Origin of the sequence: Crenobacter oryzisoli, from assembly GCF_030385785.1 — a bacterium.
Lineage (GTDB): Bacteria > Pseudomonadota > Gammaproteobacteria > Burkholderiales > Chromobacteriaceae > Crenobacter_A > Crenobacter_A oryzisoli.
Genome location: NZ_JAUEDK010000004.1, coordinates 114,275 through 168,739, shown reverse-complemented (window position 1 = coordinate 168,739; position 54,465 = coordinate 114,275). Strand labels below are relative to the sequence as shown.

The following is a 54,465-nucleotide window of genomic DNA, read 5'->3' as shown; positions in this document are numbered from 1 at the left end:
TTCTTGGCATCCAGTAGCTCGCCAGTCTCCGGATCGGTCGGGCGGGCCTTGTGGCCGTCCGGGGTCAGGTAGATACGGTGCAGGCCGACGACTTCGCCGCTCGGGCTGGTGACTTGTGCCAGCAGCGCCGAGAAGGTGCCGAGCCGTTGCCCCTCGCGCCAGTAGCCGAGCGCCGGATGGCAGCGCAACACGGCCGGGATGGCATCGAGCACTAGCCCACGGCTGGCCAGGTAGCGCGTCACCGGGTCGCCGGCCTTGAGCGGATGCGCCTCGGCCCACAGCTTGGCGATGGTGGCGCTGTTGTCACGCTTGGCCGGTGCTGGCGGTGCAGCAGGGACAGGCGTCCGCAAGTGTGTCACACCGGCCCCCATGCCTAGCATCCCCGCCACGGCCCGCAGCGCGGTCTTGAAGTCGCAGCCGAGCCAATGCATGGCCAGCGCGAAGCCATCGCCGCCTAGCCCGTCCAGCGAGCGGCAGACAAAGCGGCCGGTACCTTGGTCGATGAACGAAAAGCGATCGGTGCCCCCGCAGCACGGACAGGGTTTGTTCTTCTTAGTCAGGACGGCGGCGGGAATGCCCAGCGCCGTGAGGATATCCGGCCAGCGCCCATAGGCAGCGCGGCGGACAGTGTGCAAGTTGATTCGGGACATAAACGGCCCTTTCAGACGTGACGAGGCCCGCGCCCGGAAACGTGTCCGTTCGTTGGCAAGAGGCCCGCGCCAAAGAGTCAGATTGTCAGGGTGTGGTCAGCGGTCGAGTGAATGGATCAGGTCGCCCACATACCCGGCGATCAGTGCGAATAGGATGCTGGCGGCGTCGCCTCCGCGTTCCTTCGCGCCTTCCATCGCCTCGGCCAACAGCGGGGCGAACACGTTGGCGAAGCCCTCGCAGAAGGCGATAGCGGCCTGTTGTGCGTCCTCGCTGGTGTCGTGGGCGTCCAGGTGCCAGCGCAAGCCGTACAGCACGCGCAGCGCCGCCAGTTGGCCGTCATGCTCAGCCAGGTGCAGGGCGTTGGGAGTCAGCATGGTGCGGCCTCCTTGATCGGCTGGGTGGGCGGCCGGCTGGTGGCGGGCAAAGGGCGGCAACAGGATGCCGCGTTCTTGGTAAAGGTTGGCCGAAGCGTTGGTCAAAACAATGAATTTCGCTGGAGTGCGGGTAGACAACAGACTCATGCCGACAGCCTCCTCGCATCGTTGGCCGGCAGGTCGAGGCGCTGGCGCTGGGCAGCGGCGAACACCAGCAGGGCCTGCTTGCGCTCGTCGTAGGGCACGCCCCGGCCGATCAGCACCATGTCCTGAGCCTCCAGCAGTTCGAGTAAGCGCAGCTCCTTGGCTGATAGGGCGTCACGGTCGAGCGGCGCAAAGTGGCCGGTCAGCGCCCAGTTGATCAGCTTGGCCTCGTTGGCGTAGTGGTGCGCTGCCGTACCCTTGCCTTCGGCCATGCGGGACAGGTTCACCATGTCACACACGCCCCGGAACCGTGCGCCGGCATCGTGGCGCGCCTTGCGCCAGTCGTCGGGCGGAGCGGTGCTCTGGATCAGGGCGTCTATCTGTTCGTCGCACCAGACGGCGAAGTCGACATCGAGCCACTGGGCAAAGCGCACCACCAACTTCGGGTGCAGCCAAGTGCCCTGAGCGTTACTAGATTTTCTGGTATCGCCACCACGCCGGGTTTTCATGAAGTGAGATTTTCCCACTTCATATTTGCGGCACAGGGCGTCCAGGTAACGTGCGGTTTCTGGTAAAGCCAGCCAATCGTTCGGGCGCTTGCCATAGCTGGCCGCAGCCTCGGTGGCGTTGAACCAGCCGTCTGCGGTGAAATGCACCGGCTGGTGTTCATACTCGAACGGGATGATTTTTTCGCTCATCGCTCGCACCTTAGGCCATGCGGGTGTGTTGCTGCTGTTCGACCCAGTTGAAGAACTTGGCTTCGTCGATCAGGATGCGGCGGCCCAGGCGGACGATAGCGCCGGCCTCGATCAGGCCATTACCTTGTACTTCGCCTTCGTGGGTGATGCGCGGGTTGGCTTTGAAGATCAGGCCACGCAGGGCGGCGGGGGTGAAAGCGGGATGCGCTTCAGAGAACTGATTGACGGTTTTGAGCTGGTTCATGTTGCCCTCACTGTGTTTGTGCTTGAGTGCACTGGTTAGTCAGTGAGGGCAGGATAAAAGCCCATTGGTAGGGCTTATAGATCGGGTGCCAGCAGGTAGAGTTGTGATGCTTGTAGGCGACGAATGTTTGCCTGCAGACGGGTCACTTTTTCTGTCTTAAATCCTCTGTCCAGCCGCTTGCAGTCTTGATGAACTGGTCGTAGCTCAGTTTCTTGCCGCTGGCCTTTGCAAATTCGGTCACTTGGTCCCGAATAGCCTTCAGCTTGGTCTGGTGTTTCATTCCGGCGGGCTGCCCCTCGTAGAGGTCGCGGCAGTAGTTGCGGATTGCTTGAAGCCCGTCTGACTTTGCTTTGCCGCCCTTCCTTGGCGTCGCGGCCTTTGTGTGCTCAGCCACGAGCAGGGCTAATTTTGACGCAGGGTCGCCTTCTTCCGCATAAGGCCGTAATAGGTCTAGTCTTTCATCGGCAGTCAGATTTTCGTAGTTTCCTACTAACTCATATGCAACCACGGAACGGTTTATACGCAGTAATTCCGATTCAGCCTCATCCAGCGCCGCCTTGGTGTTTTGATGAACAACCATGGTCTCAGCCGCCACATATAGCAGTTGGTCATAGGTGTATTCGGCTTGCATTAAAAGCTCGGCGTATCGATCAATTGCCTTGCGGCGCTCTGCCTTGGCAGAGGCCAATCTCTGCATCAATTTGCTCATCGTGGGCTGTTATCCATCTTGTCAGGCGGTCTTGTCGTCGTCCGCCTTGGTCGGTTTGGTCAGCATCAGCGCGGCAGCCTTCGCGGCGGCATCGCTCTTGTGTTCGTCCAGCAGGTGGCTGTACCTCTGCACCATGGACAGTGTCTTGTGGCCGAGTACGTCGGCCGTGGTGCGCAAGCCGGCACCGGACATGATGAGGAATGAGGCGGCGGTGTGGCGCATATCATGGAAGCGCACACCCACCAGTTCACACGCCTCTTTCAGCTTGCCCCATTGGTAGCGGTAGTTCGCAGGCTTCTTTGGATCGCTCGGGGCCGGAAAGACCAAGCTGGATCGCAAGAGGCGCACCTTGCTGTGCTCCGCCAACAACGACAACGCCGGCTCTACTAGCGGTAGCGTCCGACGCTCTCCGTTCTTGGTGTCGGACAAGTCGATGACGTGGCGCTCGAGGTCAACTTGGCTCCAAGTGGCACGAAGAATTTCGCCAGTGCGCGCCCCAGTGGTCAGCAGGATGGCTACGAACACCTTGAAGTCTGGCCGGCCATTCTGGTCGGCTTTCTCCAGCACCAGTGCGGCCTCCTCCTGACTGAGAAACCGTTCATTGCCCCTGCTCTCCCTCATCTTGGAAACGCGGTGGACCGGGTTGCTTTCCAGCCATTGCAGCTCTTTGACGCCATAAGCACAGACAGCCGACAACGCAGCCAAGTAGCGGTTAACGGTAGCGCCTGAGCGCGGCTGGTCCTTGAGCACGCGCTTACGCTCACCGTCCTCATCTCTCACCCAGACCATGCGGCCCTCGCTAGCGATCTCGTCGCGCACCTCGGCTATGCATGCCGGCGTCAGATCGGCCAAGGTGGCATGGCCTAAGCGCTCTTTCCACCAATCAAGCATGGAAGCGCGGTGCTGGCCGTCTTTGAGCCTGAGTAGTCCCACTGCACGGTAACGCTCAATCAACTCGGCCAAGGTGTGCCGCTTGGCGGCGCTCATGTGGAAGTGACGCCCCTCCTTGATGGCGGCCTCGATCTTGGCGGCCCATGCCTTGGCGTCGGTCAGGCGGTTGAAGGTCGCGGTTTCGACCGGGTAGCCCTTCTTTCGGACTTTTACCCGGTAACTGGTCACGCCGTCTGTGCTTACCCGCTTCTCGATGCTCGCCATGGTGTGCGCTCCTACCTGTCATGTAGCACATGGTAGCAAACACCAGCAAAAACCAGAACAACGGATTGCCAATCCCCGGTGTTTCTGGCGTTACATCCTTTGTTTTCAATGGTTACAGCTGTTGCCTGCTTGACCATGGGACACTAGCGGGGCACTGAGGGCGAAATCAGGGGGAGTAGAAGGCGTTTTTGGTGGCTGGTTGAAGTGTCCCGGCGGGGCAGTTGCTAGGGGCCGGAGCGGCGCTTAAGGGGCGCGGAATTGTGCCGGCTCATGCTGGTGTGTTTTGGCTCAGTGTCCCACCAGTGTCCCATGAGGGGTTTTTGGCAACAAAAAAGCGCCTTGCGGCGCTATCTTGATTCTTGCTGAAACCCTTTATTTATAAGGATTGGTGCCCCGGGCCGGGGTCGAACCGGCACGACCGAAGTCGAGGGATTTTAAGTCCCTTGTGTCTACCAATTTCACCACCGGGGCAATGACGCGGGCCCTGGCCCGGTCGAGCCGCGTACTGTACCACAGCCGCTAGCCGCTTGTCCCGGTCGTTCGAACGGTTTTAGCCGAATCGGGTTGCTGCCAGCACTTGCAGGTCGGCCGGGGTGTCGATGTCCTCCAGCACGCCGGCGTCGTCGACCGGCAGGAGTGTCACGCGTGCAGCATGGCGCTTCAGCAGCGGTTTGGCGCCGATGTCGCCGGAGAGCGCGATCAGCTCCTCGTAGTAGTCGCGGCCGAAACCGACCGGATGGCCGCGCACGCCGTTGAGACTGGGCGCGATGATGACATCGTGGCGCAAGCTTTCGGCCAATCTGGTCAGGGTGGATTCGGCGAGGTGGGGCATATCGGCCAGCGCAATCAACCAGCCGTCGACGTCGGGTCGCTGGCGCACGCCGTGGGCGAGGCTGTGGCCCATGCCGAGTGCGGCTTGGGGGCAGCGGGTGCTGGCGATGCCCTCGGCGGCCAGCAGCTCAGCTAGCACATCGTCGCCCTCTCTCAGCACCACCAGGGTGTCCGGCAGCACGGCACGCAGGCGGCGCGCGGCGATCAGCAGTAAAGGTTCGCCGTCGATCCGGGCGAAGCGCTTGTCGGCGCCGAAGCGGCGCGCCTGGCCTGCGGCGAGCAGCAGGCCGCACGGTCCGGTCAGCGCGGACATGCGGTGCTACGCTCGGTGACACCGACCGCACAGCTCGACGGCGCGCTGGTGCTGACCAGGCGGTTGCGCAGCTGCACCAGCTCGGCCAGGATGGCTACGGCGATCTCGGCCGGCGAGCGGCTGTGGATAGGCAGGCCGATCGGGGCATGCAGCCGGTCGAGCTGCTCCTCGCTCACATCCAGCGTCAACAGCCGGGCGCGGCGCGTCTCGGTGCTGGCCATCGAACCAATCGCGCCGATGTAGAACGCCTCGGTCTTCAGCGCCTCCATCAGCGCCATGTCGTCGACCTTGGGGTCGTGGCTGAGCGTGACGATGACGGTGCGCTTGTCGGGCCGGAACGCCAGCACCGCATCGTCGGGCATGCCATCGAGCCATTCGACCTCGCCGGCCTGCCAGTTGCGGCGCTGCTCCTCGCGCGGATCGTTCAGATACACGGCAAAGTCGAGCGCCGGGGCCATCTGTGCCAGGTATTCAGACACCTGGCCGGCACCGACGATCAACAGCCGCCAGCGCGGGCCGAACACCTGCACCAGCTCGTCGTCGCGAAAGCGGATCGAGACGTCAATCTCGGCAGGTTCGATGCGCGACTCGCCGGTGTGCAGATTGAGCCGGCGCTGTACCAGTCGGCGGCCGGTGACCGCATCGAGCAACAGGCGCAGCGCTGCCGCGTCACGTACGGGTTCAACCACCAGCTCCAGCGTGCCGCCACACGGCAGACCGAAGCGGCGCATTTCCTCGGCGCTGATACCGTAGCGCACCAGTTCGAGCTTGTCCGGGAAGGCGTCGGCAAAGCGACGCATCAGATCGTCCTCGATGCAGCCGCCGGACACCGAGCCGGTGAAGTCGCCGTCGGCGGTGATCGCAAACAGTGAGCCGAGCGGGCGCGGCGCCGAGCCCCAGTTGCGCACCACCGTTACGAGAGCCAGCCGCTTGCCCTGCTCTAGCCAGCTGACGGCGCTCTTCAATACCTGATAGTCGACTGTGTTCATCGTGACCTGCCTTGTATCCTGAATGCCTGTCGTCAGGCGGCTTGCCAAGCAAACCGGCTCAGGACAGGCACCGATGCAAACATCGGTCCTGTGGGAGAGCGCCCGGCGGGCAATACCCGCCGGGCGATCCAGTGCAAGGTTGGTCGAATGGTTTCCCTGCCACATCGGCCAACCCGGTGCTCTGCTGCTTAGCGCAAGGCCTTCACCGCGTCGGCGGTGACGTCGGCCGGCTGGCCGCCCCAGCTGGCGCGCAGGAAGTTGGCCAGCTGCGCCATTTCCTTGTCGGACAGCTTGCTGGCGAAGCCCGGCATTTCCTGCATCGCGCCGTTGTTCGGGAAGCGCTGCTCCTTGATGCCGTCGAGCGTCGCGACGATCAGGTTGCGTGGATCGGCGTTGCGCACCGTCGAGTTACCGTGCATCGCGACCGTCACGTTCGGCTTGCCCTCTCCCTCGCGGCCATGGCAGCCGGCGCACACCGCGGTGTAGAGCTGGCGCCCGGCGGTCAGCTCGGCGGCGTCGGCGCTCACGCTCTTCAGCGGTGCCGGTGCCGGCAGCTTGTCACCCATCAGGTAGGAGGCCATCGCGGTCAGGTCGGTCTTGCTCAGGTGCTGGCTGGACAGGTGGATCACCGGATACATCTCGCCATACGCCGAGCCCTGCGGCGCGATGCCGGTGGCAAAGAAGGTTTCCAGACCCTGGGCTGTCCAGCCGCGCGCGGCCAGGCCCATCGGCGTGATGTCCGGTGCGCCGATGCGGCCGAGCACACCACCGGTCAGCGGTTTGTCGAGATTAAGTTGGCCGAGTTGACCGCGCGGAGTATGGCACTCCGCACAGTGGCCGAGTGCACCGGCCAGATAGCGGCCGCGCTGCCAATTGACCGACTGGCCGGTCGACGCATCAGGCAGGCTGTCCTTCAGGAACAACATGTTCCAGAACATCACGCCGAAACGCAGGTTGAACGGGAAGTGTAGCTCGTCTTCCTTGTTCGGCACCTTGGCCGGTTTCAGGCTCATCAGGTAGGCGTACAGCGCGTCGGTATCCTCGCGCGACAGGCTGCGGTACGAGGTATACGGCATCGCCGGGTACAGGCGTTTGTTCGGCGTCACGCCCTCGTGTAGCGCCTTATAGAAGTCGTCGGCGCTCCAGTCGCCTATGCCGTGATCCTTGTCGGGCGTGATATTGGTGCCGTACAGCTTGCCGAACGGCGTCTCCAGCGCCACGCCGCCTGCGAACGGTGCGCCCCCCTCCTCCGCGGTATGGCAGGCGGCACAGTCGGCGGCACGGGCCAGATACTTGCCGCGCGCGACCTGTTCGGCCGATGCCGGCGTCGCCGCCTTGCTGCCGGTAGAGTCGGCCTGCACGCCGCAACCTGCCAGGGTCGCGGCCGCCAGGCCGATCAGCACGAAACGGAAGGGCTTGGCGATCATGCCTTGCCCCCTTTCACCAGACCCGGGGTGTTCATCACCACCTCCTTCACCGCCTCGTAGTAGCGCACGTAGCCGGTGCAGCGGCAGATGTGGTCGTTCAACGCGTCGGTGATGGTCTCCTCGACCTTGTCCTTGTCGACCGGCTGGCGCTTGAGCTTCTCGACCAGCACGGTGGCGGCGTTGACGAAACCCGGTGTGCAGTAGCCGCACTGGAAGCTGTAGTGCTCGAGGAAGGCCTGCTGGATCGGCGAGAGTTCGACCACCTCGCCCTTGTCGTTGCGCTTGGCGTGAGCTTCGACGGTACGAATCTTCTTGCCCTGGAAGAAATGCGCGCCAGTGATACAGGTGCGGATCTCCTCGCTGGTGCCGTCCGGGTTGTCGAGGATGGCCACGCAGGCGCGGCAGACGCCCTGCCCACAGCCCAGGCGCGAGCCGGTCAGCGCGACGTACTCGTGCAGAAAGTCGATCATCATCAGGCCTTCGGGCACCAGCAGCGGGCCGACGGCCTTGCCGTTGATGGTCAGCGAAAGCGGTTTGTTGGCAATGCTCATGCCAGAACCTCCTGGATTTTTTCGGGTGTTACCGGCAAGTCGGTGAAGCGATGGCCGATGGCGTGGGCGATGCCGTTCACGATGGCGCCGACCACCGGGATCATCACCACTTCGGCGATGCCCTTGGGCGGATCGGTCTCGGTGACCGGTGGCAGCACCTCGCCGGTCTGCTTCCACACCACCACGTCCTTGGCGCGCGGCACGTGATAGCGGTTGAAGTTCCAGGTGCCGTTGCCCGGTCCGTCCTCGTACAGCGGCAGAAACTCGTGCAAGGCGTGGCCGATGCCCATCGCCACGCCGCCTTGCAACTGGCCGGACACCAGCTGTGGCGACAACTGGCTGCCGCACTCCATGATCGAATGATGGTTGAGCACCTCGACCTTGCCGGACGCCTCGTGCACCGCCAGCTCGACCAGCGTCCCGACCGCGCTGTAATAGGTCACGGCAGCGTTATTCATCTGCACGTCAGGGATGTAGACCTTCTTGCGGTCGAGCACGTGATAGCCGCCGCGGGTAGCCGCCTTCGCCTTGTCGGCCGGCTTGGCGCCGCTACCGTACTTCAGCGACAGGCCATCGATCGGCAAGCGCACCGGCTTGCCGGCGATGTCGAAGTCGGCCTCGCTCCAGCGCCAGCGGTTGAACACGTGCACGGTCGCGCCGGTGACCAGGCCCAGCTCGTGCGCCTTCTTGACCAGTTGCTCGAACGGCAGTGCCTGCAGACCGCCGGCCGACAGCTTGCCGTCGACCCAGCGCGCGTCCTCGACGCGCACCACCAGCGGACCGGCCTGGCCGCCGCCGATGCCCTGCCCCCAGATCGCCATCGCCGCCGGCCACAGGCCGTGCATGAACACCACGCGCGCCGCCTCACGGGTGCTGTGGGTGTAGTAGAACGCCGAGTTAGTGGCGCTGGCCGGCGACGCGTACGCCGGCGACCAACGCGGGTTGGCCGACACCTTGTTCTGCTCGGCCTGGCTCATCAGGTAAGGGTTGCCACTGGTCACGACCGGTAGGTCGGCCCAGTCGGTGACGCCGAAGTGCGCATCGCCAGCCGGGAAGCCCAGCCACTTCGCCACAGCCAGCGCCTGCGAGGTGCTCATGCCGGTGCCGATCTCGTTGCCGGTGTGAAACAGGCTGATGGTCCCGTCCTCGCCGATCTCGACCTTGGCGAACGATGATTCGGCGCCGGTACCGAAGTCCTTCTGCACGCAGGCGAAGCCGACGCCGTAGCGCTGGCCCGGGTTCTTGGTGTCGAAATCGGCCTTCTTCTTCGCGCGGTTCGCCCAGATCGGGTGCACCTTGGCCTTTTCCATCACCTCGTCGGCGCGGATCGCGCCGGCTGGGATCGCTCCCTGGGTGTTCTTCATGCCGGACTTCAGCACGTTCTTCAGGCGGAAGTCGATCGGGTCCATGCCGAGTTTCTCGGCGATCTCGTCGACCGCCATCTCGGTGGCGGCCATCGACTGCAGCGTGCCATAGCCGCGCGCCGAACCGGCGTCGATCGCGCGCGAGGCAATCGCCACCGCGGCGAAGTCGTTCTTCGGGAAGTAGTACACCGACTGCGCGGCCGTCGCGCCGACCATCGCCACCGACGGCGAGAAGTTGGCACGACCGCCGCCGTTGGCCTCGAAGTCGCCCTTAAACGCCTGCATAAGGCCGGTCTTCTTATCGACCGCGATGCGGTAGTGCATCTTGAAGGCATGCCGCTTGATCGAGGTCTGGAAATGCTCGTAGCGGTCGAACGCGAGGCGCACCGGTTTGCCGTCGCCGTACAGCGCGCAGACGAGACCATAGAACGGCACGTTGTAATGGTCCTTGGAGCCGTAGCCGACGGTGAAACAGGGGTGCACGAACAACTGCTTGACCGGGAAACGCGCCTTGGCCCCGTTGATCAGCTCGGTAGCGCTCTCCACCACCTCGAGCGGGCCCTGGCTTGGCACGATCATGTGCAGCGCCTGGTTGGCGGCGTCGTACCAGCAGTTGGCATTGTCCGGCTCGAGTGCCGCAGTATCGATCGACTGGGTGTGGTACTCGCGGTCGAACACCAGCCAGTCGGCCGGCGGGTGGTCCAACTCGTCCTGGATCTTGCCAGCGTAGAACATACCCTGCTCGCCGAGCTTGCCGTGCTCCTGGCCATCCGGCCACACCGGCTGGTGCTTGCGCATCATGTTCGGGAACACCGGTGCGTTCTTCAGACTGGAAAACACGTCGTCGTCGAACGGCGTAGTGCCGCCGACGCGCACGAAGCGGAACGTCCCCCACGGGTCACGCTCGAGCGGGCCGGTGACGGCGCCGTAGCGGATGACTTCGTCGTGGAATTTGAGCGTGTCCTTGGCGAAACGAAACTTGGCAAACTCGTGATAGATCAGGATCGCCACCGCATGGCCGAGGTAGGCCGGGGTCTTGCCCTTGGGCAGCAGCATGTCCTCACCGTAGAACGCGGGGAACTTCACCCCGTCGCGCGCCAGATCCTCGGCGGTGACGATACGGTCGGGCTGCAGCTCGTCGCCGAGCAAGGTCAGGTCGAAGCCCTCGTAGCTGCGGTCTGCACGGGTCGCACGCAGGATGAACGCGTGCGACTGCTGATCGGGCCAGTGCGGCATGTCGCGCGCACGCGCATCGCGTGCGAACACCTTGGAACCGGTGACCTTGGCGATGCCGTCGATACGAAACTGGGCCTTGCCATCCTTGCCACTCCACTTGACCGGGGTGAGCAGTTTCTCTTCGAACAAAGCCGCGAATGCCTTGCCGCCGAGTGGGGCGACATACACCGACACTCCGGCGATCACGCTGGCCTTGAGAAAACTTCGACGCGAAAGGTCGAGTTTCGCCATGGATTTCTCCTTACAAAACTCGCGGCTATCTGCATAACCGCCCATCGGTGGCAGTTGTACAGATAGCCGCAAGAGACCCTGTCTAGGCGTAGGACGTGGGCAGCTATAAAATCTTAATGTTAAGATAATTTACCAAACCAAGCAAGATATAACCATAGTTACTACCATTCTTGCTAACACTTGCCCTGACCATCGCGACACGCGCCTACCCGGCGGATTCCGACCGACACCAATGGGCCGTTAACAATTGAAAACACATTGCCTGGCCCTCTACACACTTGCTTAACAGCGCTGACGGATAACACAAGTACCCATCCCCGACAGCAACGGAGCACGCCATGTACACACAGTTTTTCCAGCTTAGTCGACTGGTTATCGGTGTGCTGGGCGCGACCACCGTCACACTTGCCATGCCGTGCCGTGCCGACAGCAGCACGCTTCACAAACCGACCGATGCGCTAGCGTCGTTGACCCGGATCGAGCGCATGAGGCGGCTTGGCCCCCCGTCGGTGCACGCAACGGAACGGCCGTCGGTGACATTGCACGCAGGAACTCCGCACTCAGGCCGGCTGCAGCCAACTGCCCTGTGGCCGAATCAGAAGATCATCCTGTCAGCTAGCCTTAAGAAGGAGATCGGACGCCCACTGGGGTGAGCAGCCATGGGCAAAGGAGAGTTCCATGAAATGGCTCAGTTATCTGGTACTTGGCGCGGCCTTGCTCGGCCCACTGGCCGCGCCGCAAGCCGAAGCGCACGGCCACACCCACGTCGTCATCGGATTCGGGGTCGGCCCGATCTGGGGGTTTGGCCCATACCCTTACTACCCGCCACCGTATTACTACCCACCGCCGGCCGTAGTGGTTACCACTCCGCCGGTATACGTACAGCAACAGGACGCACCGTCCGAGCCGGGCAGCAGTAACTACTGGTACTACTGCAATAACCCGCAAGGCTATTACCCCTATGTCAAGACTTGCCCAGCCGGATGGCAACAGGTCACGCCGCAGCCGCCACAATGAACGAGACATGAAAGATGAACCGTAAACTACTGCTGAGCGCGCTATGCCTGCCAGTGCTGGCCGCCTGTACCACGGTACCCACCGGGCCGAGCGTGATGGCGCTGCCCGGCAATAACAAGAGCTTCGAGCAGTTCCGCCAGGACGATATGGAATGCCGCCAATACGCGCTGTATCAGGGCGGGGGGCAGACCGCCAACAACAACGCGGTCAATAGCGGCCTAGCCAGTGCTGCGGTCGGCACTGCAGTCGGTGCGGCAGCCGGCGCCTTGCTCGGCGGCAACCATCAAGGCGCACAGGCCGGCGCCGGCGCCGGCCTGCTGCTTGGCAGCGCTGCCGGCACCGGTAGCGCACAAGCCGCCGGTGCGATGACGCAACGCCGATACGACAACAGCTACGTGCAGTGCATGTATGCCAAGGGAGAGAAAGTGCCGGTGTATGGCGGCATGGGCAGCCGTGGCGATTATGGCTACGGCGGCTACCCGCCGCCCCCGCCGGGCAGCTATCCGCCGCCGGCTAACTACGGCTACCCGCCTCCACCTGGCAGCTATCCACCTCCACCACCTTATTACCACTGAGTGGTTTGAGCCCGACGGGCTGCCCGCTCTCGCTAGCGTGCGGCGGAGCGGACCGGTGGCGAAGTCCGCCGGGCTTCCTTAACACACGACAAAGCCCCGAACATTCGGGGCTTTGTCCATTCTGAGCGATGCCGCGATCAGTTCGCGCGGCGTGCCTCGATCCAGGCGGTGTCGCTGCTGAACGAGTCGTCGGCGGTGACGGCAAAGTAGTCGCGAGCCTCGCGCGTCAACGCCGCAAAGGTTTCACGCAGCGCCGCTACCCGGCCCGGCGGCGTGCCGATGCGCACCACCCAGCTGTCGAACGCCAGCGGCAGCTTCCAGCTATCGCTGCCCTGCACGTCGAGACCCGCCGCCGTCAGCATCGCACGCCATTCCGACACCCGGTAGTCGCGCACATGCGAAGCGTCGCGCAGCAGCTCGATAGTCTGTAGCACCGTGTCGTAGAGCGGTGTCTCCGGCGCGACAACGTCGATCACCACCAGCGTGCCGCCCGGTGCCAGCACCCGTGCCGCCTCGGCGAGCGCCCGGCCCATGTCGAGCCAGTGATGCGCCGAAAAGCGCGTCACCACCAGGTCGAACTCGCCGTCGGCGAACGGTAGCGCCTCGACCGGCCCCTGTAGGGTGGCGATCTGGCTATGACCGCGTTCCGTCGCCGCAGTGGCCACCACCGCCAGCATCTCGGCCGACAGGTCGTAGGCGACCACGGCGCGGGCGCCCCCCGCCGCTACCGCGAAACTGGCGTGGCCGGCCCCACAGCCCAGATCCAGCACGCGCTCCGGCCCCAGCCGTTTGGCCAACGCTGTGAGGCGCGCCAGATCGGTGCCTTGCGCGTGCACGGTGCTGCTCAGGTAGTTGCGGGCGGTATTGCCGAATTGCTGCTGCACCAGATTCTGCAGATCCATCGAGAATTCCTTCCTGGGTTGAACGGTGACGATGAAGCCAGCATAGGCACGGCAAAATACTGGAACAAGACTGCACCCTATCCTAGTATTTGGCACTACCCGTCAGCGAGTTTCCCATGTCCAACAACCTTGGCGAATTCATCCGCAAACACCGCGAGCGGCTGCGCCCAGAAGACGCCGGCGTGCGCGCCATCGGCCGGCGTCGCACCCCCGGGCTGCGCCGCGAGGAGCTGGCGCAGCTGTGCGCGGTCAGCCCGACCTGGATCACTTGGCTGGAACAAGGCCGGCCGGTGTCGCCGTCGCCGGACACGCTGGCCAGGCTGGCCGAAGCACTACAGCTGACCGCGGCCGAACGCCACTACCTGTTCACGCTGGCCGGCAAGCTAGACCCGGCCAGCGAGCCGGAGCGCAACAGCGCCGCCGATGCGGTACTGCGCAGCGTCGCCCAGATCAGCACGCCAGCCTACGTGCTCGACCGGCAGTGGAACGCGCTGGCCTGGAACGACGCCGCCGCCGCGCTGTTCACCGGCTGGCTGGACCGTGGCGAGGCCGCCCCCAATCTGCTCGCGTTCACCTTCCTGTCACCGGTAGCGCGCACGCTGATTGACGACTGGCCGTACCGGGCGCGCCGGCTGGCGGCGGAGTTCCGCGCCGACTGCGGCCGCCATATCGACGACGCGGCGATCGAGGGGCTGGTCGCCCAGCTCGCTGCCGCCAGCGCCGACTTCGCCGCATTCTGGCAGGACTATGACGTGACCGAGCGCGCAGGCGGCTTGCGGCTATTCCATCATCCCGAACACGGCCGGCTGGCGTTCGAGCAGGCCACCTTCTACCCGGCCACCCGGCGCGACCTGAAGCTGGTGATGTTGCTGCCGGTCACCGAACCCTGAGAGCCTATTCATCTCTTGCTGCGTATCCCTGATCGGGGCTCATGCGCGGCCCTTCACCCCGCCAAGGGCCACTCGCGACAGATTCTGAACAGACTCTAAGCCGGTTCAGCCCGGCAGCGGCCCGACATAGGCGGCACGCGGGCGGATCAGCTGCCCGTCGGCGCGTTGTTCCAACGCATGGGCGATCCAGCCTATTGCCCGGCCGCAGGCAAACAGCCCGAACGCCGTCCCTTCCGGCAGGCACAGATGCCGGCGCAGCACCACCAGTGCGAAATCGATCGACGGGCGCTGGCCGGTCAGCTGCTCGACCGCATCGACCAGCGCCTGCCAGTGCGGCCGCTGCGGCAGGATGCCAGCCAGCAACTGCGCCGCCCGCACATCGCCGTCCGGATAGAGCGGATGGCCAAAGCCCGGAAGCTTCTCGCCGCGCTCCAGCCGCCGCCTGAGCAGGGACAGCGGCTCGGCGGTGTCGCCCAGCTCGTCCCAGAATGCCTCGATCCGCGCCGTCATCCCGCCGTGCCTACCGCCGGACAACGCCGCCAGCCCTGCGATCAGCACCGCGCGCAGGCTGGCGCCGGTCGACGCGACGCAGCGGGCGGTAAAGCTCGATGCATTCAGCTCGTGATCGGCACACAGGATCAGCGCCTGACGGACCAGCGCCGCGCCCGCAGCGTCGAGCTCCCAGGCCGCCGCGCACTGCGCATGCAGCGGCGCACCGCTGACCGGCGCGCCGAGCAGGCAGGCGAACAGCACCCGCAGCAACTCTCCCCAGCCGGCCGCCTGCCGCTGCGCATCCTGCTGCCACACCGCGGTCGCGTCGTCGCCGCTTGCCACCACGAACAACGGCAGCAGCGCCTGTTGCGGCCCCTGTCCGGCGTAGGACGGCGCCAATGCCTGGTAGGCGGCCGGCAACGGCGGCGGCTCGGCGCCGAACGCCCAGTCCTCCGGACACTGCCACAGCCGGGCGGCGACCGCCTCGACGCTGGCGGATTCGGCCAAACGTGTGGCGTCCTCGCCGCGGTAGTAGAGCCGCCCGCCCAGGATCAGCGTGATCGCCGACTCCAGCACAGGCGTCCCCCAGTCGAGCGCGGCCTTCGCCACCTCCTTCGGCTTGCGGCCACGGGCGCGCTGGGTGGCCAGCCGCTCCACCTCATCGCGGCGATAGCGGCGCTCGCGCGGATCGTCGGCGTCGTGCGCTCGCAGCAAGCCCCGGCTGACGTAGGCGTACAGGGTCTGGCGGGACACGCCGAGCCGTTCGGCGGCCTCGGCGGCAGACAGATAGGGGGACATTGGACAGGCTCCAGACTCGATAACTTGATTATATTAATCAAGATTGACGATTTATTCGTGCAGACCTGTAAATGGATGGGTCACCCCGCAAGGAGTCCCCCATGAACACCTCCCCAATCCAGGCGCTGACCGAGCTGTGGCAAGCCGCCGGCCTCGATCCCGCCGCGCTCGATCATGTCCGGCTCACCGGTCACGACCCGGTACTGCCATCCTCGTTCGCGGTCGGCACCGCGGCCCAGGCCAGCATCGCCGCCGCCGGACTCGCCGCCGCCAGCCTGTGGCAGCAGCGCGGCGGCGCGTGGCAGCAAGTGGCGGTCGACATGCGCCACGCCGCCGCCGAATTTCGCAGCGAACGCTATCTGCGCGTCGACGACGCCCCGTCGCCCGAACTGTGGGACGCGATCGCCGGTGCCTACCGCTGCGGCGACGGGCGCTGGGTGAGGCTGCACACCAATTTCCCGCACCATCGCGACGGGGTGCTGGCGCTGCTAGGCTGCGCGCACGATCGCGCCAGCGTCGCCGCAGCCCTGCAAGATTGGAACGCACAAGCCTTCGAAGACGCCGCCGCCGAGCACGGCCTGGTGGTGGCGATGCTGCGCAGCTTCGACGAGTGGGACGCCCATCCGCAGGGCCGGGCACTGGCCGGCCTGCCGGTATTCACCCTGGAGAAGATCGGCGACGCGCCGCGCAAACCGTTGCCGCCGTCGGCGCGCCCGCTTTCCGGCGTCCGGGTGCTGGACCTGACCCGCATCATCGCCGGGCCGGTCGGTGGTCGCACGCTGGCCGCCCACGGCGCCGACGTGCTGCTGGTCACCTCGCCGAAACTGCCGTCGATCGTGCCGCTGGTGATCGACACCGGTCGCGGCAAGCGCTCCTGCCAGCTGGACCTCACCGACGCCGCCGGCCACGCCACGCTCGCCCATCTGATCGGCGACGCCGACGTCTTCGTTCAGGGCTACCACCCCGGCGGGCTGGATCGACTCGGATTCGCCCCCGCAACACTGGCCGAACGGCACCCCGGCATCGTCTATGTATCGCTGTCGGCCTACGGCCACGTCGGGCCCTGGGCCGGGCGGCGCGGCTTCGACTCGCTGGTCCAGACCGCCAGCGGCTTCAACCACGCAGAAGCCCAGGCGGCCGGCCAGGACGAACCGCTACCGCTGCCAGCCCAGGCGCTCGACCACGCCGCAGGCTATCTGATCGCACTCGGCACGATCGCCGCGCTGCACCACCGCGCCCGCGAAGGCGGCAGCTGGCATGTGCGCGTATCGCTGGCGCAGACCGGGCTATGGCTGCGCCGACTTGGCCGCATCGATCGCGGGATTGCCGCTCCCGACCCCACTCTGGCGATGGTGCAAGACTTGCTGGAAGACTGCCCATCGGGATTCGGCCCACTGCGCGCAATGAGCCACGCCGCCCAGCTATCGGAGACGCCAGCCCGCTGGACTCTGCCTTCGGTAGCGCTCGGCCACGACCATGCTGAATGGTTGACTCACCAACGCTAGAAATGAATAAGGGCTCTTAGCAAAAACCTGCGAAACGTCTTGGCTAGGCACTCGACCGTAAAATCGAGGCCTAGCCGAATTTTCCGCGCGACAACAGCTAAAAGGGATACCGCCAAGCATAGCGACCATCCAGAGAAGACTTTACGGCCTTCAATAGAACGCCCCGCTGGCTAAGATCCGTTAACAAAACTCAGTGCAACGTCTACGGCAAGGCGTGCCGACCCAGACAGCACAAGTAGTACGGCAAGGAAGCGCAACGCCGCAGCAGGATTTTTGCCAGCAGCGCTTAATGCCCATGACTTAGAGTCGCTAACAAAACACAGCGAAGCAGCCTTGGCAAGACGTGCGGCCGCAGACAGTACAAGTAGTACGGCAAGGCCGCATAACAACGCCAGGGGGTTTTGTTAGCAGCCCTTAAGGTGGATTCAAGACCCGAGTAAATGCCACAGCAGGTAGAGCAGCCCCCCACCGAATACCAGCACGTACAAAACAACCACTAACGCCCCATTCCTCAGCCAGGTTTTGAAACGCGCCAGCCAAGCCTTTGCCCGTACCTGGCTTTCCTCCCTAGCCTGAGCTGGCATTAGCCGTAACGCCAGCCAGATTACCCCCGCCACAATCAACGCATCGTCGATCATCCCCACCAGCGGGATGAAATAGGAAGCCAAATTGACCGGACTCAACAGATATGCCACGCCAAGCAGGCATAGCCCCCGCACGTACCATGGCGTTGCCGGATGACGAAATGCAAAAGCCAGCGTGACGATATCGAGCCGAATCAAACCGGCCCAGCCACCCAGTTTCCGGAATAGTGCCATTTCTCCCATTCCAAATTGTTAAAATGTATTGCTAATATTGACCCAGCAGAAAAGACTGGCTAAATTCACAAAAAACCCAACAGGAAAACAAATGGACCTCAGCACCCTCGATTACACCCAGCTGCTCGACCTGAAAGCCCAGCTGGAGCGCGAAATCAATGCCCGCCAAACCGAAGAAAAAGCCAATGCCAAGCGCCAGATCCTGGACCTGGTCAAAACCTACGGCCTGACCATCGAAGAAGTACTCAGCAAGCCGGCCACCGCTTCGCGCAAGCCGGTCGAAGCCAAATACCGCAATCCGGACGATGCCAGCCAAACCTGGAGCGGCCGCGGTCGCAAACCGGCTTGGGTACAGCAGTACGTCGATGCCGGTTTCAAACTCGAAGACCTGGCCATCTGATCCCTGCTTCAGACTAGCGCACAAACGGTGCGTTCCAAAAAGCCTCCCAATCGGGATAATGCCGTTCACTTAAGCCGTTCAGTCCGGATTTTAGCTTCGAAGAACGCTTGGAAGTAACAAAAAAGCACCGTTTTTCCACCTTGGTGGGCGGTGCTTTTTCCTTAAGTGAACGGCATTACTCCCAATCGGGAGGCTTTTTTCGTTGAAACGAGCCGTCTTGGCTTGACCCTGTCCGCAATATCTAGCCGATATCGTCGGCAACAGGGCAGATAGCGAATTGCACCGGTTTAGAGCCTGTTCAAAGTCCTTTTTCGGCGGTGGCCGGCTCCTGCCGACCGGGGCCTGGGCTACTCGGCACGAGCAATTCGACACACAAGCCCTCCTCTGGCCTGCTTTTCGCCGTTATACGCCCCCCGTGCGCCTCCAGCACGCGGTGGGCAATCGCCAGCCCTAGCCCATGGCCATCGGCATCGCGCCGGGTCTCTCCGCGCCAGAACGGCTCGAACACCGCTGCCAACTCAGCAGGGGTCATGCCCGGCCCCTCGTCGAGCACACAGATTCGGGTCCAGCCTTCTTCCTGCCCCAGCGTCACCGTCACCTTGCTGGCGTCCGGCGAATAGCGCAGCGCATTGCGCACGACGTTCTCCACCGCGCGGTGCAACAGCAGATAGCGACCTGCCTGCGGCACACCGTCGGCCACCAGCAGTTCGATGCGCTGGCTGCGCGCCGCCGCTCCGAAGCGGGCATCGTCGACCACATCGATCAACAGCTCGGCCATGTCGAACGTCTCGCTCTCGTCGCCATCCACCTGTACCTCAAGCCGGGAGAGTGTCAGCAGCTCGCCGACCAGCCGCTCCATCCTCACGGCCTCGCGCTCGATCCGCGCCAGCGAGTCGGCCGCGCGCACCGGCTGCTGTTGCATCAGGTCTATCGCCAACTGCAGTCGTGCCCGCGGCGAGCGCAGCTCGTGCGAGACGTCGTACAGCAGGTGACGCTGACCATCCATCAGCAGGCGAATCCGAGCCGTCATCCCCTGAAAGTCGTGGGCCAAATCGGCCAGCTCATCACGGCGACGCAACAGTTCTCCCCTCGGCTCGGCGTGCAGATCACCCGATGCCACCGCCGCACAGGTCTGACGCAGCCGATCGATAGGCGTGGCAAAATGGCGCGCCAGCAGCACGCTGAACAGCAGGCTGACCAGCGAACCGGCCAACAGCGGCTCCCAAGGCAGGAAGTACGGCGGATGAGAGGGAGGCGGTCCAGGCATGGGAGGGAGGGAGCCCCGCCTCGGGCGGTGCCGGCATAACCGCGTGGAAGATCGCCTGATGCTTGAGCCAGAACAGCCCGCTGACCAGCAACACCACGGTCAGCTGCGCCAGGCAGAAGGCAAGGAAAAACTTGCGGAACAGGCGCCCCATTCACACCTCGATCAACTGGTAGCCCACCCGATAGACCGTACGGATGCACGTTTCCTCGCCGGACTGTGGCGCCAGTTTCTGGCAAAGATTGCTGACATGGGTGTCGAGGCGGCGGTCGAACCGCTCCAAGGGCCGCCCCAGTCCTTCAGCCGACAGCTGCGCCTTGCTGACCACCTGACCGACATGGCGTGCCAGATGCTAGAGAATATTGAATTCCGTGCAGGTCAAAGCCAGCGCCCTGCCCGCCCATTCGGCACGGCGCTGGGCTGGCCACAACGTCAAGCGCCCGACTTCCAGCGGCGGGCTGGCCGGCGACAGAGCTTTACCGATTGCACTATGGCGCAGAATCGCCCGCAACCGGGCCACCAGCTCGCGTGCCGAACAGGGCTTGGCCACATAATCGTCCGCACCCAATTCCAGGCCGACGACCCGATCGATGTCGCTACCGCGCGCGGTCAGCATCAACACGGGCATCTCGCCCTCTTCGCGGATCCGGCGCAGGACCTCGATGCCGCTCAGCCGTGGCAGCATGGTATCGAGCACCACAATCGGCGGGCGCTCTTGGCGCATTAGACAGAGCGCCGCTTCGCCATCGTGCGCCACGATCACCTCGAACGCTTCCTGCATGAGATAGTCGCGCAACATTTCCACCAGTTCGACGTCGTCGTCGACCAGCAATACCTTTGCCATGCTCATGATAATCCGATGAAAAACGGTGGGCACACCCACTGGCTGGCAGCCCACCGCCCCGATTTAGCTGCTGGTATTGACCAGCTGGCCGACCGTCGACGTGGTGGAGCTGGCCTGACGGCTGCTCAGATTGCTCACCAGTGTCTGCAAGAACGCCTGCAGATCGGTCGACGAACTGCTGCTTGTCGAACTGCTGCTGGTAGAACTGCCGCCATTGGCACTCTGGATCGCGGACTCCAGGCTCGGGAAATCGGACTGCAGTTGTACCCAAGGCACTGCTCTGCGACGAGCTGCTGCCACTGCTCGACGAGCCAAGCGTGCTGAACAAGTCATGCATAAAGGTAGGCAACGCCGCCATCGGGTTTTGCGATGACGAGCTGCTGCTCGTGCCGCTCACCGCATCACTGCTGCCACTCGACTGACCGCCGTCATTCGGCGGCGGTGGCGGTGGCTGCATCGAAAAGCCAATCTGGCTAAGCGCCGCCTGCAGACTTTGCATAAAGTCGCTGCCGCTGATGCTCTGGTCGCTTTGGCTGCCGCTGACTTGATTGCTGCAACTGTCCTTCGTTGCACTGCTGCTCGTACTGCTGGTCAGGCTGGTATAAAGCGAGCTGCCGATGCTGGAAATACTCATGATCACTCCTAGGCAGATAATTATTGGCACTAGCCGGCATGACCTCCCGTCATACCGTCCCGGCCGCTCGAGATTTACTCTCCGCGATCCGCGGCGCCCTGCTTTAGCAAGATACAAGCCAGAATCGGCCAGGATGTCCTTGCAAAGATGCAAAGAATTGTCAGGAATCGTGGGGATATGCAAAGGAGCCGACAAGACTGGGTAAACCGGTCGACCTGCCTGAATTCAATTCGTCGGAGCAAATAGCGCCACCGGAAAAAGATAGCAGTAATTACCGCCTCCTCATCGGTAATAGCGATGACGGATACCCGAATAAAGACAAGGAGTTATTGTTTCAGCCAAAGGCGCCATGCCATCCGGGTGCGGCAACTATTGCCGCCACGACACCGGCGTGTTCGACCAACATTGCAGCGGCAAATCACCCTGCGAAGCAATTTCACACGGACATCCAACCTATTGGGCTGGAGAATCAAAAGCATCATCAACAATGCTTGCGAAGACTTTATCGCTTGGCGGCACGTTTCTCGCGCCGCCACTCCGACTAACCTGGAAGCAGGCCGTCGCCACAAGCCTTGGCGCGCTCCAGCAGCAGCTCGCGCTCGCGGGTATTGCGGGTGAGCGATGCCGCGCGTTCGAACTCCACGCGGGCCTCGCCGGTACGACCGAGCTTGGCGAGCAAATCGCCGCGCACGCTCGGCAACAGGTGGTAAGTCTTGAGCGACGGCTCTGCGGTCAGCGCGTCGACGATTTCGAGACCCACGGCGGGCCCGAACGCCATCGACAATGCAACCGCGCGGTTCAGCTCGACCACCGGGGATGGCGCAAGCTGTGCGAGCGCATCGTAAAGCGCCGCGATACGCACCCAATCGGTCTGCGCCGCCATGGTCGCTCGGGCATGGCAGGCGGCGATCGCGGCCTGCAAGCCGTAAGGGCCGAGCGCGCCACCCAGTGCTTCGGCACGCGCCAGCGCGGCAAGGCCGCGATGAATCAGCAACTGGTCCCAGCGCGCCCGGTTCTGTTCGAGCAGCAGGATCGGCTCGCCCGTCGGCCCGATCCTCGCCCGTGCTCGCGACGCCTGGATCTCCATCAGCGCAACAAGGCCGTGGACCTCCGACTCCTGCGGCACCAGCTCGGCCAGGATGCGCCCGAGGCGCAGCGCCTCCTCGCACAGCGCGGGCCGCATCCAGTCGTCGCCGGCGGTCGCAGCATAGCCTTCGTTGAACACGAGGTAGATCACCTCCAGCACCGACGCGAGCCGTTCGGCCAACTCATCGGCCTTGGGCGTCTCGAACGGCACATGCGCCGCGGAAAGAGCCCGCTTCGCGCGCACGATGCGCTGGGCGATGGTCGGCTCCGGCACCAGAAAGGCCCGCGCGATTTCGTCGGTGGTCAGGCCGCCGAGCAGCCGCAGTGTCAGCGCGACGCGCGCCTCGCGTGACAGCACCGGGTGGCACGCGATGAACACCAGACGCAGCAGATCGTCACCGACGCCGTCGTCCCGTCCCGCCTCGCCGTCCTCCATCGCCAGCTCCTGCTGTACCTCGAGCTCGCGGCCCAGCTCCTCGTGCTTGCGTTCGAGCAGCTTGTTCCGGCGCAGCTGGTCGAGCGCGCGGTGTTTCGCGGCGGCCATCAGCCAGGCGCCCGGATTGTCCGGAACGCCCGTCTCGGGCCACCGCTCAAGCGCGATCACCAGCGCGTCCTGCGCCAGTTCCTCGGCGAGCCCGACGTCGCGCAGTAGGCGCGCGAGCGCGGCGATGATCCGCGCGGACTCGATCCGCCAGACCGCCTCGACCGTACGGTGGGTGACTAAGGCCGTCATGCTTCGCGGCGCGATCGGGACTGCATCTCGGGAAACCCAGCCAACGCCTGCTGCACCTCGGCCGGGAAGTCCGCCAGCTCCTGCACCTGACGGATCTCGATCACCTCGTTGGCCGAAGCGGGACAGCGTTTCGCCCACTCGATAGCCTCTTCCTTCGATTTCACCTGGATCATCCAGTAGCCGCCGATCACCTCCCGCGCCTCGGCGAACGGGCCATCGGTCACCTTAGGCTTGTCACCCTCGAACGAGACGCGCACGCCCATCGACGGCGGGTGCAGGCCATCGAGCGCGAGCAGCACCCCGGCCTTTTGCAGCGCTTCGTTGTATTTCATCATCGCGGCGACGGCCTCCGTGCTCGGCATCGCGCCGGGCTCGGCCGTCTCGTAGCCTTTCGGGATCATCAGCATCATGAAGCGCATCGTCTTGCTCCTTGCGGTGTCGCTTGCAGGCAGGACAAGCCGGCCGGAGCCGACCACCCTGCCATATGAAGAATGGAAACAGCTGGCATCGACCCACGCTCAGGCCGGCACAATCACCATCCAGGAGACGCCGAAACGGTCGGCCACCATACCGAAACAGGGCGAGAAGAACGTCTTGCCAAGCGGCATCCGCACTTGGCCGCCGGCCGACAGCGCCGAGAACACCCGCTCTGCCTCAGCCGCATCGGCCACCGACAGCGTTAGCGAAAAACCCTGAAAACTCGAAGGCCCCTGGCCGGTGCCATCGGATGCCATCACCGTGGTCTCGCCGACGCGAAAGCTCGCATGCATCACCTTGTTCTCGGAACCGGGTACAACACAATCCGGAGACGGCGGTTCGGGGCTGTCCTTGAAGCGCATCAGCGTCAACAGTTCGGCGCCGAGCGCGCCACGGTAGAACTCAATCGCCTCTTCGCAGCGACCGTCGAAAAACAGATAGGGCTGAATCTGCATGATCGACTCCTTATCGAATGAGGGTTGCTGCGCTAGCGCTTCGCGTTCGCCAACTCGGCCGCCTGCACGCGCATGCGCTCCTCCTGCTCCCTTAGTTCGGGGGTGAACTCCTCGCCGAAATCGTCCGCCTCGAACAACTGGCGGATTTCGAGCTCGACCTCGCCATTCGCATCAAGCGGTGGCCAGCGCTTGGCCCATTCCAGCGCCTCTTCCCGCGACCTCACCTGTATCAGGCAATAGCCCGCGATCAGCTCCTTGGTTTCGGTGAACGGGCCGTCGAGCACGGCAGGCTTACCGCCCGAGAACTTGACGCGCGCGCCCTTCGACGTCGGCTGCAACCCCTCGCCACCAAGCAGCACGCCGGCCTGCGTCATCTCCTCCATGAACTGCCCCATCGCGGCCAGCAGTTGCTCACTTGGCATCACGCCGGCTTCGGTGTCCTTGTCGGCCTTACGGATCAGCATGAATCGCATTGTCGTCACTCCAGTGATTTAACAGTTGGGTAGCCAGGGCTCGGAACGGCTACGCCCCAGGAAAAGCCCTCGCCCACCTGTACGACGAACGAGCGACGGCAAAATCGACAACCTCGACACTTTTTATAGGAATTTTTTCTTCAGCGCCTGGGATGGAGGCAGATGGTCCCCGTGACAGCACAGCAGCCCTCGGGAGGGTGGTTATGCCATCCCCCGAGCGAGGAAGCCGTCCAGGCGGTGAGACTGGAATGCAACCATTCACATGCAAATGATGTAGCGTGTAACAGGAAGCACAGCCGTTTCGAGCGCCAAGTCAAACAGCAACTCCAGGGTGCCCTGCCATTTCAGTTCCAGTGGCCGCTGGCAACCGGCTGGTTTCTCGCCGTCCAGAATGCGCCGCACCGCCGCTTCCTCGTCAGAGGAAAGGCGGCGGTCGCGCGAAATATCGGTCGGCACAATAACGTCCTTGTCCTCTTCCACTGTGGTCAGCAATACCGCCTCATCGGCGCGGGTATAAGTGGCGTAGCGCTTGGATAAGAGTCGAAGCGGGTTGCTGACGAATATACTGTCAGACCGACGCAGCAACCAATCAAAACAGCGCACCAATGCCCCGACATAATGGCGAATACTGGGGGGATGAAAGCGGCTCCTCCTGCTTCATTTTCCGCACCCAGTCTTCGGCCCAAGAATAATTAACCGAGCGCAGCGAACCCTTACCGATCCTGTCCCACAGGGTATTGAGTATCGGAAGGCCGGATTTGGATATGGTGATGGTGGTGATATACGCGCGGATCGCGTCAGTAATATTGGCTAAGTCCAGTGTTTGATCGACCCGCTCAGGCAGCATAACGCCACGATCGAGCAGTGCCTCCAGCTGCTAGCAATAGGCATCACCTTCGGCTTCGGTTTCAAAGGTCAGATAACTGGGCTTAGGCAACAGCCCCTTGCGGCGGACGATGAACTCCCAGGAGCCGCTAGGGCGTTGTCGTTTGGTGGCCATGGATAAACTCACGTCAACGGCAATTAATCCAATGTACGCGTGGTTCGCCATTTATTCCGAGTGGTTAAGGCTGGAAATGGACAGGAATAACGGAGCAAATCGGGACGGGATGAATTACAGGAGGAAATTAAAAAAGCAAAAAGCCCGTAAGTCTTTGAACTTACGGGCTTTTTATATGGAGGCGGGGGTCGGAATCGAACCGGCGTACACGGCTTTGCAGGCCGCTGCATAACCACTCTGCCACCCCGCCATAACTGGCATCAGCTCGCCTTTCGGCCAACTGCATCAAACTGGAGCGGGAAACGAGGCTCGAACTCGCGACCTCAACCTTGGCAAGGTTGCGCTCTACCAACTGAGCTATTCCCGCATGGGTGAAACTAAACCAAATTGTAATGGAGCGGGAAACGAGGCTCGAACTCGCGACCTCAACCTTGGCAAGGTTGCGCTCTACCAACTGAGCTATTCCCGCGTCGCATATACTGCTGCACGGTATCATTGGAGCGGGAAACGAGGCTCGAACTCGCGACCTCAACCTTGGCAAGGTTGCGCTCTACCAACTGAGCTATTCCCGCATCTTCAGATACTGCGCCAGGTAGTGTTGGAGCGGGAAACGAGGCTCGAACTCGCGACCTCAACCTTGGCAAGGTTGCGCTCTACCAACTGAGCTATTCCCGCACTACCTGTTTTTCATCTCGTCGCCGTTGTCTGCGTCGAGAGAAGCGAATTATAAAGATTAATCGCCCCGTGTCAACACATCAGTTCGCAATTTTTTTACCGGAAAACTCGCGCGCTGCCATCCGAAGGTAATAAACCATTGACCACAAAGTCAAAATAGCGGCAATCACCATCAATACATTGCCCAAAAAAAGTGTGCTGACCCCGGGAATGATCGGCTGTTTCCACAAAAGCAGCATGATCGCCCCCATCTGCGCGGTGGTCTTAAGCTTGCCAAGCGTCGCGACGGCGACGCTGCTGCGCCGCCCCATCTCGGCCATCCACTCGCGCAGCGCCGAGATCGCGATCTCGCGACCGATGATGATCATCGACAGCCAGGCGTAGGTCCGGCCCTGGTCGACCAGCAGGATCAGTGCGCATGCGACGATCAGCTTATCGGCTACCGGGTCGAGAAAAGCGCCGAACGCCGAGGTCTGGCCCAGCCTACGAGCAAGGAAGCCGTCCAGCCAGTCGGTGATGCCAGCCACCGCGAAGATCAGTGCGCCGGTAATGTTCTGCGCCACCGGCGACAGCCAGCTATCGGGCAGGTAGAACACCCCGATGAACACCGGGATCAGGATGACCCGCAGCCAGGTCAGCAATATGGGTAGATTGAGGGGCATGAGACGGTCAGTGCAAAGCGTTATAAATTTTTTCGGCCAACATCCGGCTAATTCCCTCTACCTGCGTCAGATCGTCGACGCTGGCAGCCACCACGCCGCGCAGGCCGCCGAATCGGGTCAACAAGCGCTGGCGCCGCTTGGCACCGATGCCGGGAATCTCCTCCAGCGTCGAAGCGGTTCGCGCCTTGCCGCGCCGCGCACGGTGACCGGTGATCGCGAAGCGGTGCGCCTCGTCGCGGACGGTCTGGATCAGGTGCAGGCCGGGGTGGTCATGACGCAATTGTAACGTCTTTTCCAGATACGGAAGGATCAGCGTCTCCAAGCCCGGCTTGCGCTCCTCGCCCTTGGCGACACCGACCACCGGCAGATCGAGGCCGACCTCGGTCAGCACCTCGAGCGCGATGCCGACCTGCCCCTTACCGCCGTCGATCAGCACCACGTCCGGGCGCTTGCCCTCCCCGGCGGCGATCTTGCTGTAACGGCGCGTCAGCACTTCGCGCATCGCACCGTAGTCGTCGCCAGCCGCAGCAGTCTCTATGTTGTAGCGACGGTATTCGGACGGCTGCATGCCGCCCCGATCGTAGACCACGCAGGACGCGACGGTCGCCTCGCCCATGGTATGGCTGATGTCGAAGCATTCGAGCCGCTCGACGCCCTCCAGCTCCAGCACTTCCGCAAGCGCCGCCAGCCGCATCTCCTGAGTCGCCGCGCTGGCGAGGCGCTGGCTGATCGCAAGCGTCGCGTTTTTCTCGGCCATTTCCAGCCAGACGCGCCGCTCGCCGATCGGGTTGCCGACGAAGGCGACGCGCCGCTCGGCCTGCTCGGTCAGATAGTCGCGCAAGGTCTCGCTGACCTCGACGTTGTGCAGGATCACCGGTGGCAACTGCGCGCCTAGATAATGCTGGGCGAGGAAGGCCTCCAGGTTGGCCGATGCGTCGCTGTCCTCTGCATTACTCGGGAAAAAGCTCTTGTCGCCCAAGTGCCGCCCCCCGCGGATCATTACCAGATTGACGCAGGCAAGCCCGTCCTGCACTACGGCGGCGACCACGTCGCAATCGAGCTGGCTGGCGTTGCTCGATACGAACTGTTTCTCCTGCACTTTGGACAGTGCCTGTATCTGGTCGCGCAGCTCGGCGGCCTGTTCGAACTCCAGCGCCATCGACGCCGCTTCCATCCGTTCGGTCAGCTCGCCAATCAGCTCGCTCTGCTTGCCCTGCAGGAAGGCAGCGGCGCTCTGCACGTCGCGTCGGTAGTCTTCCTGGGAGATCAGGCCGACGCACGGCCCGGTGCAACGTTTGATCTGATATAGGAGACACGGGCGCGAACGATTGGCGAACACACTGTCCTCGCAGGTGCGCAGGCGGAACACCTTCTGAAGGATCTGAATGCTCTCGCGCACCGCATAGCTGTTCGGAAACGGCCCAAACAGTTGGTCCTGCCGATCCGGCGTGCCGCGAAAATACGCCATCTGCGGAAACGCGTGGCCGGACAGCATCAGATAGGGATAGGACTTGTCGTCGCGGAACAGGATGTTGTACTTCGGGGACAACGCCTTGATCAGGTTGTTTTCCAGGATCAGCGCCTCGGCCTCAGAGCGAGTGACGGTGGTCTCGATCGCCGCCACCTGGCGCACCATCAGCCGGATACGCGGGCTGTGATCACTCTTCTGGAAATAGCTACTGACCCGGCGCTTCAAATCGACGGCCTTGCCGACGTACAACACCTTGCTGTCCGCATCGAGCATGCGGTAGACGCCTGGCAGGTTCGGCAGATTGGCCAAGACCTCTTTCGGATCGAACTTACTGGTAGACATCAGAGGCACCGATAGGCGACGCCGTGCGTCGCCGGTTTGCGCGATGCGGGAAGACTCATAGCTAAGGAGATGATGCGGCCCGCATGAACCTTCGGCTCACCTCGCTTTTCCCCTTGTCCCGCTCGCAGGACTTTAATCACTCTATTGTACGGTACGCCGTGCCCGCTCCACCCTTTTGCGTGGCTCGACCAGAATCGGTATAATGTTTTTTTGCTGCAAAGGATTGCCAGATGCGTATCATCGAGAAAGCCTACACTTTCGACGACGTCCTGCTTGTCCCGGCACATTCCCAAGTGCTGCCGCGCGACGTTTCCCTGTCCACTTCCGTCACCCGCAATATCTCCCTGAAGCTGCCGCTGCTGTCCGCCGCCATGGACACAGTGACCGAGGCTCGCCTTGCCATCGGCCTGGCCCAGGAAGGCGGTATCGGCATCGTTCACAAGAACATGTCAGCCGAACGCCAGGCACTGGAGGTGTCCAAGGTGAAGCGCCACGAAAGCGGCGTGGTGAAAGACCCAATCACCATCGCCCCGGACATGCTGGTGCGCGATCTGGTGGCCCTGACCCGTCAGTACAAGATTTCCGGCCTGCCGGTGATCGAAGCCGGCAAGGTAGTCGGCATCGTCACCAACCGCGACCTGCGCTTCGAGACCCGTCTTGACGTGCCGGTGAGCTCGATCATGACCCCGCGCGAGCGCCTGGTGACCGTCAAGGAAGGCGCGAGCATCGACGACGCGCGCGAACTGATGCACGAGCACAAGCTGGAGCGCGTGCTGGTGGTGAACGATGCCTGGGAACTGAAGGGCCTGATCACCGTCAAGGACATCGTCAAGACCAGCGAACACCCAAACGCCAACAAGGACGCCCAAGGCCGTCTGCGTGTCGGCGCCGCTGTCGGCGTCGGTGCCGGCACCGATGAGCGCGTCGCCGCACTGGTCGCGGCCGGCGTGGACGTGATCGTGGTCGACACCGCCCACGGCCACAGCCAGGGCGTGCTGGACCGCGTTCGCTGGGTCAAGAAGCACTTCCCGGAAGTGGACGTGATCGGCGGCAACATCGCCACTGCCGCTGCCGCGCGTGCACTGGTCGAAGCCGGTGCAGACGGCGTCAAGGTCGGCATCGGCCCGGGCTCGATCTGCACCACCCGTATCGTTGCCGGCGTGGGTGTGCCGCAGCTGACCGCGATCCACAACGTGGCCGAAGCGCTGGCCGGCACCGGTGTGCCGCTGATCGCCGACGGCGGCATCCGCTTCTCCGGTGACATCGCCAAGGCGCTGGCTGCCGGTGCACACTGCGTGATGCTGGGCGGCATGTTCGCCGGCACCGAGGAAGCTCCGGGCGAAGTCGAACTGTACCAGGGCCGTACCTACAAGTCCTACCGTGGCATGGGTTCGCTCGGCGCGATGCAGCAAGGCTCCAGCGACCGCTACTTCCAGGACAACGAGGCCAACGTCGACAAGTTTGTGCCGGAAGGCATCGAAGGGCGCGTCGCCTACAAGGGCCCGATCGCCCAGGTGATTCACCAACTGGTCGGCGGCCTGCGCTCCAGCATGGGCTACCTCGGCTGCCAGACCATCGCCGAGATGCACGACAAGGCCGAGTTCGTCGAAATCACCTCGGCCGGCATCCAGGAATCGCACGTGCACGACGTGCAGATCACCAAGGAAGCGCCGAACTACCACGTCAGCCGCTAAACCGAGCTGGCTGTGCAAAAACCCGCGTCGCAGGACGCGGGTTTTTTCTTGCCCAATAGGCTAGCCTTCGCTCACCGCGCTTGCAGCGGCACCCAGATCTCCGTCAGCAGCTCCTGCGGCGCGACGTCATGCGGCGTGTTCAGATACTCCTCGATACATGGTGCGTCGATCTGCGTCTCACCGCTATTCGGCAGCCACTGCTCGAACAGCCAGCGGTAGCTTACCTCTAGCGCTGGATACGGCCCCTTGTGTAGCAGCACCGCGTAGCGGCCGGACGGGATCTCGGCACGCTCCAGGCCGTCGCCCAGCGGTGTGTCGGCCGGCAGCGCGACGCCGGCGGCCGAGTGCAGCGCTTCGGGCGGCGTGGCGCTGGGGTCGTCGTAGTACAGCGCGAAGACGCGGGCCGGCTCGAACGCCTGACCGGAGGTCCAACTATCCAGCGCATCGAAGGCCTGGCCGATCTGCCTATACGGGCCGCGGTGCGGACAGCAGACTAGGGGAATGGCCTTGTCGAGCTGACGGATGGTGACGTGCATGGCGATCTCCTGACAGAGGCATGAACCTCTATTGTAGACAGGTGGCATGATCCGTCACGTTCGTCATGACGCCATTCTTGGCACTACACTAATAGCAGCCTGTCATCGATCTCGTACGCCCAACCATGTCAAACGATGCTGTGATCCGCCACCCTTCACGCTCGGAGTTCCTCTCGGTCAACGGTCGTCGCTATCACCTGCGCCGCTGGGGAGATCCGGCTGCGCCGCTGCTGGTAATGCTGCACGGCTGGATGGACTGCTCGGCAACATTCCAGTTTCTGGTCGACGCGCTCAGCGACGACTGGCACGTGGTCGCACCCGACTGGCGCGGATTCGGGCTGTCGCAATGGAACGACGGCAACTATTACACGCCCGACTACCAAGTCGACCTCGACGACCTGCTCGAACACCTGTCCCCCGGAGAACCAGTACGGCTGGTGGGCCACAGCATGGGCGCGATGGTCTCCGGACTATACGCCGGCATCCGGCCGGAACGGGTCGCGAAACTGGCGCTGGTAGAAGGCTTCGGCCTAACCGATACCCGGCCGGCCGAGGCACCGGGACGCTACGCACGCTGGCTGCGCGAGAACCGTCAGCGTCCATCGTACAGCCCGCTGGAGGGACTCGACGAGGTTGCCGCCAAGCTGGTCGAGCGCAACCCCGGGATGAGCGCAGAGCGAGCACGCTGGATGGCCGAACAGCTGACCGAGACCCGTGACGGCGCCCTCACCTACCGCGCCGACCCGCGTCACAAGATGATCAACCCGGTGCTGTACCGGCTCGAGGAAGCCAAGGCCTGCTGGCGACGCATCGCCTGCCCGGTGCAATGGGTGATTGGTGGCCGGATGTGGGACCACCCGATGGCCAAGGGGGTGTTCGACACGCTGGACGAGCGCCGTGCCTGCTTCGCTGACCTTCGCGAAGTCATCGTCGACGGCGCCGGCCACATGATCCAGTGGGAGCAACCGGAACGGCTGGCCGAGGTGCTAACAGCCTTTCTGCGCTAAACGCCTAGCCCCTTCCCGTCCCGCCGTCAGGCCGGATCGCGATACAGCCGCCGGCTCCAGCTCTCCACCTCGCAACTAGTCAGGCGCTTTTCGGCCAACTTGCGCCACGAGGTGCTAAGCGCCGGTAAGGCCGCGATTTCTGCCAGCACCTTGCTCGCCAGCGAACGGTCGAAGATCACCCGCAACAGCCGCGCCAGCGGCCAGTCCGGATGCAGTCGTACCAGCAATTCAAACGTGTCACCGACACGCACCTCGCCCGGCTGCGGCACCCGGTAATACCAGCCGGCCGAAGCGTTCGGCCAGCTTCCAGCAGGGCTGGCGCGCCTGCGACACCTGCACGCGCGCCACCGAGCCGATAGACGTCGCCGACGCACACCGTTTCTTCCACCATGCCGGCGGTGGACAGGTTCTCGCCAAAGGCGCCGGGTTCGGGCAGGTGTGGCGCCAGTTCCGGGTGATCGGCCTGCCAGCGCGCATAATGCTCGAACGGATAGTGGTGCACCGCCTTCTCGGGCCCGCCGTGCACACGTTGGTCGGCCTGCTCGTCGTCGACAAAGCCCTCCTCGCCCAGCCACAGCACACTGTCGACCGGGTGCTTGGCTATCGCCGACGATCGCCCCGCGCATTGATCGGCACCGCCTTACCCACCAGCAGCGCTCGCAGCACGACCGCACTCACAGGTTGCGTTCCGCCAGCCACTGCGCGAAACAGCGACTCGCCGCCTCCTGCAGCGCCGGACCGTAGCGGCGCGCCTGTACGCGCAGTGCCACCGGGTCCAACCCTTCCTGGGCGATCTCCAGTGCATTACCGACCAGCCAGGCTTCGAACTCGCCGGCCAGCACCTCCGGGTGACACTGGAAGCCGAGCAAGAAGCCCTGATAGTCGAAGATCTGGAGTGGCGTCAGCGCGGTCGATGCCAGGCTGCGCGCGCCTTCCGGCAACGTGAACACGTCGCCGTGCCAGTGGAGCAACTGCGGAGCCTCGGCCAGCAGCCGCAGCGGGGTCGAGGCGGCTTCGGACGCATAGTCGATCGGCAGCCAGCCGATCTCCTTGCCCCGACCAGGCCCCACTTGCGCGCCCAGCGCTCTGGCCAGGATCTGCGCCCCCAGGCAGATGCCGATCACTGGCTTTTGCACAGCGATGCGCTGTTCGGCCAAGCTCAGCTCCTCGGCCAGAAAAGGATAGAGGTCGCTCTCGTAGACGCCGACCGGGCCACCGAGCAGCACCAGAAGGTCGGGGCTGACGACGTCGAGGCTGGACAAGTCGGCCAGCGGCACTTCGACATACTCGACGGCAAAGCCGCGTGCGGCCAGCACAGCGGCCAGCGAGCCGGCGTGTTCGAACAGTTGATGGCGCAGGATAAGCGCGTGCTTCATGGTGGGCTCCCTTGTGGGTGATGCGGCCACCTTAGCAAAAAAGTTTCCTATAGGAAACTTTTTGATCGTACAGCCAGACACACGCCGTATAATCGGCAGCCCCTCCTACCCTACCCCGCCATGAACCTGAAACAGCAACGCCGCCAAGCCGGCCTTACTCTGGCGCAACTGAGCGAGCGCGCCGCGCTCAGCAAGGGCTATCTGTCCAAGCTGGAACGCGGCCTCGCCACGCCGACGATCGCGGTGGCGTTGCGGCTGAGCCGGGCGCTGGCGGTGAGTCTGGCAGAGCTGTACCCGGAACTGGGTGAAGCAGCACCCGGCACCGACTGCACGACGCTGCAGCGCCGCGACGCCACCCCGCTGCTGCTCCCACAGAATGGCGCCGGCTACCGCGCGCTGGCAGGCGCCCAAGCCGGGCGGCGCATGCAGCCACTGCTGGTCTACCCGCCGGCCGAGCTCGGCGCGGCGCCGACGCTGCACCAGCACGCCGGCGAGGAATTCTTCTACGTGCTGCACGGCACGGTGGCGCTGCATTTCGCCGACGAGACCATCACACTGGGGGCCGGCGATTCGCTGTATTTTGACGCCCGCCGCGCCCATCGCACGCAAAGCGTTGGCGACGAGCCGGCCGAGGCGCTGGTGGTGATCGCCGGCTGAGCACCCCACCCTCGTCCGACTCGCGACCTTTCGGCCGACATTCGGGGACATTGGACATGAAAAACGCGGCCCGAGGGCCGCGTCGTCGTTTGCGCCACAACTTAGTGCCGCTAACAAAATTCAGAGCAACATCTGCTGCAAGGTGCGCCGACGCAGACCGTACAAGAGGTACGACAAGGAGGTGCAACGCTGCCGCAGGATTTTTGTTAGTGGCGTTTAGCTCAGCCGAGGTAGCGCGCCTCCAGGTGAGCGCGGAAATGCACCGGGTTCAGCGCCTCGCCGGTGGCGCGGCGAATCAGCTCCGGCGTCTCCCAGCGGCTCGCCTGGCTCCAGATGTTGGCATTCAGCCAGTCGAATACCGGCGCGTAATCGCCAGCGGCGATGCGCGCGTCGACGTCCGGCTGTTGGCGACGCAACGTGGCGAAGTACTGCGCGGCGTACATCGCGCCGAGAGTGTAGCTCGGGAAGTAGCCGAAGCTGCCGTCGGTCCAGTGGATGTCCTGCAGGCAGCCATCGCGGTAGTTGCCGCGGGTATCGACACCCAAATAGGCCTGCATCTTCTCGTCCCACAGCGCCGGGATGTCCTCGGCCTCGATCTCGCCGTCGATCAGCGCTCGCTCGATCTCGAAGCGCAGGATCACGTGCGCCGGATAGGTCAGCTCGTCGGCATCGACGCGGATGTAGCCCGGCTCGACCCGGGTGTACAGGCGAGCCAGGTTGTCCGGCTCGAAGGCCGGCTGCTCGCCGAACTGTGCGCGAATCAGCGGAGCGACCTGGGCGAGGAAGCCCGGGTGGCGGCCCAGTTGCATCTCGAACGACAGGCTCTGGCTCTCGTGCACGCCCATCGACCGCGCCAGGCCGATCGGCTGGCCCAGCCAGTGGCGCGGCAGGTTCTGCTCGTAGCGGGCATGGCCGGTCTCGTGGACGATGCCCATCAGGCTTTGGGTGAAATCGGCCTCGTTGTAGCGGGTGGTGATGCGGCTGTCTTCCGGCGTGCCGCCCGAGAACGGGTGTGCCGACACGTCGAGCCGGCCACCGTCGAAGTCGAAGCCTAGCCGCGCCATCACCTCCAGGCCCAGCGCGCGCTGCTTATCGATGGCGAACGGCCCGACCGGCGCGATCACCGCCTCGTTCGCCTGCTTGGCGCGTACCTGGGCGATCAGCCCCGGCAGCCAAGTCTTCACCTCGCCGAAGATGCGCTCGATCTCGGCGCTGTTCATGCCCGGCTCGTACTGGTAAATCAGCGCGTCGTAGGGGCTGACGCCGAGCGCGTCGGCACGCAGCTTCGCCTCCTCGCGCGACAGCCGCACCACCTCGCGGAAATTCTCCAGGAAACCGGCCCAATCGTTGGCCGGACGCTGGCTACGCCAGGCATGCTCGCAGCGTGCGCCGGCCAGCGACTTGGCCTCGACCAGTGCCTCGGGCAGCAGGTTGGCGGCCTCCCACTGGCGGCGCATCTCGCGCAGATCGGCACGCTGCTCATCGTCGAGCGCCTCGTCTTCGGCGCGATGGATCGTCTCGCCGAGCGCTGGGTCAGTGAGTTGGCCGTGGATCAGCAGCGACAACTCGGCTAGCGCCGCAGCACGGGCGTCGTTGCCCTTGGCCGGCATCATCGTCGCCTGGTCCCAGCCGGCGATCGCCTGCAGGTGCTCGAAGCGGTACAGGCGCTGGAAACGGCCGGTCAGTTCCTGGAAAGCGGGGGTATGCGGCATGAGGATTCCCTTGCAGAACGGTGGCAGTTTTGGGCGCTGCGCTCGGCAGCCACCTCGCCAGCGCAGGCAGACAGAAGGTCGACGCTCGTGGCACCGCCCTCCATCGATTTACACAAAGCGCAGGTTCAGACGCAGGTCGGTACCGATCATCCGCACCGCATTGATGCGCACCTCGCGCTTGTCGGCGAGCGAGGTCAACGCAGGCCAAGCAAACAGGCCGCGTGCCGCATCGCCGGCAAACGACGGAGCCAGATACAACACCGCCTCGTCGACCAGATTCGCCTCGACCAAGGCGGCGTTGAGCCCTGCCCCGGCCTCGACCATCAGTTCACCTACGCCGGCTGTGGCCAACCTGGCAAGCAATGACGCCAAGTCGACGCGGCCGTCAGCTCCCGGCAGCACCCACACCTCAGCGCCGCGCGACAGGTAGGGCTCGTGGCGGGCCGGATCGGCCACTGCGGTTGCGACAATCACCGCTCCGCCTTCGCCGTTGAACAACTTCGCGGTAACCGGCACCGCCAAGGCACTGTCGACCAGCACCCGGCGCGGCTGACGGCTGGTTTCCACCTCGCGCACCGTTAGCGACGGGTCATCGGCCAGCACCGTACCGCTACCGGTCAGGATCGCACAGCTTTGCGCGCGCATGTCGTGCACGTCGCGGCGCGCATCCGGCCCGGTGATCCACTGGCTAACCCCGTTGAGCAGGGCGGTCTTGCCATCCAGCGTCGCCGCCATCTTCAGCGTCAGCCACGGCCGGCCGCGTTCCACGCGCGACAGGAAGCCCTTGTTCACCTTCCGCGCCTCGGCTTCCATCAAGCCATGCTCGACGGCGATGCCGGCCTCGCGCAGCATGGCCAGGCCCTTGCCGGACACCGCAGGGAACGGGTCGACCATCGCCGCCACCACACGGGCAACACCAGCCTCGATCAACCCCTCGGCGCACGGCGGGGTGCGGCCATAATGACTGCAAGGCTCCAGCGTCACGTAGGCGGTGGCGCCGCGGGCGCGCTCGCCGGCCTGTGCCAGCGCATGGCGCTCGGCGTGCGGGGTACCCGCCTTCACATGCCAGCCCTCGCCGACGATCTCGCCGTCGCGCACGATCACGCAGCCGACGCGCGGATTGGGCGTGGTGGTGTAGCGGCCCTGTTCGGCCAAGGTGAGCGCCCGCGCCATCATGGCGTGGTCGGTGGCGGAAAAACTCATCACAGCTCCAAGGCGTCTGCTGCGGCCACCCATCTAGGGCGGTCCCGCACCGCAGGTACCAAAAAAATCACCCGGCCAAGCCACTTGGCCGCCGGGTGCCGATTGACGCAGGCCGCTCAGACGTCCTGCTCGATTTCCTTGATCGCGTCCGAAAACTCGGAAATGTCCTGGAAGCTCTTGTATACCGAGGCGAAGCGCACATAGCCGACCTTGTCGAGCTTGGCGAGCTCGGCCATCACCATCTCGCCGATCTGCCGCGATGGCACCTCGCGCTCGCCCAGCTGCAGCAGGCGATGGCAGATGCGGGCGATCGCCTCGTCGACCAGCGCGGTCGGCACCGGGCGCTTATGCAGCGCGCGGAAGAAACTGGTACGCAGCTTTTCCTCGTCGAACTCGGTGCGGTGACCGTTGGCCTTCACCACCTGCGGCATGCGCACATCGGCGGTCTCGAAAGTGGTAAAACGCTTCTCACACGACAGACAGCGACGCCGACGGCGAATACTGGTGCCATCCTCATTGACGCGCGAGTCGATCACCTGGGTATCGGCGTGACCGCAGAACGGACATTTCATACTGTGCTATCCCGGATAAGCGTGCAATAGGGCAAGTTTAGCGCAAACGCGCGCGAAATCGGCGCATCGGACGCGCCAGATAGCACTCAACGCGACGCACTCAATGTCATTGACATGAATATTACATCGTCGCCGCGTACTTCCTCTGCCGCCGGCGGCGACGTCGCAACGAAACCGAGCGACTGATAGAGCGTCCGCGCCGCCGGATTCCAACGGTAGACATTCAGCGTAGCGGACTCGGCCTTTCGCTGTCGCGCCTGTTCGACCAGTCCGGCGACCAAGGCCCGGCCGCCGCCCTGACCGCGACGTGCTGGATCGATCAGGATACGGGCCAGATGCAGCCGTCCCGGCCCGCGTTCGAGCAACTGTCCGAAACCGATGCGACGGCCGGCGTCGTAGAGCCAATAGCTGTTGCCCGGCGCAACCACCAACTGTTCGGCCAACGCCTCCGGCTCAAGCGGAAACCGTACGCGTGGACCACCCCAGCTTAGGCATTCCTGGGCATCGGCGATCCAGTCGGTCAACGTTGCCAGCTCGCCCGTCCCTGCTTCATGAAGTTCCATCATCGACTCCTTTTCTCCAAGTACCGTTAGCCTTGGCCACGGCAAGCCAGCGATTCAAACGAAAATCGTTGGCCAGCCAGATTGCCCCCTATTGCCCCCAAGCCAGCAGCACCTTCCCCGACGGGGATAAATGCAAAAAGCGGCCCGAAGGCCGCTTTCGATGATAAAAAATTACCGTTTACTTGGCTGCGTATACCGGCAGGCGGGCGCACAGCGCCTTCACTTCGTCGGCGACGCGGGCCAGCACCGCCTCGTCGTTCGGCGCTTCGAGCACGTCGGCGATCAGGTTGGCCAGCAGCTTGGCTTCGGCTTCCTTGAAGCCGCGGGTGGTCATCGCCGGGGTACCGATGCGGATACCCGAGGTCACGAACGGCTTCTCCGGATCATTCGGGATCGCGTTCTTGTTCACGGTGATGTGAGCCTTGCCCAGAGCGGCTTCGGCATCCTTGCCAGTGATGCTCTTGGCGCGCAGGTCGACCAGGAACACGTGCGACTCGGTCTTGCCCGACACGATGCGCAGGCCGCGCTCGATCAGGGTCTCGGCCATCGTCTTGGCGTTCTTCTTAACCTGGCGGGCGTACTCCTTGAACTCCGGCGAGGCGGCTTCCTTGAACGCCACCGCCTTCGAGGCGATCACGTGCATCAGCGGGCCACCTTGCAGGCACGGGAAGATCGCCGAGTTCAGCGCCTTCTCGTATTCGGCCTTCGCCAGGATCACGCCACCGCGCGGGCCGCGCAGCGTCTTGTGCGTGGTGGTGGTGACGAAGTCGGCGAACGGCACCGGGTTCGGGTATTCACCGGCGGCAACGAGGCCGGCGTAGTGCGCCATGTCGACGAACAGGTAAGCACCCACTTCGTCGGCGATCTTGCGGAAACGCGCCCAGTCGATTTCCAGCGCGTACGCGGAAGCACCGGCCACGATCATCTTCGGCTTATGCTCGCGCGCCAGGCGTTCCACCTGGGTGTAGTCGAGCACTTCGTTCTCGTCGAGGCCGTACTGCACCACGTTGTACAGCTTGCCGGAGATGTTCACCGACGCACCGTGGGTCAGGTGACCACCATGAGCTAGGCTCATGCCCAGGATGGTGTCGCCCGGCTTCAGCACCGACACGTACACGGCCTGGTTGGCCTGCGAGCCGGAGTGCGGCTGCACGTTGGCGTAGTCGGCGCCGAACAGCGCCTTCAGGCGATCGATCGCCAGTTGTTCGACCTGGTCGACGTATTCGCAGCCACCATAGTAGCGCTTGCCCGGGTAGCCTTCGGCGTACTTGTTGGTCAGCACCGAACCCTGGGCTTCCATCACCGCGGGGCTAACGTAGTTTTCGGATGCGATCAGTTCGACGTGGTCTTCCTGACGGCGGTATTCGTCGCCCATGGCGGCGGCGAGTTCCGGATCATATTTGGCAATCGACAAGTCGGCAGCGAACATCTTTGACTCTTTCATCAAAGGTTAACGATGGGCCGAACTATACACGAAGCCGGCCCGCTTTTGCCATGAAGAATCAGTGCCTTCACGATGAGCAAAATTCATGCTGGGCGGGGGTTTCCGAAGCTTGGACCCTCCTTTTCAGTACGATGTCGGAGATGCCCCTGACGGGGTCGATCCAGTCGACACAAACCTAGTCGACCACGACGCTCGTCCCACCCCGCCCAGCAAACAAAACGGCATGCCTTGGCACGCCGTTTTACCTTATTGCCGGACGGCGTCGACCGGCGGCAGATCGTCGGCGGTGAAGAACAGCGGGATGTCGCCTTCCTTGTCGGCGGCCACCTCCGGCAGCAAACGCACGTCGTTCACCTGGCAGTCGGCCATCAGCTCGCGGAAATTGGCGACGATGCGCTCCACCGAGTCGAGCGGCGACAGCGGCCAGACAAAGCCCTTCCAGTTGCGCTCGTCGCCCGGGGTCGATACGGTAAAACGCAATTCGCCGTTCTCATGCGCCGAGGCGATCGCCACCGGCTCCTTGCCCAGCTCGCGCAACGCGCGGATCTGGGCACTGGCGAACACCTCGAGCGCCACATCCTGGCGCGCCATCCCGCCGGCCACCATCGCCTGCATCACCGGTTGCGGCGCGCGCGCGATCGGGAACAACGTCACACCGTCCTGATCGAGCGCAGCGTTCAAGAGCTTCATCACCGGCAGGCCCCAGCTGTTCACCGCCGAGCCGAAGCGCACCGGCGGCTCGGCCCCTTCGGCCACGGTGACCTGGCCAACCAGATAGCGCAGGAAGACGCCCTCCCCGTTCAGTTCAACCGGTGCGGCCGGCAGCTGATCGAGAGTACGGGCCAGCCCCGCCCCGTCCTGCGCCAGATAATAGAGTCGCGACGAGTTGATGCCAGCCAGCGTATCCGGGTGGATCAGCTTCGCGCCGAGCGACGCGTCACAGCCCGCTGCGAAAACACCGTGTTCGCGCAGCAGCGCATTGATCTCGTCGATATTGGACAGCTCGCCGGCCAGCGTCGTCTTCTGGCGGCTGCCGGCCACCAACACCAGCGGCAGCGCGAACGGCAGCGCGGTCGGGCCGTTCGGATTGCATTCCACCACTTCGCGCAATGCCTGCCACAGCGTGCGATACGCCTCCTGCGACGGCAGCATCGCCAGCGCGACCGACAGCGGCAAGAGCTCGTTGCGCTCCAGATAACCGGTCAGCGCCGTCGCCAGCTCGCTGTGCCACAGCGCACGGTCGTCACTGTTGGCGGCATCCTGGACGGCCAGCGTCAGGCGGATCAGTTCGTTTTTCGGCGCTACGGGGGTGTATTGACGTGGATCAGGCAAAGAAGAGTGGAACTCGGTCATGAAAACAGCTTCCTAACAGGGTCGGGGGATCGCCGTTATTGTCGCACAGCTGCCATTTTTCGGCCCGCCTTGGCCCGCCGGGCGGCTGCATGTTCACTTCAAAACATCACAAAATAACGATGAGCGACATCGAGTTATATTTTTTACAACTTTCGAACATTCGATGTTGACAAGGGAAAGGCAGATCTGGATAATCCGTCCTTGTTGAGATGCAGCAATTGCTTCTTGATAGTTTCTCCTCTATTTCTCCTTTGTAGACTTGGCGCGGACCTCTCGGATCCGCGCATTTTTTTTGCCCGCGCGCCGGAAACAATTCGGTAACACACTGAATTTTCAGCAAATACCCTAATCACTCCCTGCCGAAACGCACCACTCCCCTCGATCCTCGCCGCCCTCCACCAAGCGATTGCTCGGCCAAACAGCGAAATATCGCGCCGCAACATCCACAAACAGCGGAAAACACCATGCAATTAGCATTTTGCGCGGGTGTTTTCGCTTTGTTACAGAAATGAAAAAACCGAACATAAACATGTTCGGTTGCATAAAAGCTTGCCTATGCCAAAGAGGGAGTCCATGCCAACGCATGGACTGATAAGACGCAGCCCCAACGACAGAAGTTCCCGCCCTGCACTCGGGCACTATCTCGCCCCCTCTACCGCCTTGCAGCACCACGGATGCATCTGAGAGCCTGTTCAAAGTCTTTTTGCGGCAATGCAGCGCTAGGAGAGAGCTCCTGGCAGTGTCATTCACTGCCAGCGAGCGAACGACAACGCGATGCGCTGGGAGGAGGCGGCCCCGGAAGGCTGACCCGGTAAACGGTCAGCTGCGTAGTTGACCGGCTTGACCTTAGAGCCTGTTTACGATCTCGCGAACGAAGGGTCAGCCAAGGCGAAATGGCGCGAAAAAGCGGAGTGTACATGGAGTACATGAGCATTTTCAGCGTCATTTCAACGCAGGATCACCCGAGTGCAGCAGATCGTAAACAGGCTCTAAGAACATTAAGGCCTGCGCCGCCCGCCTAGCATCTGCCCGTTTGCCGGGCCAGCGCAGTTCGTAAAAAGACTTTGAACAGGCTTTGACACTGCATCCACTCCAGAAACGACAACGCCGCCCGACACGGGCGGCGTTATATGGCTGAGCCAACCGGCCCCCTTCGGGCACCGGCACGCGGCTTAGCGTTCTACCTGGCTCACGTCGCGCACCGCGCCGGTGTCGGCGCTGGTCGTCATCGCCGCGTAGGCACGCAGCGCCGGCGACACGTGACGTTGACGTTCAGCCGCCGGCTTCCAGGCGGCCGATCCCTTGGCGTCCATCGCATCGCGTCGGGCAGCCAGCTCGGCATCGCTGACCAGCAGCTTGATGCTGCGGTTCGGGATATCGATCTCGATGGTGTCGCCCTCTTCCACCAGGCCGATCGCGCCGCCCTCGGCCGCTTCCGGCGAGACGTGACCGATCGACAGGCCCGAGGTGCCGCCGGAGAAGCGGCCGTCGGTCAACAGCGCGCAGGCCTTGCCCAGGCCCTTCGACTTCAGGTAGGAGGTCGGGTAGAGCATTTCCTGCATGCCCGGACCGCCCTTCGGGCCCTCGTAGCGGATCACCACCACGTCGCCCTCGACGATCTGATCGGCGAGGATGCCTTCGACGGCGGCGTCCTGACTCTCGAAGATGCGCGCGCGGCCGGTGAACTTCAGGATCGAGTCGTCCACGCCGGCGGTCTTCACGATGCAGCCACGCTCGGCGATGTTGCCGTACAGCACGGCGAGACCGCCGTCCTGGCTGTACGCGTGTTCCTTGTCGCGGATGCAGCCTTCGATGCGGTCGTTGTCCAGCTCCGGATAGCGCATGCTCTGCGAGAACGCGATCGTGGTCGCCACGCCACCCGGCGCAGCGCGGTACAGCTTGTGCGACGCGCTGTCGGCGTCATTGCGCTGAATGTCCCAACGCGCCAGCGCCTCGCCCAGCGTCTTGCTGTGCACGGTCGGCAGCTCGGCGTGGAGCAGGCCGGCGCGGTCGAGTTCGGCCAGAATGCCGAGCACGCCGCCGGCGCGGTGCACGTCTTCCATGTGGTACTTCTGGGTGGCCGGGGCCACCTTGCACAGACACGGCACGCCGCGGCTGATGCGGTCGATGTCGGTCATCTTGAAGTCGACGCCGGCCTCGTGCGCGGCGGCCAACAGGTGCAGCACGGTATTGGTCGAGCCGCCCATCGCCACGTCGAGCGCCATCGCGTTCTCGAACGCGGCCTTGGTGGCGATGCTGCGCGGCAGCACCGAGTAGTCTTCCTGCTCGTAATGGCGGCGGGCCAGCTCGACGATGGTGCGGCCGGCCTGCAGGAACAGTTCCTTGCGATCGGCATGGGTGGCGAGCAGCGAACCGTTGCCCGGCAGGGACAGGCCCAGCGCCTCGGTCAGGCAGTTCATCGAGTTGGCGGTGAACATGCCGGAACAGGAACCGCAGGTCGGGCAGGCCGAGCGCTCGATCTCCGCCACTTCCTCGTCGGACACTTTCGGATTGGCCGCCTCGACCATCGCATCGACCAGGTCCAGACCGCGCTCTACACCGCGCCAGTTGACCTTACCAGCTTCCATCGGGCCGCCGGACACGAACACCACCGGGATGTTCAGGCGCAGCGCGGCCATCAGCATCCCCGGGGTGATCTTGTCGCAGTTGGAGATGCACACCAGCGCGTCGGCGCAGTGCGCGTTGACCATGTACTCGACCGAGTCGGCGATCAGGTCGCGGCTCGGCAGCGAGTACAGCATGCCGTCGTGGCCCATCGCGATGCCGTCGTCGACCGCGATGGTGTTGAATTCCTTGGCGACGCCGCCGGCCTTTTCGATTTCGCGGGCGACCAGCTGGCCGAGGTTCTGCAGGTGCACGTGGCCCGGCACGAACTGGGTGAACGAGTTGGCGATGGCGATGATCGGCTTGCCGAAGTCGCCATCCTTCATGCCGGTGGCGCGCCACAAGGCGCGGGCACCGGCCATATTGCGGCCGGCGGTCGAGGTGCGGGAACGGTAATGAGGCATGGTGATTCCTTTGTCTACTTATCTTTTTAAACGGACAACGCTCCGATCATGGCAATGACGTAACATCGCGCAAGGTACCGTGCCTCCGGGATACCAGATAAAACGGCAAAGGCGCCGGCCACTCGGTGGAGTGCACGACGCGCGGGAACGCTTTCCGTATAATTTCGTCAACACTTCTTTTACCGCATTCGCACCTTACTGACAAATGCTCATTCATCCCCAGTTCGACCCCATCGCCATCCAGCTCGGGCCACTCGGCGTGCACTGGTATGGCTTGATGTATCTCGCCGGCTTCATCATGTTTCTCGTGCTCGGCAACCGCCGCATCAAGACCAGCCAGACCTTCCTGACCAGCAAGCTGCTCGACGACCTATTGATGTACGGCGTGTTCGGCGTGGTCCTGGGCGGCCGGCTAGGTCAGGTGCTGTTCTACGAACCGGGCTACTACTTCTCGCACCCGCTCGAAATTCTCGCGGTCTGGAAAGGCGGAATGAGCTTTCACGGTGGCTTCCTCGGTGTGCTGATCGCGGTGGCACTGTTCGCGCGCAAGCAGGGCCGAAGCTTCTGGGAGGTGACCGATTTCATCGCGCCGCTGGTGCCGCTGGGGCTGGCTGCCGGTCGGATCGGCAACTTCATCAACGGCGAGCTGTGGGGCCGGCCGGCCGAGCCGACGCTGCCGTGGGCGATGCTGTTCCCGCAGGCGCGAGCCGACGACGTGGCGATGGCTCAGCAGTCGCCCGAGCTGATGTCGCAGCTGCTGCATTATGGCGCGCTGCCGCGCCATCCGTCGCAGCTCTATGAATTTCTGCTCGAGGGCTTGGCGCTGTTCGCGATCCTGTGGGTGTTCAGCCGCAAACCTCGCCCACTCGGCCAAGTCTCGGCGGTGTTCCTGATCGGCTACGGTGCCTTCCGCTTCATCAGCGAATACTTTCGCATGCCGGACTCGGGCATCTTCGGCCAGTCGTTCACCATCAGCATGGGCCAGTGGCTGAGCTTGCCGATGATCGTGATCGGTGCGGTGCTGTTCGCGTACTTCGGCAAGCGCCCGCCTCGCGCGGCCTGAGCAGTATCTCTTTCGCTCGCAAAGCCCCGCCCTGTGCGGGGCTTTTGCATGTGAAAACTGGCCGTTCGACTCCCCAGCGGCGATAATATCGGCCAAACGGCGGTTTTTCGCCCGCCATCATCCCGGACGCGTTGCGTCCGTTGTTTTGCCGACTGATACGGCGGCCTATCGTCCGCCCCGGAGCTCCCCATGAACAAACTGACCGCCACGCTGGCCAGCGCCGCTCTGTTGCTGAGCGCCGGCACCACCTTCGCTCAGGACGTGCTGCGCGTGTCCGCCATCCCCGATGAAGCCCCGACCGAACTGGCACGCAAGTTCGCCCCGCTCGGTGCCTATCTGGAAAAGGAAACCGGCCTGAAGGTGCAATTCGTACCAGTGACCGACTACGCCGGCGTGGTGACCGCGCTGACCTCGGACAAGCTCGACATGGCTTGGCTCGGCGGCTTCACCTACGTGCAGGCCAAGGAGCGCGGCAAGGTGATCCCGCTGGTACAGCGCGAGGAGGACACCAAGTTCACCAGCAAATTCATCGCCAATACGGCCAGCGGCGTCAACAGCCTCAAGGATCTGAAGGGCAAGAGCTTCGCCTTTGGCTCGGCCTCCAGCACCTCGGGCCACCTGATGCCGCGCTTCTTCCTGCAGAAGGAAGGCATCAAGCCGGAAACCTTCTTCAAGAACGTCGCCTACTCTGGCGCGCACGACGCCACGGTGGCCTGGGTGGCCTCGGGCAAGGTCGACGGCGGCGCACTCAATTCCTCGGTGTGGGACAAGCTGGTGGAAGGGCACAAAGTCGACCTGACCAAGGTGAAGGTGATCGGCACCACCCCGCCGTTCTACGACTACAACTGGACAGTGCGCGGCAACCTGGATCCGGCGCTGGTGAAGAAGATCACCGCTGCCTTCCTCAAGCTCGATGCCAAGAATCCGGAACAGAAGAACATTCTTGAGCTGCAGCGCGCGACCCGCTTCGTACCGACCAAGCCGGACAACTACCGCGGCATCGAGTCCGCCGCGCGTGAGGCGGGCCTGCTGAAGTGAGCCTGCTGTTCGACCGGGTGAGCCTCTCGCTGGGCGGCTCGCCCGTGCTGCACGATATTTCACTGAGCTTGGCCGACGGCGAGCAGGCGGCGCTGATCGGCCCGTCCGGCGCCGGGAAGACCAGCCTGCTGATGCTGGCCAATACGGTGCTGCGCCCGAACGGTGGTTCGCTACAGTTGCTCGGCCAGGCGCCGTGGTCGCTGCCCTCGCGCGCCCTTCGTGCACTGCGCCGCGACATCGGCACCGTCTACCAGAGTCCGCCGCTGCCGCCGCGCCAGCGCGTGGTCAATGCGGTAGCCGCTGGCCGGCTCGGCCGCCAGTCGCTGGCCGCCGCGCTCGCCCAGCTACTGTTGCCACGCGATACCGCCGCCATCGAGGCGGCGCTGGCTCGTGTCAACCTGGCCGACCGACTATGGGAGCGCTGCGATCAGCTCTCCGGCGGCCAGCGCCAGCGTGTCGGCATCGCCCGGGTGCTCTACCAAGCGCCCCGTCTACTGCTGGTCGACGAGCCGGTATCGGCGCTCGACCCAAGACTGGCCGAACAGACGGTACGGCTGCTCACCGACGAGGCGCGCAGCCGCGGTGCCACCCTGCTGATGAGCCTGCATTCGGTGGAACTGGCGCTGGCCTTCTTCCCGCGCCTGATCGGGGCACGCCAGGGACGAGTGATGTTCGACCTGCCGCGCGAAGCGGTCAGCGAGGCGCAGCTCTCCGCTCTCTACGCCGACGAGACGCCGCACGCACCGCCGCCGACCCCCACCCCACTGCCGTGGCAACGCCCATGCTGAGTCCGACCCGCGACCCCGCGTTCGGCCAACGTCTGGGTGCCACACTGCTGCTGTTGGCACTCTTGGCCCCGACCTTCGCACTGACCGGTTTCAATCCCTTCGTGCTACTCCGCCAGGACACTTGGCATGTCTGGCTCGGCTTCGTCGCCGGTTTCCTGCCACCGGCGCACGACGCCGACTTTCTCGCCGAGGTGCTGCGCGAAACGGTAACCACCCTGGCCAGCGCCACGCAGGGGCTCGCCCTTGCCGCAGCAATCGGCCTGCCTGCCGCACTCGCCACCAGCCGCGCCCTCGATGCCGCGCGACTCACCGCCGAGCCGCCGTCACGGTGGGCCGAAACAGCCAAGCGGTCGCTGCGCGGCCTGCTCGTCGCACTACGCGGCGTGCCCGAGATCGTCTGGGCACTACTGTTCGTTCGCGCGGTGGGGCTGGGCTCGCTGCCGGCGGTGCTGGCGATCGGCGTCGCCTACGGCGGCATGCTAGGCAAGGTGTACGCGGAGATCCTCGAATCGCAGCCGGCCGAGCCGGCCCGGGCATTGGCCGCCAGCGGCGCCGGTCGGCTGGCACGCTTTGCCTGGGCGACGCTGCCTCAGGCGCTGCCAGAGCTGGTCAGCTACAGTGTCTACCGCTGGGAGTGCGCGATCCGCGCCTCGGCGGTGATGGGCTTCGTCGGCGCCGGCGGTATCGGCCAGTTGATCGACACCAGCTTGAAAATGCTCAATGGCGGTGAAGTCAGCACGCTGCTGCTGGTCTTCCTGCTGCTGGTCGCGCTGACCGAGGCGATCAGCCGTCTGTGCCGCCGAGCGCTGGATAGCCGGGCCGGCATCGCCGGCATCGCTGTCGCCACACTGGCCGCGGTGCTCGGCAGCTGGGTCTGGCTTCGCCAGGGTTGGCCAAGCGATGCCTTCGACCTGGCCGCGCTCGATCACTTCGCCGGTGAGTTCTTCCCGCCGGCCCACGATGCGGCGCTGCTCACCAGCGCCGGGCGCGGCATCCTGGAGACGCTGGCGATGTCGCTCCTGGGCAGCGTGCTGGCCTTCGTCGGCGGCGCACTCCTTGCGGTCCCGGCGGCCGGCCGCTTCGGCGTGATGCTGAAGGGGCTGTCGCGGCTACTGCTCAATCTGCTACGTGGCGTGCCCGATCTGATGTGGGCGGCACTGGCGGTGCTGGCGGTCGGCTTAGGTCCGGCCGCCGGCGTGTTGGCGCTGACGCTGCACACTGCCGGGGTGCTGGGCCGACTGTTCGCCGAGACACTGGAGAACGCCGCGCCGGAACCGGAACGTGCGCTGCGCGCCGCCGGGGCGGGCCGCTTTTCCGCCTTCGCCTACGGCCAGTTGCCACAGGTGCTGGCACAGTGGATCGCCTACACGCTGTACCGCTGGGAGAACAACATCCGCATCGCGACCGTACTAGGCATCGTCGGTGCGGGCGGCATCGGCACCCAGCTGTACCTTGCTTTGTCGCTGTTTCAGCAGCAGACCGCGGCAACGCTGATCATCGCGATGCTGCTGTTGTCATGGGCCGTCGAGACCCTCAGCCGGGTACTGCGCCGACGAATGGAAAGCTGAGCCGACACGGGGAGTCTTCTGCCGTATCTTCAACGACTTATGATGGCTATCATTGGGTCTGAAGCGCGCCCGGCGTGGGCCCGCAAGATCACACGGAAGGAAAGTGTGATGCTGATTCGCTTCACTCAACAGCCCCCATGGACGGTCGCCGAACTATTGGTTCATCGCCTTGACGAGGTAAATGCCGGCGCGGTGCAGGAAGCGTTCGCGCCGGTACTGCACCACCCGCACGGTGACCTCGTGGTTGAGCTCTCACGGCTCGACTTTGTCGACAAGACCGGCCTCGCTACCCTACAGACGCTGCTGCAGCATTTGTCGACCGAAGGCCGCCTCCATCTCGCCGGACACGGCCCGTTACTGCAACGGCTGCGGGAACTGCATCGGCTACCGCCCAATGCCGAGGTCTTTCCGACGCTGAGCGACGCCTTGCACTGACCATCCCCAACAACAACACCCCGGACTAGCCGGGGCGTTGTTCGTTCTCGACGCCGAGGACGGCTCAGGCGTCAGCATCGCCCAACGTCCCCTGCTGCAGGATTTCCTGCGCCCATAAGACGGCCTCGGCATAATGCTGAGTGATCGGCACTGGGCTGAGCTGCAGTCGCTGTACCAGCGGGTCGATCCGTTCGGCGTCCCCGGCTTCGCAGGCGAGCGCCAGCGCGTAGCGGTCGGCAAACGCTCCGCTATGATGCAGCAACGCCGCCTGTACCGGCGCCGGCAGGTCCAGCGGCTCGATCGCTACGTCGAGCGGCTTGCCGAGCAAGGCGTCGAGCACCGAGAACATCCCGGTCACGAACAGCTGTTCGCGCTCGACCTTGCTACGCACATCGCCGAGCTTTTCCATGAAACGCGCGCGGATCAGCGACTTCTCCAGCAGACCAAACGAGCGTGCGCACTCTTGCTTTGCAGTGAACAGTAGCATCGACAGCCACTTGAACAAGGTCTCGCGCCCCAGCAGCAACAGCGACTCCTCGATGGTCTGCACTTCCTTGGCAAAACCGTTGCTCGGCGTGTTGATGAAACGCAGTAGCTTGAACAGCAGCACCGAGTCGCGCTTGAACTGCGCCTCGATCTGGCCGCTGTCGGTATTGGCGCGCAATAGCCGCATGATCTCGAGGATGTGCAGTTGCTCGGTGTCGATCCGCTCGTTCTCGTCGAGGCTCTTCAGGAGCGGCAGGATCGCTCCGTGGAACAGCGCGAACTGGCGCGAGCCGACACCGTGCAGGCACAGGTCGAGCTCTTCGGCCGAACCTATGTTGAACCCGATCCAGCGAGCCTTCGGATAGCGCTGCGGCAACTGCTCGAGAAACGGCTCCAGCACCTGCGGTGCCGGCGCGGCGAAGTCGACGATGAAGAAGTCCATCCGACGGAACAGCTCGCCCTGCTCGGCATCGAAACGCGCCGGTTCCACCGCGAAACGGTAGCCGTGGCCCTGCAAGCGGTCGAGCCGCGCCAGCAACTGCCCATCGAGCGCCTCGCCGACCAGCGGCGGCTCGAGCCGGTAGATCACGCTCTTTGCCGGCAGCTCGGTCAGCAGCGCATCATCCAATGCATGCAGCGACACCGGCACGAAGGCCTTGCGGTACGCGAGCAGCTTACCGATGTCGAGGTTCTTCAACGTGCCGAGCATCAACCGGTCGAACTCGGCCTGCTGGAGTGCCGACTGAAGCGGCCCCTTGCCGCGACGCACCGAAAACGCGTACGCCACCACCCTCAGCTGCTTGTCGTAGAGTGGCTGATGCGATACGAAACCGAGCGACGGCAGCGGCTCGGCCACGCCCGTCCCTGCACCGGACATCCCGGCGCCCGCCGATGTCTCGGTCGACGGTTCTGTTTCACGTTGGCGGCCAAAGCCGCTGGTCAGGCCTTCGATCAGGTGTTTGAGCATAGACCAGTAGAAAATAAAAACGGCAGCCTTAGGCTGCCGGTAGGTTATGGCTGATGCGCAGCGATGCGCGGCGTCGTCACCACTACGTCGCCGCACTGCGCTCGGTGGCGCAGCGCGTGATCGATCAGTGTCAGCGCCAGCATCGCCTCGGCGATCGGCGTGGCACGGATGCCGACGCAGGGGTCGTGCCGGCCGTGCGTTTCCATCAGCACCGGATTGCCCTGTTTGTCTATAGATCGGCGCGGCGTGGCAATACTAGAGGTCGGTTTGATCGCAATCGACACTTCGATGTCCTGGCCGGTGGAAATTCCGCCCAGAATCCCGCCCGCATGGTTGCTGGCAAAACCGGTCGGCGTCAGCTCGTCGCCATGCTCGGAACCGCGCTGTGCGACGCTGCCGAAGCCGGCGCCGATCTCCACCCCCTTCACCGCGTTGATGCTCATCATCGCGTAGGCGATGTCAGCGTCCAGTCGGTCGAACACCGGTTCGCCCCAACCCACCGGCACATTCTCGGCCACCACGCGCAGCTTGGCGCCAACCGAATCGAGGCTCTTGCGCACGCTGTCCATATACGCCTCCAGCTCGTCGACCACGCTGTTGTCGGCGGCGAAGAACGGGTTAGTCGGCACGTCGTCCCAGCTCTTGAACGGGATCACTTTCTCACCAATCTGGCTCATGTGACCGCGAATTACAATGCCATATTTTTCGGCCAGCCATTTCTTGGCGATCGCGCCGGCCGCCACGCGCACGGCAGTCTCGCGCGCCGAGCTGCGCCCGCCGCCACGGTAGTCGCGGATACCGTACTTGTGCCAATAGGTGTAGTCAGCGTGCCCAGGGCGGAAGGTATCGGCAATGTTGCCGTAGTCCTTACTGCGCTGGTCGGTATTGCGGATCAACAGCGCGATAGGCGTGCCGGTGGTCTTGCCCTCGAATACGCCTGACAGGATCTCCACCGTGTCCGGCTCGCGACGTTGCGTGACATGACGGCTGGTGCCCGGCTTGCGGCGGTCGAGCTCTGCCTGGATGTAGGCCTCGTCGATCTCCAGCCCCGGCGGGCAGCCGTCCACCACGCAGCCGATCGCCGGACCATGGCTCTCGCCGAACGAAGTGACGGTAAACAACAGGCCGAATGTGTTTCCTGACATGGCAATCCCTAAGTCTTATGCATTGATTTATTGCCAACGATTCTAGCACGCCCGTTTGCCTGGCTGTTCAGCGCAGCAGCGCTATGCCGAACGTCTGGGCGCAATAAAAAAGGCCAACCCTGCAAAGGGTTGGCCAACAAAACAGGAAGAGGAAAACGCTTACGATGCAGCGTTGATCAGCTCGCGCGACAGCGCATTGTGGTGGCCAACCAGCGGCTGCAGCTCGACCGTGGTCAACCGGCCGTTGTCGATCACCTGGCGGCCGTTGATGAAGCTGTGCGTCACATTGGCCGACGCGCAGAACACCAGCGCCGCCAGCGGGTCGGACAGGCCGCCCGAGAATCCCAGCTGGTTCAGGTCGAAGGTGATGAAATCTGCTGCGTAGCCCGGCGACAGCTGGCCGATGTCGTCGCGGTTGAGCACGCCGGCGCCGCCGCGGGTGGCCATCCACAGCGCCTCGCGCGCGGTCAGCGCGCCCGGGTCGGTGCGGCCGACGCGCTGCAGCAGCATCGCCTGGCGCGCTTCGTTGAGCAGGTGGCCGCCGTCGTTCGAGGCGCTGCCGTCCACGCCCAGGCCCACCTTCACGCCGGCGTCGAGCATGCCGCGGATCGGCGCGATGCCAGACGCCAGACGCATGTTCGAGCACGGACAGTGCGCCACGCCGGTGCCGGTGCGGGCGAACAACTCGATACCCTGCTGGTCCAGCTGTACGCAGTGGGCATGCCACACGTCGTGGCCGACCCAGCCCAAGTCTTCGACGTACTCGGTCGGCGTCTTGCCGAACACCTCGCGCGAAAAGTCGATGTCCTTGTAGTTCTCGGCCAGGTGGGTGTGCAGCGACACGCCGTAAGCGCGCGCCAGCTTGGCCGCCTCGCGCATCAGGTCGGTGGTCACCGAGAACGGCGAACACGGTGCCAGCACGATGCGGGTCATCGCGAAGCGGTCGGCATCGTGGTAAGCCTCCACCAAGCGGCGCATGTCGGCGAGGATCGCATCCTCGTCCTCCACCACGCGGTCAGGTGGCAGGCCGCCCTTGCTCTCGCCCAGGCTCATCGCACCGCGGCTGGCGTGGAAACGCATGCCGATCTCGGTGGCGGCCTCGATCGCGTCGTCGAGACGGCAGCCGTTCGGGTAGATGTACAGGTGGTCGGACGCGGTGGTACAGCCGGACAGCAGCAGTTCGGCCATCGCGGTCTGGGTGGACACGCGGATCATCTCCGGAGTCAGCCCGGCCCAGATCGGGTACAGCGCCTTCAGCCAGTCGAACAGCTCGCAATCCTGCGCCGGCTTGATCACCCGGGTCAGCGACTGGTACATGTGATGGTGGGTGTTCACCAGGCCCGGCAGCACCAAGTGATCCGTCAGGTCGACCACGCGGTCGGCCTGCTCGTTGGCCAGCTCGGCGGTGGTGCCCACGCGCACGATACGGTTGTCCTCGATCAAGAGCGCGGCGTCGGCGATCTCGCGACGCGCATCGTCCATGGTGGCGAGGGTATGGATATGGGTAAACAAAGTACGGGTCATGACAGCCTTCTCATGCATGAATTGGCCGAAACCCCTTGATCGTCGGTAGTTGGGCTTCGGCTCGTTGGTCGGATAACCAGCGGACTGAAGCGCGTACCGGCGCAGGAGGTGAGGAAAAGCCGTCGCGTCCCTCCCGAAACACGACGGCCTGTAAAGCTTACTGCGCTGCAGTCCCTGCGAGCCGGCTGGCCTCGAAGTGCTGCAGCAGCTGGGCCGCTACTGCTACCGCGATCACCGCCGGCTCCTTGCCGGCGATGCCGTCGACGCCAATCGGACAGGTCAGCTGCCGCTCGATGCTGTCGAGCGACAGCCCCTTGTCGCGTAGACGGCGCACGAAGCTCGCCCGCTTGGACTTGGAGCCGATCAGCCCGACATAGGCCGCATCGTCGCGGCGCAGCACCGCCTCAAGGATGTCGAAGTCCAGCGTGTGGCTGTGCGTCAGGATCAGCCAGTATGCACTGGATGGCTGACGCGCCACATCGCCCTCGTCGCCGAACTCGGCGACGACATTGTCGGGCAGCGACGCGGGAAACACCTCGTCGCGCGGATCGAGCCAGGTCACGTGGCAAGGCAGTGCCGACAGCATGTGTACCAGCGCCTGGCCAACGTGCCCGGCACCGAACAGCACCACCTGCAGCGTCGCCGGATGCACCACGTCGATCAGCCACTCGGCGTCGTCGAAGCGCAACAGCCGGGTCTCCCCGATCTCGTCGCGTTCAGCCAAGGTCAGCGGCGCATTCGACTGCAGCGGCACCTGGCGCACCAGCGTCTGGCGGGCCCGGTCAGCCAGCACCAGCTGTTGCAGCCAGCCGGCGTCACTGGCGTCGATCAGCTCGAATGCCAGATGCGCGACCCCGCCGCAGCACTGCCCCAGGCTCGCGCCCAGCGACATACGCACCCTCATCCGCCGCGGCGCGGCCGCATCGACCGATGCCTGCGCGATGATCGCACGCGCCTCGTCGATCGCACGGAACTCCAGCATGCCACCGCCGATGGTGTCGGCCTGCCAGTCGCGACCGACCACCATCCGCGCACCGGGACGGCGCGGCGTAGAACCTTCGGCCCGCGCGACCGTCACCAGCACCGCCGGCTCGTTGGCCGCTTGCGCGGCGCCGAGCACGGCGAGCCAGTTGGCGCCGGTGGCGGGACGGAAGCTCATACCGTCACCTTCTCCAGCTGCTTGGCGCGCGCCTCGGCCTGCACGATCTCGATCGTGTTCAGGATCGACTCCGCAGTCGCCGGCGCGTTCAGCGGCGGCGCCACGCGACCTTCGCCGAGCGAGGCGATCGCGTCGCGGATCGCCAAGAACACCGCCATGCCCAGCGGCAGCGGCGGCTCGCCCAGCGCCTTGGAGCGGTAGATGCTCTCTTCGGCGTTGCTGTTCTCGAACAGCTTCACGTTCAGCACTGGCGGGCAGTCCGACACGGCCGGGATCTTGTAGGTCGACGGCGCATGCGTCATCAGCTTGCCGTCCTTGTTCCACCACAGTTCCTCGGTGGTCAGCCAGCCAGCGCCCTGGATGAAGCCGCCCTCGATCTGACCGATGTCGATCGCCGGGTTGATCGAGCTGCCGGCGTCGTACAGGATGTCGGAACGAGTGATGCGGTTCTCGCCGGTCAGCGTGTCGACGATCACTTCCGAGCAGGCCGCGCCGTACACGAAGTAGAAGAACGGACGGCCAGTCAGCGTGGCAAAGTCGTAGTGGATCTTCGGCGTACGGTAGAAGCCGGACGACCACAGCGGCACACGGCCGGTGTAAGCGACACGGACAAACTCGTCGAACGGCACCGAGGCCTTGTCGCCGCATACAACGTGGTTGTCGCGGAACTTCACCTCGTCGGCCGCGCAGCCGTACTTGGTCGCGGCAAACTCGGC

At 64.1% G+C, this 54,465-nt stretch carries 57 protein-coding genes and 6 tRNA genes (2 of these 63 only partly in view); 14 read left to right on the top strand and 49 right to left on the bottom strand.

What is annotated here, in order from left to right; genetic code table 11:
- From QU481_RS03850 to QU481_RS03795, 12 genes are all read right to left on the bottom strand, one after another.
- A protein-coding gene (locus QU481_RS03850; RefSeq protein ID WP_289828570.1) for a DUF7146 domain-containing protein crosses the window boundary here: on the bottom strand, positions 1 to 650 show its 5' portion. Its footprint begins 364 nt before the window's first position; the window shows 650 of its 1,014 coding nt (coding positions 1–650); the start codon lies at positions 648 to 650; its stop codon lies beyond the left edge, outside the window.
- A gap of 96 nt (positions 651 to 746) precedes the next feature.
- Positions 747 to 1,172: a hypothetical protein gene (locus QU481_RS03845; RefSeq protein ID WP_289828569.1), complete on the bottom strand. Its 426-nt coding sequence runs from the start codon at positions 1,170 to 1,172 to the stop codon at positions 747 to 749.
- Entirely contained in the window at positions 1,169 to 1,867 is a 699-nt protein-coding gene (locus QU481_RS03840) for a KilA-N domain-containing protein (protein ID WP_289828568.1), read from the bottom strand. The genes QU481_RS03845 and QU481_RS03840 overlap by 4 nt, the downstream gene beginning before the upstream one ends.
- Before the next feature lie 10 nt (positions 1,868 to 1,877).
- The gene (locus QU481_RS03835) at positions 1,878 to 2,111 is read right to left on the bottom strand and encodes a hypothetical protein (RefSeq protein ID WP_289828567.1); all 234 of its coding nucleotides are present in this window, start codon (positions 2,109 to 2,111) and stop codon (positions 1,878 to 1,880) included.
- A gap of 142 nt (positions 2,112 to 2,253) precedes the next feature.
- Positions 2,254 to 2,820, bottom strand: a complete 567-nt coding sequence (locus tag QU481_RS03830; RefSeq protein WP_289828566.1) for a hypothetical protein — start codon at positions 2,818 to 2,820, stop codon at positions 2,254 to 2,256.
- 21 nt (positions 2,821 to 2,841) lie between these two features.
- Complete coding sequence (locus QU481_RS03825) at positions 2,842 to 3,975, bottom strand: tyrosine-type recombinase/integrase (protein ID WP_289828565.1); 1,134 nt, start codon at positions 3,973 to 3,975, stop codon at positions 2,842 to 2,844.
- 386 nt (positions 3,976 to 4,361) lie between these two features.
- A tRNA-Leu gene (locus tag QU481_RS03820) sits at positions 4,362 to 4,446 on the bottom strand.
- Positions 4,447 to 4,525: 79 nt separating this feature from the next.
- Entirely contained in the window at positions 4,526 to 5,119 is a 594-nt protein-coding gene (locus tag QU481_RS03815; RefSeq protein ID WP_289828564.1) for a nucleotidyltransferase family protein, read from the bottom strand.
- The gene (locus QU481_RS03810; protein ID WP_289828563.1) at positions 5,107 to 6,108 is read right to left on the bottom strand and encodes an XdhC family protein; all 1,002 of its coding nucleotides are present in this window, start codon (positions 6,106 to 6,108) and stop codon (positions 5,107 to 5,109) included. Before QU481_RS03810 ends, QU481_RS03815 begins: the two co-directional genes overlap by 13 nt.
- A gap of 188 nt (positions 6,109 to 6,296) precedes the next feature.
- Positions 6,297 to 7,535, bottom strand: coding sequence for a cytochrome c (locus tag QU481_RS03805; protein ID WP_289828562.1), 1,239 nt, complete (start codon positions 7,533 to 7,535; stop codon positions 6,297 to 6,299).
- Positions 7,532 to 8,086 carry a (2Fe-2S)-binding protein gene (locus QU481_RS03800; RefSeq protein WP_289828561.1) on the bottom strand — a complete coding sequence of 185 codons (555 nt, stop codon included), beginning with the start codon at positions 8,084 to 8,086 and terminating at the stop codon, positions 7,532 to 7,534. Before QU481_RS03800 ends, QU481_RS03805 begins: the two co-directional genes overlap by 4 nt.
- Positions 8,083 to 10,917: a xanthine dehydrogenase family protein molybdopterin-binding subunit gene (locus tag QU481_RS03795; RefSeq protein ID WP_289828560.1), complete on the bottom strand. Its 2,835-nt coding sequence runs from the start codon at positions 10,915 to 10,917 to the stop codon at positions 8,083 to 8,085. The genes QU481_RS03800 and QU481_RS03795 overlap by 4 nt, the downstream gene beginning before the upstream one ends.
- A gap of 338 nt (positions 10,918 to 11,255) precedes the next feature.
- Between QU481_RS03795 and QU481_RS03790 the strand changes: the two genes are divergently transcribed.
- From QU481_RS03790 to QU481_RS03780, 3 genes are read left to right on the top strand one after another with little or no spacing between them, the layout of a single operon-like run.
- Positions 11,256 to 11,570, top strand: a complete 315-nt coding sequence (locus QU481_RS03790; RefSeq protein WP_289828559.1) for a hypothetical protein — start codon at positions 11,256 to 11,258, stop codon at positions 11,568 to 11,570.
- Between the two features lie 25 nt (positions 11,571 to 11,595).
- Positions 11,596 to 11,934, top strand: a complete 339-nt coding sequence (locus QU481_RS03785) for a hypothetical protein (RefSeq protein ID WP_289828558.1) — start codon at positions 11,596 to 11,598, stop codon at positions 11,932 to 11,934.
- A 14-nt stretch (positions 11,935 to 11,948) separates the two neighbouring features.
- Positions 11,949 to 12,509 (top strand): glycine zipper family protein, encoded by a 561-nt coding sequence (locus QU481_RS03780; protein WP_289828557.1) that lies wholly within the window; start codon positions 11,949 to 11,951, stop codon positions 12,507 to 12,509.
- A gap of 137 nt (positions 12,510 to 12,646) precedes the next feature.
- Here the strand turns inward: QU481_RS03780 and QU481_RS03775 are convergent, their stop codons facing one another.
- Positions 12,647 to 13,411, bottom strand: coding sequence for a class I SAM-dependent methyltransferase (locus QU481_RS03775; RefSeq protein WP_289828556.1), 765 nt, complete (start codon positions 13,409 to 13,411; stop codon positions 12,647 to 12,649).
- A 116-nt stretch (positions 13,412 to 13,527) separates the two neighbouring features.
- On the opposite strand from QU481_RS03775, the gene QU481_RS03770 reads away from it, so the two are divergent.
- On the top strand, positions 13,528 to 14,301 hold the full coding sequence (locus tag QU481_RS03770; RefSeq protein WP_289828555.1) for a helix-turn-helix transcriptional regulator: 774 nt from the start codon (positions 13,528 to 13,530) through the stop codon (positions 14,299 to 14,301).
- 105 nt (positions 14,302 to 14,406) lie between these two features.
- On the opposite strand, the gene QU481_RS03765 is transcribed toward QU481_RS03770, so the two are convergent.
- The gene (locus QU481_RS03765; protein ID WP_289828554.1) at positions 14,407 to 15,591 is read right to left on the bottom strand and encodes a citrate synthase family protein; all 1,185 of its coding nucleotides are present in this window, start codon (positions 15,589 to 15,591) and stop codon (positions 14,407 to 14,409) included.
- 101 nt (positions 15,592 to 15,692) lie between these two features.
- On the opposite strand from QU481_RS03765, the gene QU481_RS03760 reads away from it, so the two are divergent.
- A complete protein-coding gene (locus tag QU481_RS03760) occupies positions 15,693 to 17,096 on the top strand; it encodes a CoA transferase (RefSeq protein WP_289828553.1) in 1,404 nt (467 codons plus the stop codon).
- A gap of 425 nt (positions 17,097 to 17,521) precedes the next feature.
- Here the strand turns inward: QU481_RS03760 and QU481_RS03755 are convergent, their stop codons facing one another.
- Positions 17,522 to 17,914, bottom strand: a complete 393-nt coding sequence (locus QU481_RS03755) for a YkvA family protein (protein ID WP_289828552.1) — start codon at positions 17,912 to 17,914, stop codon at positions 17,522 to 17,524.
- A 91-nt stretch (positions 17,915 to 18,005) separates the two neighbouring features.
- Here QU481_RS03755 and QU481_RS03750 point away from each other — a divergent pair, with 91 nt between their 5' ends.
- Complete coding sequence (locus tag QU481_RS03750) at positions 18,006 to 18,314, top strand: H-NS histone family protein (RefSeq protein WP_289828551.1); 309 nt, start codon at positions 18,006 to 18,008, stop codon at positions 18,312 to 18,314.
- Positions 18,315 to 18,612: 298 nt separating this feature from the next.
- Here QU481_RS03750 and QU481_RS03745 read toward each other — a convergent pair whose 3' ends face one another.
- The 18 genes from QU481_RS03745 to uvrC form a co-directional block, all read right to left on the bottom strand.
- The gene (locus QU481_RS03745) at positions 18,613 to 19,581 is read right to left on the bottom strand and encodes a HAMP domain-containing sensor histidine kinase (RefSeq protein ID WP_289828550.1); all 969 of its coding nucleotides are present in this window, start codon (positions 19,579 to 19,581) and stop codon (positions 18,613 to 18,615) included.
- Between the two features lie 151 nt (positions 19,582 to 19,732).
- Positions 19,733 to 19,927 carry a helix-turn-helix domain-containing protein gene (locus QU481_RS03740; protein WP_289828579.1) on the bottom strand — a complete coding sequence of 65 codons (195 nt, stop codon included), beginning with the start codon at positions 19,925 to 19,927 and terminating at the stop codon, positions 19,733 to 19,735.
- A gap of 3 nt (positions 19,928 to 19,930) precedes the next feature.
- Entirely contained in the window at positions 19,931 to 20,422 is a 492-nt protein-coding gene (locus QU481_RS03735) for a response regulator transcription factor (RefSeq protein WP_289828549.1), read from the bottom strand.
- 63 nt (positions 20,423 to 20,485) lie between these two features.
- Entirely contained in the window at positions 20,486 to 20,698 is a 213-nt protein-coding gene (locus QU481_RS03730; protein ID WP_289828548.1) for a hypothetical protein, read from the bottom strand.
- 899 nt (positions 20,699 to 21,597) lie between these two features.
- A complete protein-coding gene (locus QU481_RS03725) occupies positions 21,598 to 22,875 on the bottom strand; it encodes an RNA polymerase sigma factor (protein ID WP_289828547.1) in 1,278 nt (425 codons plus the stop codon).
- Complete coding sequence (locus tag QU481_RS03720) at positions 22,872 to 23,294, bottom strand: YciI family protein (protein WP_289828546.1); 423 nt, start codon at positions 23,292 to 23,294, stop codon at positions 22,872 to 22,874. Before QU481_RS03720 ends, QU481_RS03725 begins: the two co-directional genes overlap by 4 nt.
- Positions 23,295 to 23,393: 99 nt before the next feature.
- A complete protein-coding gene (locus QU481_RS03715; RefSeq protein ID WP_289828545.1) occupies positions 23,394 to 23,807 on the bottom strand; it encodes a VOC family protein in 414 nt (137 codons plus the stop codon).
- Positions 23,808 to 23,839: 32 nt separating this feature from the next.
- Positions 23,840 to 24,280 carry a YciI family protein gene (locus QU481_RS03710; protein ID WP_289828544.1) on the bottom strand — a complete coding sequence of 147 codons (441 nt, stop codon included), beginning with the start codon at positions 24,278 to 24,280 and terminating at the stop codon, positions 23,840 to 23,842.
- A gap of 258 nt (positions 24,281 to 24,538) precedes the next feature.
- Positions 24,539 to 24,883 (bottom strand): hypothetical protein, encoded by a 345-nt coding sequence (locus QU481_RS03705; protein ID WP_289828543.1) that lies wholly within the window; start codon positions 24,881 to 24,883, stop codon positions 24,539 to 24,541.
- Positions 24,870 to 25,127 carry a hypothetical protein gene (locus tag QU481_RS03700; protein ID WP_289828542.1) on the bottom strand — a complete coding sequence of 86 codons (258 nt, stop codon included), beginning with the start codon at positions 25,125 to 25,127 and terminating at the stop codon, positions 24,870 to 24,872. Before QU481_RS03700 ends, QU481_RS03705 begins: the two co-directional genes overlap by 14 nt.
- A 30-nt stretch (positions 25,128 to 25,157) precedes the next feature.
- Positions 25,158 to 25,280: a hypothetical protein gene (locus QU481_RS03695; RefSeq protein ID WP_289828541.1), complete on the bottom strand. Its 123-nt coding sequence runs from the start codon at positions 25,278 to 25,280 to the stop codon at positions 25,158 to 25,160.
- A 176-nt stretch (positions 25,281 to 25,456) separates the two neighbouring features.
- Positions 25,457 to 25,530: transfer RNA gene (locus tag QU481_RS03690), tRNA-Cys, on the bottom strand.
- Between the two features lie 41 nt (positions 25,531 to 25,571).
- Positions 25,572 to 25,647, bottom strand: a tRNA-Gly gene (locus QU481_RS03685).
- 26 nt (positions 25,648 to 25,673) lie between these two features.
- Positions 25,674 to 25,749: transfer RNA gene (locus QU481_RS03680), tRNA-Gly, on the bottom strand.
- A 27-nt stretch (positions 25,750 to 25,776) separates the two neighbouring features.
- Positions 25,777 to 25,852: transfer RNA gene (locus QU481_RS03675), tRNA-Gly, on the bottom strand.
- Between the two features lie 27 nt (positions 25,853 to 25,879).
- A tRNA-Gly gene (locus QU481_RS03670) sits at positions 25,880 to 25,955 on the bottom strand.
- Positions 25,956 to 26,035: 80 nt separating this feature from the next.
- Complete coding sequence (pgsA, locus tag QU481_RS03665) at positions 26,036 to 26,617, bottom strand: CDP-diacylglycerol--glycerol-3-phosphate 3-phosphatidyltransferase (RefSeq protein WP_289828540.1); 582 nt, start codon at positions 26,615 to 26,617, stop codon at positions 26,036 to 26,038.
- A gap of 7 nt (positions 26,618 to 26,624) precedes the next feature.
- Positions 26,625 to 28,430, bottom strand: a complete 1,806-nt coding sequence (gene uvrC, locus QU481_RS03660) for an excinuclease ABC subunit UvrC (protein WP_289828539.1) — start codon at positions 28,428 to 28,430, stop codon at positions 26,625 to 26,627.
- Between the two features lie 230 nt (positions 28,431 to 28,660).
- Between uvrC and guaB the strand changes: the two genes are divergently transcribed.
- Entirely contained in the window at positions 28,661 to 30,124 is a 1,464-nt protein-coding gene (guaB, locus tag QU481_RS03655) for an IMP dehydrogenase (protein ID WP_289828538.1), read from the top strand.
- 71 nt (positions 30,125 to 30,195) lie between these two features.
- Here guaB and QU481_RS03650 read toward each other — a convergent pair whose 3' ends face one another.
- A complete protein-coding gene (locus tag QU481_RS03650; protein ID WP_289828537.1) occupies positions 30,196 to 30,660 on the bottom strand; it encodes an AraC family transcriptional regulator in 465 nt (154 codons plus the stop codon).
- Positions 30,661 to 30,785: 125 nt separating this feature from the next.
- Here QU481_RS03650 and QU481_RS03645 point away from each other — a divergent pair, with 125 nt between their 5' ends.
- Positions 30,786 to 31,667 carry an alpha/beta fold hydrolase gene (locus QU481_RS03645; RefSeq protein WP_289828536.1) on the top strand — a complete coding sequence of 294 codons (882 nt, stop codon included), beginning with the start codon at positions 30,786 to 30,788 and terminating at the stop codon, positions 31,665 to 31,667.
- A 26-nt stretch (positions 31,668 to 31,693) separates the two neighbouring features.
- On the opposite strand, the gene QU481_RS03640 is transcribed toward QU481_RS03645, so the two are convergent.
- From QU481_RS03640 to QU481_RS03630, 3 genes are all read right to left on the bottom strand, one after another.
- On the bottom strand, positions 31,694 to 31,894 hold the full coding sequence (locus QU481_RS03640) for a 3-alpha domain-containing protein (RefSeq protein ID WP_289828535.1): 201 nt from the start codon (positions 31,892 to 31,894) through the stop codon (positions 31,694 to 31,696).
- A complete protein-coding gene (locus tag QU481_RS03635; RefSeq protein ID WP_289828534.1) occupies positions 31,843 to 32,247 on the bottom strand; it encodes an MOSC domain-containing protein in 405 nt (134 codons plus the stop codon). The genes QU481_RS03640 and QU481_RS03635 overlap by 52 nt, the downstream gene beginning before the upstream one ends.
- A 94-nt stretch (positions 32,248 to 32,341) precedes the next feature.
- Positions 32,342 to 33,043 carry a glutamine amidotransferase gene (locus QU481_RS03630; protein WP_289828533.1) on the bottom strand — a complete coding sequence of 234 codons (702 nt, stop codon included), beginning with the start codon at positions 33,041 to 33,043 and terminating at the stop codon, positions 32,342 to 32,344.
- Between the two features lie 120 nt (positions 33,044 to 33,163).
- Between QU481_RS03630 and QU481_RS03625 the strand changes: the two genes are divergently transcribed.
- On the top strand, positions 33,164 to 33,700 hold the full coding sequence (locus QU481_RS03625) for a helix-turn-helix domain-containing protein (protein ID WP_289828532.1): 537 nt from the start codon (positions 33,164 to 33,166) through the stop codon (positions 33,698 to 33,700).
- A 221-nt stretch (positions 33,701 to 33,921) separates the two neighbouring features.
- Here QU481_RS03625 and QU481_RS03620 read toward each other — a convergent pair whose 3' ends face one another.
- The 7 genes from QU481_RS03620 to ilvD all read right to left on the bottom strand — a co-directional run bounded on the left by QU481_RS03620 (position 33,922) and on the right by ilvD (position 43,576).
- Positions 33,922 to 35,412 carry a carboxypeptidase M32 gene (locus QU481_RS03620; protein WP_289828531.1) on the bottom strand — a complete coding sequence of 497 codons (1,491 nt, stop codon included), beginning with the start codon at positions 35,410 to 35,412 and terminating at the stop codon, positions 33,922 to 33,924.
- 108 nt (positions 35,413 to 35,520) lie between these two features.
- Positions 35,521 to 36,615 carry a bifunctional diaminohydroxyphosphoribosylaminopyrimidine deaminase/5-amino-6-(5-phosphoribosylamino)uracil reductase RibD gene (ribD, locus tag QU481_RS03615; protein WP_289828530.1) on the bottom strand — a complete coding sequence of 365 codons (1,095 nt, stop codon included), beginning with the start codon at positions 36,613 to 36,615 and terminating at the stop codon, positions 35,521 to 35,523.
- Between the two features lie 116 nt (positions 36,616 to 36,731).
- Positions 36,732 to 37,187, bottom strand: coding sequence for a transcriptional regulator NrdR (gene nrdR, locus QU481_RS03610; protein ID WP_289828529.1), 456 nt, complete (start codon positions 37,185 to 37,187; stop codon positions 36,732 to 36,734).
- An 86-nt stretch (positions 37,188 to 37,273) separates the two neighbouring features.
- A complete protein-coding gene (locus QU481_RS03605; protein WP_289828528.1) occupies positions 37,274 to 37,753 on the bottom strand; it encodes a GNAT family N-acetyltransferase in 480 nt (159 codons plus the stop codon).
- A 175-nt stretch (positions 37,754 to 37,928) separates the two neighbouring features.
- On the bottom strand, positions 37,929 to 39,179 hold the full coding sequence (gene glyA, locus QU481_RS03600; RefSeq protein WP_289828527.1) for a serine hydroxymethyltransferase: 1,251 nt from the start codon (positions 39,177 to 39,179) through the stop codon (positions 37,929 to 37,931).
- Positions 39,180 to 39,440: 261 nt separating this feature from the next.
- Positions 39,441 to 40,547, bottom strand: coding sequence for a hypothetical protein (locus tag QU481_RS03595; protein ID WP_289828526.1), 1,107 nt, complete (start codon positions 40,545 to 40,547; stop codon positions 39,441 to 39,443).
- A gap of 1,172 nt (positions 40,548 to 41,719) precedes the next feature.
- On the bottom strand, positions 41,720 to 43,576 hold the full coding sequence (gene ilvD, locus QU481_RS03590; protein WP_289828525.1) for a dihydroxy-acid dehydratase: 1,857 nt from the start codon (positions 43,574 to 43,576) through the stop codon (positions 41,720 to 41,722).
- A 205-nt stretch (positions 43,577 to 43,781) separates the two neighbouring features.
- Between ilvD and lgt the strand changes: the two genes are divergently transcribed.
- The 5 genes from lgt (at position 43,782) to QU481_RS03565 (ending at position 48,468) form a co-directional block, all read left to right on the top strand.
- Positions 43,782 to 44,639: a prolipoprotein diacylglyceryl transferase gene (gene lgt / locus QU481_RS03585; RefSeq protein ID WP_289828524.1), complete on the top strand. Its 858-nt coding sequence runs from the start codon at positions 43,782 to 43,784 to the stop codon at positions 44,637 to 44,639.
- Positions 44,640 to 44,828: 189 nt separating this feature from the next.
- Entirely contained in the window at positions 44,829 to 45,677 is an 849-nt protein-coding gene (locus tag QU481_RS03580) for a putative selenate ABC transporter substrate-binding protein (RefSeq protein ID WP_289828523.1), read from the top strand.
- Entirely contained in the window at positions 45,674 to 46,465 is a 792-nt protein-coding gene (locus QU481_RS03575) for a phosphonate ABC transporter ATP-binding protein (protein ID WP_289828522.1), read from the top strand. Before QU481_RS03580 ends, QU481_RS03575 begins: the two co-directional genes overlap by 4 nt.
- A complete protein-coding gene (gene phnE, locus QU481_RS03570; RefSeq protein ID WP_289828521.1) occupies positions 46,459 to 48,033 on the top strand; it encodes a phosphonate ABC transporter, permease protein PhnE in 1,575 nt (524 codons plus the stop codon). Before QU481_RS03575 ends, phnE begins: the two co-directional genes overlap by 7 nt.
- A 108-nt stretch (positions 48,034 to 48,141) precedes the next feature.
- Complete coding sequence (locus tag QU481_RS03565) at positions 48,142 to 48,468, top strand: STAS domain-containing protein (RefSeq protein WP_289828520.1); 327 nt, start codon at positions 48,142 to 48,144, stop codon at positions 48,466 to 48,468.
- A gap of 64 nt (positions 48,469 to 48,532) precedes the next feature.
- Here the strand turns inward: QU481_RS03565 and QU481_RS03560 are convergent, their stop codons facing one another.
- From QU481_RS03560 to xdhB, 5 genes are all read right to left on the bottom strand, one after another.
- Entirely contained in the window at positions 48,533 to 49,921 is a 1,389-nt protein-coding gene (locus QU481_RS03560; protein ID WP_289828519.1) for an EAL and HDOD domain-containing protein, read from the bottom strand.
- Positions 49,922 to 49,965: 44 nt separating this feature from the next.
- The gene (gene aroC / locus QU481_RS03555) at positions 49,966 to 51,066 is read right to left on the bottom strand and encodes a chorismate synthase (RefSeq protein ID WP_289828518.1); all 1,101 of its coding nucleotides are present in this window, start codon (positions 51,064 to 51,066) and stop codon (positions 49,966 to 49,968) included.
- Between the two features lie 159 nt (positions 51,067 to 51,225).
- Positions 51,226 to 52,590, bottom strand: a complete 1,365-nt coding sequence (locus tag QU481_RS03550) for an 8-oxoguanine deaminase (protein ID WP_289828517.1) — start codon at positions 52,588 to 52,590, stop codon at positions 51,226 to 51,228.
- 157 nt (positions 52,591 to 52,747) lie between these two features.
- On the bottom strand, positions 52,748 to 53,749 hold the full coding sequence (gene xdhC / locus QU481_RS03545; protein ID WP_289828516.1) for a xanthine dehydrogenase accessory protein XdhC: 1,002 nt from the start codon (positions 53,747 to 53,749) through the stop codon (positions 52,748 to 52,750).
- Positions 53,746 to 54,465 carry the end of a xanthine dehydrogenase molybdopterin binding subunit gene (gene xdhB, locus QU481_RS03540; RefSeq protein WP_289828515.1) on the bottom strand. The gene runs 1,617 nt beyond the window's last position, so the window shows 720 of its 2,337 coding nt (coding positions 1,618–2,337); its start codon lies off the right edge, out of view; its stop codon occupies positions 53,746 to 53,748. Before xdhB ends, xdhC begins: the two co-directional genes overlap by 4 nt.

What these genes read in the sequence shown, in the direction of transcription:
- QU481_RS03845 (WP_289828569.1), bottom strand. Translation starts at nt 1,172, where the DNA reads ATGAGTCTGTTGTCTACCCGCACTCCAGCGAAATTCATTGTTTTGACC.
- QU481_RS03840 (WP_289828568.1), bottom strand. Translation starts at nt 1,867, where the DNA reads ATGAGCGAAAAAATCATCCCGTTCGAGTATGAACACCAGCCGGTGCAT.
- QU481_RS03835 (WP_289828567.1), bottom strand. Translation starts at nt 2,111, where the DNA reads ATGAACCAGCTCAAAACCGTCAATCAGTTCTCTGAAGCGCATCCCGCT.
- QU481_RS03830 (WP_289828566.1), bottom strand. Translation starts at nt 2,820, where the DNA reads ATGAGCAAATTGATGCAGAGATTGGCCTCTGCCAAGGCAGAGCGCCGC.
- QU481_RS03825 (WP_289828565.1), bottom strand. Translation starts at nt 3,975, where the DNA reads ATGGCGAGCATCGAGAAGCGGGTAAGCACAGACGGCGTGACCAGTTAC.
- QU481_RS03815 (WP_289828564.1), bottom strand. Translation starts at nt 5,119, where the DNA reads ATGTCCGCGCTGACCGGACCGTGCGGCCTGCTGCTCGCCGCAGGCCAG.
- QU481_RS03810 (WP_289828563.1), bottom strand. Translation starts at nt 6,108, where the DNA reads ATGAACACAGTCGACTATCAGGTATTGAAGAGCGCCGTCAGCTGGCTA.
- QU481_RS03805 (WP_289828562.1), bottom strand. Translation starts at nt 7,535, where the DNA reads ATGATCGCCAAGCCCTTCCGTTTCGTGCTGATCGGCCTGGCGGCCGCG.
- QU481_RS03800 (WP_289828561.1), bottom strand. Translation starts at nt 8,086, where the DNA reads ATGAGCATTGCCAACAAACCGCTTTCGCTGACCATCAACGGCAAGGCC.
- QU481_RS03795 (WP_289828560.1), bottom strand. Translation starts at nt 10,917, where the DNA reads ATGGCGAAACTCGACCTTTCGCGTCGAAGTTTTCTCAAGGCCAGCGTG.
- QU481_RS03790 (WP_289828559.1), top strand. Translation starts at nt 11,256, where the DNA reads ATGTACACACAGTTTTTCCAGCTTAGTCGACTGGTTATCGGTGTGCTG.
- QU481_RS03785 (WP_289828558.1), top strand. Translation starts at nt 11,596, where the DNA reads ATGAAATGGCTCAGTTATCTGGTACTTGGCGCGGCCTTGCTCGGCCCA.
- QU481_RS03780 (WP_289828557.1), top strand. Translation starts at nt 11,949, where the DNA reads ATGAACCGTAAACTACTGCTGAGCGCGCTATGCCTGCCAGTGCTGGCC.
- QU481_RS03775 (WP_289828556.1), bottom strand. Translation starts at nt 13,411, where the DNA reads ATGGATCTGCAGAATCTGGTGCAGCAGCAATTCGGCAATACCGCCCGC.
- QU481_RS03770 (WP_289828555.1), top strand. Translation starts at nt 13,528, where the DNA reads ATGTCCAACAACCTTGGCGAATTCATCCGCAAACACCGCGAGCGGCTG.
- QU481_RS03765 (WP_289828554.1), bottom strand. Translation starts at nt 15,591, where the DNA reads ATGTCCCCCTATCTGTCTGCCGCCGAGGCCGCCGAACGGCTCGGCGTG.
- QU481_RS03760 (WP_289828553.1), top strand. Translation starts at nt 15,693, where the DNA reads ATGAACACCTCCCCAATCCAGGCGCTGACCGAGCTGTGGCAAGCCGCC.
- QU481_RS03755 (WP_289828552.1), bottom strand. Translation starts at nt 17,914, where the DNA reads ATGGCACTATTCCGGAAACTGGGTGGCTGGGCCGGTTTGATTCGGCTC.
- QU481_RS03750 (WP_289828551.1), top strand. Translation starts at nt 18,006, where the DNA reads ATGGACCTCAGCACCCTCGATTACACCCAGCTGCTCGACCTGAAAGCC.
- QU481_RS03745 (WP_289828550.1), bottom strand. Translation starts at nt 19,581, where the DNA reads ATGCCTGGACCGCCTCCCTCTCATCCGCCGTACTTCCTGCCTTGGGAG.
- QU481_RS03735 (WP_289828549.1), bottom strand. Translation starts at nt 20,422, where the DNA reads ATGGCAAAGGTATTGCTGGTCGACGACGACGTCGAACTGGTGGAAATG.
- QU481_RS03725 (WP_289828547.1), bottom strand. Translation starts at nt 22,875, where the DNA reads ATGACGGCCTTAGTCACCCACCGTACGGTCGAGGCGGTCTGGCGGATC.
- QU481_RS03720 (WP_289828546.1), bottom strand. Translation starts at nt 23,294, where the DNA reads ATGCGCTTCATGATGCTGATGATCCCGAAAGGCTACGAGACGGCCGAG.
- QU481_RS03715 (WP_289828545.1), bottom strand. Translation starts at nt 23,807, where the DNA reads ATGCAGATTCAGCCCTATCTGTTTTTCGACGGTCGCTGCGAAGAGGCG.
- QU481_RS03710 (WP_289828544.1), bottom strand. Translation starts at nt 24,280, where the DNA reads ATGCGATTCATGCTGATCCGTAAGGCCGACAAGGACACCGAAGCCGGC.
- QU481_RS03700 (WP_289828542.1), bottom strand. Translation starts at nt 25,127, where the DNA reads ATGCTGCCTGAGCGGGTCGATCAAACACTGGACTTAGCCAATATTACT.
- QU481_RS03695 (WP_289828541.1), bottom strand. Translation starts at nt 25,280, where the DNA reads ATGGCCACCAAACGACAACGCCCTAGCGGCTCCTGGGAGTTCATCGTC.
- pgsA (WP_289828540.1), bottom strand. Translation starts at nt 26,617, where the DNA reads ATGCCCCTCAATCTACCCATATTGCTGACCTGGCTGCGGGTCATCCTG.
- uvrC (WP_289828539.1), bottom strand. Translation starts at nt 28,430, where the DNA reads ATGTCTACCAGTAAGTTCGATCCGAAAGAGGTCTTGGCCAATCTGCCG.
- guaB (WP_289828538.1), top strand. Translation starts at nt 28,661, where the DNA reads ATGCGTATCATCGAGAAAGCCTACACTTTCGACGACGTCCTGCTTGTC.
- QU481_RS03650 (WP_289828537.1), bottom strand. Translation starts at nt 30,660, where the DNA reads ATGCACGTCACCATCCGTCAGCTCGACAAGGCCATTCCCCTAGTCTGC.
- QU481_RS03645 (WP_289828536.1), top strand. Translation starts at nt 30,786, where the DNA reads ATGTCAAACGATGCTGTGATCCGCCACCCTTCACGCTCGGAGTTCCTC.
- QU481_RS03630 (WP_289828533.1), bottom strand. Translation starts at nt 33,043, where the DNA reads ATGAAGCACGCGCTTATCCTGCGCCATCAACTGTTCGAACACGCCGGC.
- QU481_RS03625 (WP_289828532.1), top strand. Translation starts at nt 33,164, where the DNA reads ATGAACCTGAAACAGCAACGCCGCCAAGCCGGCCTTACTCTGGCGCAA.
- QU481_RS03620 (WP_289828531.1), bottom strand. Translation starts at nt 35,412, where the DNA reads ATGCCGCATACCCCCGCTTTCCAGGAACTGACCGGCCGTTTCCAGCGC.
- ribD (WP_289828530.1), bottom strand. Translation starts at nt 36,615, where the DNA reads ATGAGTTTTTCCGCCACCGACCACGCCATGATGGCGCGGGCGCTCACC.
- nrdR (WP_289828529.1), bottom strand. Translation starts at nt 37,187, where the DNA reads ATGAAATGTCCGTTCTGCGGTCACGCCGATACCCAGGTGATCGACTCG.
- QU481_RS03605 (WP_289828528.1), bottom strand. Translation starts at nt 37,753, where the DNA reads ATGATGGAACTTCATGAAGCAGGGACGGGCGAGCTGGCAACGTTGACC.
- glyA (WP_289828527.1), bottom strand. Translation starts at nt 39,179, where the DNA reads ATGTTCGCTGCCGACTTGTCGATTGCCAAATATGATCCGGAACTCGCC.
- QU481_RS03595 (WP_289828526.1), bottom strand. Translation starts at nt 40,547, where the DNA reads ATGACCGAGTTCCACTCTTCTTTGCCTGATCCACGTCAATACACCCCC.
- ilvD (WP_289828525.1), bottom strand. Translation starts at nt 43,576, where the DNA reads ATGCCTCATTACCGTTCCCGCACCTCGACCGCCGGCCGCAATATGGCC.
- lgt (WP_289828524.1), top strand. Translation starts at nt 43,782, where the DNA reads ATGCTCATTCATCCCCAGTTCGACCCCATCGCCATCCAGCTCGGGCCA.
- QU481_RS03580 (WP_289828523.1), top strand. Translation starts at nt 44,829, where the DNA reads ATGAACAAACTGACCGCCACGCTGGCCAGCGCCGCTCTGTTGCTGAGC.
- phnE (WP_289828521.1), top strand. Translation starts at nt 46,459, where the DNA reads ATGCTGAGTCCGACCCGCGACCCCGCGTTCGGCCAACGTCTGGGTGCC.
- QU481_RS03565 (WP_289828520.1), top strand. Translation starts at nt 48,142, where the DNA reads ATGCTGATTCGCTTCACTCAACAGCCCCCATGGACGGTCGCCGAACTA.
- QU481_RS03560 (WP_289828519.1), bottom strand. Translation starts at nt 49,921, where the DNA reads ATGCTCAAACACCTGATCGAAGGCCTGACCAGCGGCTTTGGCCGCCAA.
- aroC (WP_289828518.1), bottom strand. Translation starts at nt 51,066, where the DNA reads ATGTCAGGAAACACATTCGGCCTGTTGTTTACCGTCACTTCGTTCGGC.
- QU481_RS03550 (WP_289828517.1), bottom strand. Translation starts at nt 52,590, where the DNA reads ATGACCCGTACTTTGTTTACCCATATCCATACCCTCGCCACCATGGAC.
- xdhC (WP_289828516.1), bottom strand. Translation starts at nt 53,749, where the DNA reads ATGAGCTTCCGTCCCGCCACCGGCGCCAACTGGCTCGCCGTGCTCGGC.